Source organism: Pediococcus acidilactici DSM 20284, assembly GCF_000146325.1.
In the GTDB taxonomy this organism is placed as follows: Bacteria; Bacillota; Bacilli; order Lactobacillales; family Lactobacillaceae; genus Pediococcus; species Pediococcus acidilactici.
In genome coordinates, this window is record NZ_GL397067.1 from 61,418 (window position 1) to 119,088 (window position 57,671).

48 protein-coding genes (1 of these 48 cut by a window edge) are annotated in these 57,671 nt (G+C 39.6%); 42 read left to right on the top strand and 6 right to left on the bottom strand.

What is annotated here, in order from left to right; genetic code table 11:
* The 9 genes from HMPREF0623_RS00350 to HMPREF0623_RS00390 form a co-directional block, all read left to right on the top strand.
* On the top strand, window positions 1-326 hold the final stretch of the coding sequence (locus HMPREF0623_RS00350) for a xylulokinase (protein WP_004166822.1). The gene continues 1,270 nt to the left of window position 1, outside the view; 326 of the gene's 1,596 nt are visible here — the last part of the coding sequence; its start codon lies beyond the left edge, outside the window; its stop codon occupies window positions 324-326.
* Between the two features lie 14 nt (window positions 327-340).
* Window positions 341-1,069: an L-ribulose-5-phosphate 4-epimerase gene (locus HMPREF0623_RS00355; protein ID WP_004165370.1), complete on the top strand. Its 729-nt coding sequence runs from the start codon at window positions 341-343 to the stop codon at window positions 1,067-1,069.
* A 33-nt stretch (window positions 1,070-1,102) separates the two neighbouring features.
* Complete coding sequence (araA, locus tag HMPREF0623_RS00360; RefSeq protein WP_004165627.1) at window positions 1,103-2,527, top strand: L-arabinose isomerase; 1,425 nt, start codon at window positions 1,103-1,105, stop codon at window positions 2,525-2,527.
* Between the two features lie 409 nt (window positions 2,528-2,936).
* A complete protein-coding gene (ald, locus tag HMPREF0623_RS00365; RefSeq protein WP_004165367.1) occupies window positions 2,937-4,043 on the top strand; it encodes an alanine dehydrogenase in 1,107 nt (368 codons plus the stop codon).
* 49 nt (window positions 4,044-4,092) lie between these two features.
* Window positions 4,093-5,145, top strand: coding sequence for a bifunctional threonine ammonia-lyase/L-serine ammonia-lyase TdcB (gene tdcB / locus HMPREF0623_RS00370; RefSeq protein WP_004165628.1), 1,053 nt, complete (start codon window positions 4,093-4,095; stop codon window positions 5,143-5,145).
* A gap of 107 nt (window positions 5,146-5,252) precedes the next feature.
* Entirely contained in the window at window positions 5,253-6,596 is a 1,344-nt protein-coding gene (locus HMPREF0623_RS00375; protein WP_004165629.1) for an APC family permease, read from the top strand.
* 182 nt (window positions 6,597-6,778) lie between these two features.
* Window positions 6,779-8,713 (top strand): OPT family oligopeptide transporter, encoded by a 1,935-nt coding sequence (locus tag HMPREF0623_RS00380; RefSeq protein ID WP_004165631.1) that lies wholly within the window; start codon window positions 6,779-6,781, stop codon window positions 8,711-8,713.
* Window positions 8,706-9,059: a PqqD family peptide modification chaperone gene (locus HMPREF0623_RS00385; protein ID WP_004165359.1), complete on the top strand. Its 354-nt coding sequence runs from the start codon at window positions 8,706-8,708 to the stop codon at window positions 9,057-9,059. The genes HMPREF0623_RS00380 and HMPREF0623_RS00385 overlap by 8 nt, the downstream gene beginning before the upstream one ends.
* Before the next feature lie 24 nt (window positions 9,060-9,083).
* On the top strand, window positions 9,084-10,511 hold the full coding sequence (locus tag HMPREF0623_RS00390) for a C69 family dipeptidase (RefSeq protein ID WP_004165632.1): 1,428 nt from the start codon (window positions 9,084-9,086) through the stop codon (window positions 10,509-10,511).
* 137 nt (window positions 10,512-10,648) lie between these two features.
* Here the strand turns inward: HMPREF0623_RS00390 and HMPREF0623_RS00395 are convergent, their stop codons facing one another.
* Window positions 10,649-11,644: an AraC family transcriptional regulator gene (locus tag HMPREF0623_RS00395; RefSeq protein WP_004165634.1), complete on the bottom strand. Its 996-nt coding sequence runs from the start codon at window positions 11,642-11,644 to the stop codon at window positions 10,649-10,651.
* 116 nt (window positions 11,645-11,760) lie between these two features.
* Between HMPREF0623_RS00395 and HMPREF0623_RS00400 the strand changes: the two genes are divergently transcribed.
* Together HMPREF0623_RS00400 and HMPREF0623_RS00405 are read left to right on the top strand one after the other, a co-directional pair.
* Complete coding sequence (locus HMPREF0623_RS00400; RefSeq protein ID WP_143121383.1) at window positions 11,761-13,065, top strand: MFS transporter; 1,305 nt, start codon at window positions 11,761-11,763, stop codon at window positions 13,063-13,065.
* Window positions 13,032-14,609, top strand: coding sequence for an alpha-L-rhamnosidase-related protein (locus tag HMPREF0623_RS00405; RefSeq protein ID WP_004165637.1), 1,578 nt, complete (start codon window positions 13,032-13,034; stop codon window positions 14,607-14,609). The genes HMPREF0623_RS00400 and HMPREF0623_RS00405 overlap by 34 nt, the downstream gene beginning before the upstream one ends.
* Before the next feature lie 137 nt (window positions 14,610-14,746).
* Here the strand turns inward: HMPREF0623_RS00405 and HMPREF0623_RS00410 are convergent, their stop codons facing one another.
* Complete coding sequence (locus tag HMPREF0623_RS00410; RefSeq protein ID WP_004165638.1) at window positions 14,747-15,916, bottom strand: iron-containing alcohol dehydrogenase; 1,170 nt, start codon at window positions 15,914-15,916, stop codon at window positions 14,747-14,749.
* A 394-nt stretch (window positions 15,917-16,310) separates the two neighbouring features.
* Here HMPREF0623_RS00410 and HMPREF0623_RS00415 point away from each other — a divergent pair, with 394 nt between their 5' ends.
* Both HMPREF0623_RS00415 and HMPREF0623_RS00420 read left to right on the top strand, forming a co-directional pair.
* On the top strand, window positions 16,311-16,907 hold the full coding sequence (locus tag HMPREF0623_RS00415; protein ID WP_004165639.1) for a recombinase family protein: 597 nt from the start codon (window positions 16,311-16,313) through the stop codon (window positions 16,905-16,907).
* 178 nt (window positions 16,908-17,085) lie between these two features.
* Entirely contained in the window at window positions 17,086-17,724 is a 639-nt protein-coding gene (locus HMPREF0623_RS00420) for a hypothetical protein (protein ID WP_002831262.1), read from the top strand.
* A gap of 84 nt (window positions 17,725-17,808) precedes the next feature.
* On the opposite strand, the gene HMPREF0623_RS00425 is transcribed toward HMPREF0623_RS00420, so the two are convergent.
* Window positions 17,809-18,930 (bottom strand): NAD(P)-dependent alcohol dehydrogenase, encoded by a 1,122-nt coding sequence (locus HMPREF0623_RS00425; protein WP_002831263.1) that lies wholly within the window; start codon window positions 18,928-18,930, stop codon window positions 17,809-17,811.
* A 151-nt stretch (window positions 18,931-19,081) separates the two neighbouring features.
* A complete protein-coding gene (locus HMPREF0623_RS00430) occupies window positions 19,082-20,089 on the bottom strand; it encodes an AraC family transcriptional regulator (RefSeq protein ID WP_004165640.1) in 1,008 nt (335 codons plus the stop codon).
* Window positions 20,090-20,174: 85 nt separating this feature from the next.
* On the opposite strand from HMPREF0623_RS00430, the gene HMPREF0623_RS00435 reads away from it, so the two are divergent.
* The 11 genes from HMPREF0623_RS00435 to HMPREF0623_RS00485 all read left to right on the top strand — a co-directional run bounded on the left by HMPREF0623_RS00435 (window position 20,175) and on the right by HMPREF0623_RS00485 (window position 33,370).
* Complete coding sequence (locus tag HMPREF0623_RS00435) at window positions 20,175-21,440, top strand: MFS transporter (RefSeq protein ID WP_002831265.1); 1,266 nt, start codon at window positions 20,175-20,177, stop codon at window positions 21,438-21,440.
* Between the two features lie 25 nt (window positions 21,441-21,465).
* The gene (gene rhaB, locus HMPREF0623_RS00440) at window positions 21,466-22,923 is read left to right on the top strand and encodes a rhamnulokinase (RefSeq protein ID WP_126130530.1); all 1,458 of its coding nucleotides are present in this window, start codon (window positions 21,466-21,468) and stop codon (window positions 22,921-22,923) included.
* A 15-nt stretch (window positions 22,924-22,938) separates the two neighbouring features.
* Window positions 22,939-23,253, top strand: coding sequence for an L-rhamnose mutarotase (gene rhaM / locus HMPREF0623_RS00445; protein WP_004165641.1), 315 nt, complete (start codon window positions 22,939-22,941; stop codon window positions 23,251-23,253).
* 23 nt (window positions 23,254-23,276) lie between these two features.
* Window positions 23,277-24,548 (top strand): L-rhamnose isomerase, encoded by a 1,272-nt coding sequence (locus tag HMPREF0623_RS00450; RefSeq protein WP_002831268.1) that lies wholly within the window; start codon window positions 23,277-23,279, stop codon window positions 24,546-24,548.
* A gap of 24 nt (window positions 24,549-24,572) precedes the next feature.
* Window positions 24,573-25,391 carry a rhamnulose-1-phosphate aldolase gene (rhaD, locus tag HMPREF0623_RS00455; RefSeq protein WP_002831269.1) on the top strand — a complete coding sequence of 273 codons (819 nt, stop codon included), beginning with the start codon at window positions 24,573-24,575 and terminating at the stop codon, window positions 25,389-25,391.
* A gap of 209 nt (window positions 25,392-25,600) precedes the next feature.
* Window positions 25,601-27,112, top strand: a complete 1,512-nt coding sequence (locus HMPREF0623_RS00460) for a PTS fructose transporter subunit IIC (protein ID WP_002831271.1) — start codon at window positions 25,601-25,603, stop codon at window positions 27,110-27,112.
* 24 nt (window positions 27,113-27,136) lie between these two features.
* Entirely contained in the window at window positions 27,137-27,583 is a 447-nt protein-coding gene (locus HMPREF0623_RS00465; RefSeq protein ID WP_002831272.1) for a PTS sugar transporter subunit IIA, read from the top strand.
* A gap of 84 nt (window positions 27,584-27,667) precedes the next feature.
* Window positions 27,668-30,283 (top strand): glycoside hydrolase family 38 N-terminal domain-containing protein, encoded by a 2,616-nt coding sequence (locus tag HMPREF0623_RS00470; protein WP_002831274.1) that lies wholly within the window; start codon window positions 27,668-27,670, stop codon window positions 30,281-30,283.
* Window positions 30,284-30,287: 4 nt separating this feature from the next.
* Complete coding sequence (locus tag HMPREF0623_RS00475) at window positions 30,288-31,103, top strand: MurR/RpiR family transcriptional regulator (protein WP_002831277.1); 816 nt, start codon at window positions 30,288-30,290, stop codon at window positions 31,101-31,103.
* On the top strand, window positions 31,103-32,488 hold the full coding sequence (locus HMPREF0623_RS00480) for a glycoside hydrolase family 1 protein (RefSeq protein ID WP_004165644.1): 1,386 nt from the start codon (window positions 31,103-31,105) through the stop codon (window positions 32,486-32,488). The genes HMPREF0623_RS00475 and HMPREF0623_RS00480 overlap by 1 nt, the downstream gene beginning before the upstream one ends.
* Before the next feature lie 3 nt (window positions 32,489-32,491).
* Window positions 32,492-33,370, top strand: a complete 879-nt coding sequence (locus HMPREF0623_RS00485) for an ROK family protein (protein WP_002831279.1) — start codon at window positions 32,492-32,494, stop codon at window positions 33,368-33,370.
* Between the two features lie 72 nt (window positions 33,371-33,442).
* On the opposite strand, the gene HMPREF0623_RS00490 is transcribed toward HMPREF0623_RS00485, so the two are convergent.
* The gene (locus HMPREF0623_RS00490; RefSeq protein WP_002831282.1) at window positions 33,443-34,195 is read right to left on the bottom strand and encodes a helix-turn-helix transcriptional regulator; all 753 of its coding nucleotides are present in this window, start codon (window positions 34,193-34,195) and stop codon (window positions 33,443-33,445) included.
* Between the two features lie 109 nt (window positions 34,196-34,304).
* Here HMPREF0623_RS00490 and HMPREF0623_RS00495 point away from each other — a divergent pair, with 109 nt between their 5' ends.
* The 7 genes from HMPREF0623_RS00495 (at window position 34,305) to HMPREF0623_RS00520 (ending at window position 41,577) form a co-directional block, all read left to right on the top strand.
* Window positions 34,305-35,855 carry an FAD-dependent oxidoreductase gene (locus HMPREF0623_RS00495; RefSeq protein WP_232362404.1) on the top strand — a complete coding sequence of 517 codons (1,551 nt, stop codon included), beginning with the start codon at window positions 34,305-34,307 and terminating at the stop codon, window positions 35,853-35,855.
* Window positions 35,856-35,929: 74 nt separating this feature from the next.
* The gene (locus tag HMPREF0623_RS09685; RefSeq protein WP_232362405.1) at window positions 35,930-36,538 is read left to right on the top strand and encodes a hypothetical protein; all 609 of its coding nucleotides are present in this window, start codon (window positions 35,930-35,932) and stop codon (window positions 36,536-36,538) included.
* Window positions 36,539-36,547: 9 nt separating this feature from the next.
* Window positions 36,548-37,843: an MFS transporter gene (locus tag HMPREF0623_RS00500; RefSeq protein WP_002831286.1), complete on the top strand. Its 1,296-nt coding sequence runs from the start codon at window positions 36,548-36,550 to the stop codon at window positions 37,841-37,843.
* A gap of 465 nt (window positions 37,844-38,308) precedes the next feature.
* The gene (gene agaB, locus HMPREF0623_RS09300) at window positions 38,309-39,529 is read left to right on the top strand and encodes a PTS galactosamine transporter subunit IIB (RefSeq protein WP_080542496.1); all 1,221 of its coding nucleotides are present in this window, start codon (window positions 38,309-38,311) and stop codon (window positions 39,527-39,529) included.
* Window positions 39,530-39,555: 26 nt separating this feature from the next.
* Window positions 39,556-40,356: a PTS galactosamine transporter subunit IIC gene (gene agaC / locus HMPREF0623_RS00510; protein ID WP_002831288.1), complete on the top strand. Its 801-nt coding sequence runs from the start codon at window positions 39,556-39,558 to the stop codon at window positions 40,354-40,356.
* Window positions 40,346-41,143, top strand: coding sequence for a PTS galactosamine transporter subunit IID (gene agaD / locus HMPREF0623_RS00515; RefSeq protein WP_002831290.1), 798 nt, complete (start codon window positions 40,346-40,348; stop codon window positions 41,141-41,143). Before agaC ends, agaD begins: the two co-directional genes overlap by 11 nt.
* Before the next feature lie 14 nt (window positions 41,144-41,157).
* Window positions 41,158-41,577 (top strand): PTS sugar transporter subunit IIA domain-containing protein, encoded by a 420-nt coding sequence (locus tag HMPREF0623_RS00520; protein WP_002831292.1) that lies wholly within the window; start codon window positions 41,158-41,160, stop codon window positions 41,575-41,577.
* Between the two features lie 68 nt (window positions 41,578-41,645).
* Here the strand turns inward: HMPREF0623_RS00520 and HMPREF0623_RS00525 are convergent, their stop codons facing one another.
* Entirely contained in the window at window positions 41,646-42,359 is a 714-nt protein-coding gene (locus HMPREF0623_RS00525; protein WP_002831293.1) for a GntR family transcriptional regulator, read from the bottom strand.
* Between the two features lie 168 nt (window positions 42,360-42,527).
* On the opposite strand from HMPREF0623_RS00525, the gene HMPREF0623_RS00530 reads away from it, so the two are divergent.
* The 11 genes from HMPREF0623_RS00530 to HMPREF0623_RS00580 all read left to right on the top strand — a co-directional run bounded on the left by HMPREF0623_RS00530 (window position 42,528) and on the right by HMPREF0623_RS00580 (window position 57,495).
* The gene (locus HMPREF0623_RS00530) at window positions 42,528-43,865 is read left to right on the top strand and encodes a PTS sugar transporter subunit IIC (protein ID WP_187361946.1); all 1,338 of its coding nucleotides are present in this window, start codon (window positions 42,528-42,530) and stop codon (window positions 43,863-43,865) included.
* Between the two features lie 28 nt (window positions 43,866-43,893).
* On the top strand, window positions 43,894-46,527 hold the full coding sequence (locus HMPREF0623_RS00535) for a glycoside hydrolase family 38 N-terminal domain-containing protein (protein WP_002831297.1): 2,634 nt from the start codon (window positions 43,894-43,896) through the stop codon (window positions 46,525-46,527).
* Window positions 46,528-46,532: 5 nt separating this feature from the next.
* Window positions 46,533-47,837 (top strand): glycoside hydrolase family 125 protein, encoded by a 1,305-nt coding sequence (locus HMPREF0623_RS00540; RefSeq protein ID WP_002831299.1) that lies wholly within the window; start codon window positions 46,533-46,535, stop codon window positions 47,835-47,837.
* A gap of 200 nt (window positions 47,838-48,037) precedes the next feature.
* Window positions 48,038-48,490, top strand: a complete 453-nt coding sequence (locus HMPREF0623_RS00545) for a PTS sugar transporter subunit IIA (RefSeq protein WP_002831301.1) — start codon at window positions 48,038-48,040, stop codon at window positions 48,488-48,490.
* On the top strand, window positions 48,487-48,783 hold the full coding sequence (locus tag HMPREF0623_RS00550) for a PTS sugar transporter subunit IIB (protein WP_002831302.1): 297 nt from the start codon (window positions 48,487-48,489) through the stop codon (window positions 48,781-48,783). Before HMPREF0623_RS00545 ends, HMPREF0623_RS00550 begins: the two co-directional genes overlap by 4 nt.
* A 24-nt stretch (window positions 48,784-48,807) precedes the next feature.
* On the top strand, window positions 48,808-50,166 hold the full coding sequence (locus HMPREF0623_RS00555) for a PTS ascorbate transporter subunit IIC (RefSeq protein WP_002831305.1): 1,359 nt from the start codon (window positions 48,808-48,810) through the stop codon (window positions 50,164-50,166).
* Between the two features lie 23 nt (window positions 50,167-50,189).
* Window positions 50,190-52,166 carry a transketolase gene (gene tkt / locus HMPREF0623_RS00560; RefSeq protein WP_004165655.1) on the top strand — a complete coding sequence of 659 codons (1,977 nt, stop codon included), beginning with the start codon at window positions 50,190-50,192 and terminating at the stop codon, window positions 52,164-52,166.
* Window positions 52,163-52,882: a transaldolase gene (locus HMPREF0623_RS00565; RefSeq protein WP_002831307.1), complete on the top strand. Its 720-nt coding sequence runs from the start codon at window positions 52,163-52,165 to the stop codon at window positions 52,880-52,882. The genes tkt and HMPREF0623_RS00565 overlap by 4 nt, the downstream gene beginning before the upstream one ends.
* A gap of 68 nt (window positions 52,883-52,950) precedes the next feature.
* Complete coding sequence (locus HMPREF0623_RS00570; RefSeq protein ID WP_004165657.1) at window positions 52,951-55,065, top strand: BglG family transcription antiterminator; 2,115 nt, start codon at window positions 52,951-52,953, stop codon at window positions 55,063-55,065.
* A 245-nt stretch (window positions 55,066-55,310) separates the two neighbouring features.
* Window positions 55,311-56,306 carry a LacI family DNA-binding transcriptional regulator gene (locus HMPREF0623_RS00575; RefSeq protein WP_002831310.1) on the top strand — a complete coding sequence of 332 codons (996 nt, stop codon included), beginning with the start codon at window positions 55,311-55,313 and terminating at the stop codon, window positions 56,304-56,306.
* Window positions 56,307-56,466: 160 nt separating this feature from the next.
* A complete protein-coding gene (locus HMPREF0623_RS00580) occupies window positions 56,467-57,495 on the top strand; it encodes an aldose epimerase family protein (RefSeq protein WP_004165658.1) in 1,029 nt (342 codons plus the stop codon).
* Window positions 57,496-57,671: the final 176 nt, after the last annotated feature.

A 57,671-nucleotide genomic window follows, 5' to 3' on the forward strand; every position in this document is an offset into this window, starting at 1 on the left:
TTAAAACCGACGTAATGATCGCGCAAGGCGGATTGTTCCGGACTGCCGTAATTGCACAGCAAGTTCTGTCAGACGCCCTCAACACCCCAATTACCGTGATGAGTAATGCTGGTGAAGGCGGGCCTTGGGGAATGGCAATTTTGGCGATGTACGCTGCCGATAATCAAGGACAAAGCTTAAGTGATTATTTAGACTACAACGTCTTTAATAATCCAGAGAGCATGACGCTTAGCCCTGAACCAGAGGGAGTGGCTGCTTACAATGAATTTACTAAGCACTACGAAGCTGGTTTGCCAGTTGAAGCACGCGCCGGTGAAGTAATTTAGGAAGGGGAGATTTGATGCTAGAAAAACTTAAACAAGAAGTTTACGAAGCTAATATGCAGCTGCCCAAGCTGGATTTAGTTACGTTTACCTGGGGGAACGTCTCCGGGATCGACCGCGAAAAGGGATTATTTGTTATTAAGCCTTCGGGAGTTTCGTACGAAGAAATGAAACCCGAAGATATGGTGGTAGTTAATTTAAAGGGTGAAGTTGTTGAAGGGGATATGAATCCTTCTAGCGATACACCGACCCACACCGTTTTATATAACGAATTTCCAGACATTGGAGGAATCGTGCATACCCATTCTCCATGGGCGGTATCGTTTGCAGCGGCCGAAATTGACGTGCCAGCTTTGAGTACGACCCATGCCGACACATTCTACGGTGACGTACCGGTAACTCCGGCCTTAACTAAACAAGAGATTGAAGAGGCATACGAAGAAAATACTGGCAAGGTAATCGTTCGAGAATTTAAGGAACGGAATTTGGACCACAATGCGGTTCCTGCTGTATTGGTTAGCCAACACGGACCATTTACTTGGGGCGCCACACCGGACAAAGCGGTTTACAACGCTAAAGTATTGGAAGTTGCTGCTGAAATCGACTATCACGCTTTACAAATGACTCGGCGGAATATCGAAGTTCCTCAATACTTATTAGATAAGCACTACTACCGTAAACACGGGAAGAATGCTTACTATGGGCAAAATAATGCCAAATCTAAAGAACACGCACAAAGAAAATAAAAATATTTTTAATTAGAAAAGGAGCGCTTTAACATGAAAAAAATGCAAGATTATGAATTTTGGTTTATTACAGGTAGTCAATTCCTATATGGTGAAGAAACCCTTCGTTCAGTAGAAAAGGACGCTCGCGAAATCGTTGATAAGTTAAACGAATCCAAGAACTTACCTTATCCAGTTAAATTCAAGTTGGTAGCAACTACTGCTGAAAACATCACTCAAGTAATGAAGGATGCTAACTATAACGACAAAGTTGCCGGGGTAATTACCTGGATGCATACCTTCTCACCAGCTAAAAACTGGATCCGCGGTACTAAGTTATTGCAAAAACCATTGCTTCACTTAGCAACTCAATTCTTGAACCACATTCCATATGACACCATTGATTTTGACTACATGAACTTAAATCAATCTGCTCATGGTGACCGTGAATATGCATTTATTAATGCACGCTTGCGTAAGAACAACAAGATCATCACTGGTTACTGGGGCGATGAAGACATTCAAAAACAAGTCGCTAAATGGATGGACGCAGCCGTGGGTTACAACGAATCATTTGGTATCAAGGTAGTAACCTTTGCTGACAAGATGCGTAACGTAGCGGTTACTGACGGTGACAAGATTGAAGCACAAATTAAATTTGGCTGGACCGTCGATTACTGGGGAGTTGCGGACTTAGTTGAAGAAGTTAACGCCGTTGCTGAAGATGACATCAACAATAAGTACGAAGAAATGAAGAAGGAATACAACTTCGTTGAAGGAGAAAATTCTTCAGAAAAATTCGAACACAATACTAAGTACCAAATTCGTGAATACTTTGCATTGAAGAAATTCATGGACGATCGCGGATACACCGCCTTCACAACTAACTTTGAAGACTTAGCTGGTTTGGAACAACTTCCAGGATTGGCTGTTCAAATGTTGATGGCTGAAGGTTATGGCTTCGCTGGTGAAGGGGACTGGAAGACCGCTGCTTTGGATCGCTTAATGAAGATCATTGCGCATAACCAACACACTGCCTTCATGGAAGATTACACCCTTGACCTTCGTAAGGGTCACGAAGCAATCCTTGGCTCACACATGCTAGAAGTTGACCCAACGTTAGCTAGTGACACTCCACGGGTCGAAGTTCACCCACTTGACATTGGTGGCAAGGATGACCCTGCACGCTTTGTCTTCACCGGTATGGAAGGCGACGCGGTTGACGTTACGATGGCTGACTACGGTGATGAATTCAAGCTCATGTCTTACGATGTTCAAGGCAACAAGCCTGAAAAAGAAACGCCACATCTCCCAGTTGCTAAACAACTGTGGACTCCAAAACAAGGTTGGAAGAAGGGTGCTGAAGGCTGGCTCACACTTGGTGGTGGTCATCATACCGTACTTTCCTTCAACGTGGATGCTGAACAATTACAAGATCTCAGCAACATGTTTGGATTGACATACGTTAACATTAAATAATTATTTACTTTGGTAAATTTTTCTAAAAGAACTGATCGATTTAATTGATCAGTTCTTTTATTATGATTCGATAAAGGGTCAAAAAACAAAGAACATAAAAATTATCAGAGAAGAAGGTTAACATTACGTGATTAGTAGTTCAATTAAGGACGTAATTTTGTGAATGTGAATCCATTATTTTTATTTTTCTAATCATTTGAGTGCCGAGATTGAACAAAAATTTGAATTAGATTAGATTATCTATATCGTTAATTCAGTATTTAATAACGATTTGTAGAATTTTTAATAATATTTATATAACCAAATCTAAATAAACTAATTTGATTTTAATTATGCAACCGCTTTACTTCTTTGAGTAAAGTGTGCAATAATATACGTGTAGTTAAATAAATCACAAGGAAGTGTCTTTATGCAAATTGCTGTTATTAAAGAACAAAAAGAAGGGGAAGGTCGTGTAGCGGCCACGCCGGAAAATGTTCAAAAGATGGTTGATGCCGGTAATGAAGTCTTAGTTGAAAAGGATGCCGGAATCGGTGCAGGCTTTTCTAACGAAGAATTTGAAAAAGCTGGTGGGAAGATCGTTTCTCATGAAGATGCATGGAAAGCAGAATTGTGCATTAAGGTTAAAGAACCTGATGCTGAAGAATACCAATACTTTGATAAAGGTAAAATCATTTGGGGATTCCAACACCTTGCATCTTCCAAACCAACTGTTGAAGCAATGATGAAGGCCGGAGTTACTGCAATCGGTGGTGAAACCATCGTTAAGGATGGTAAATTAGAGTTGTTAGCACCAATGAGCCAAATTGCGGGGCGTCGTTCAGTAATCATGGGAGCGTATTACCTTGAAGCACAACATCAAGGGGAAGGTATTTTAGTTTCTGGAATTCCAGGAGTTATCCCTGCTGGACATGTAGTGATTTTCGGTGGGGGTAACGCCGCGACAGGCGCTGCAGACACTGCTTTAGGTTTAGGATGCTCAGTAGTAATTATTGAGTTAAACGACGACCGGATTGCTCAATTGGAAGAACAATATAAGGGTAAAGACGTTCGCGTAGTTAAATCAAACGAAGAAAATCTTGCAAAAGAAATTAAAGATGCTGATATTTTTGTATCCACAATTTTAATCCCAGGCTCAAAGCCACCGAAGTTGGTTAAAGAATACATGGTAAAAAGCATGAAGAAGGGCTCTGTAATCGCTGATATTGCGATCGATCAAGGTGGAACAGTAGAAACCATTGATCACCCAACCACCATTGATGACCCAGTCTTCATTAAGGATGGTGTGATCCACTACGCTGTACCAAACCAACCTGGTGCCGTTCCACGGACTGCTACAATGGCGTTAGCAGCTGGTAACCTTGATTATATTTTGGAAATTGCCGATAAGGGTATTGAAGGAGCAATCAAGGAAGATAAAGCTTTAGCATCTGGGGTCAACCTCTACGAAGGTAAGGTAACTAACAAGGGTCTTGCAGATTCGTTAGACCTTCCGTACACTGAGCTAGATGTATAAATAGGCGTTCGAACTTTTAAATTTGCGTTTAAATTATGAGGTGAAAATCATGAAAAATAACGAACCAAGAAATGAAGTAGTTGCTCAAACCTACGATTTATTAAACTTAGATCAAATTGAAGAAGCGCGTAAAGTAATTGGTAAGTACGCACGTCGGACGCCATTAGTTCAGTCAATGTTTTTAAGTAACAATGTTGCTCATGCAGATGTATATTTAAAACTTGAAAATATGCAACTTACTGGTTCATTCAAATTCAGAGGAGCTAATAATAAGATTAACCACTTGTCTGATGAAGAAAAAAAGCATGGAGTAATTACAGCTTCAGCTGGGAACCATGCGCAAGGGGTTGCTTTAACTGGTAAACTTTCTGGAATTGACACCACGGTTGTAATGCCGGACGAAGCTCCTCAAATGAAGCGTGATGCTACGCGGGGTTACGGTGCTGAAGTTGATATTCACGGAGCAACTTTCGATGATGCTCACGACTGGATGCATGAAAGAGCTGAAAAAGAAGGAAAGACGATTGTTGATCCATTTAACGATTCCCTCGTTTGTGCTGGACAAGGAACCATCGGACTAGAAATCCTCGAAGACTTGGTTGATGTAGAAACCATCATTGTACCAGTTGGTGGTGGGGGGTTGATTTCCGGAATTGCCACAGCAGTTAAGTCAATCAACCCTTCCATTCACGTAGTTGGGGTTCAATCCGAAAACGTTCACGGAATGAAGGCTTCAGTAGATGCTGGTAAGATTGTAAAGCATCACGATGACTTTACGCTTGCTGACGGCACTGATGTAGCTGTTCCTGGGGACATCACTTACGGAATTGTTTCTAAGTTAGTTGACGAAATTGTTCTAGTTAGTGAAGAAGAAATTTCTAAAGCAATGAAGGACTTGATGCAACGCACCAAGATTGTTGCAGAAGGTGCTGGCGCATTACCAACTGCTGCACTTGAGGCAGGCAAGATTGATAAGAAATGGATCGAAGGTAAGAAAGTCGTTGCCCTAGTATCCGGTGGTAACGTTGACCTTCAACGGGTTTCACAAATTATTGATCACTTCTTCTCCCCAGTTGATACACACAAAGTTGGGATTGGATAGAATGATTAGGCAAGCAATTGCAGATTGAAAATCTAAGGGATGCTGCATGAATTGCAGCGTCCCTTTTTTAAAATAATTAAAATTGGAACAATGAGGAGTGATTATCAATGAATGATAATAGTACATCTCTAAAAAAGACAATTGGTTTTTTCCCGGCGTTAGCAACGGTTATGGGAACGGTTATTGGTACCGGCGTATTCTTTAAGGCAGCCGCGGTAACCGAATATACTGGGACGGTTTCAATGGCCCTTTTCGCGTGGCTGTTGGGTGGACTAATTAGTATTTGCGCTGGGTTGACTGGTGCTGAGCTAGCCGCGATGTTCCCTGAAACTGGGGGCCTAACTCGTTATATTGAGCATACTTATGGTCACTTTTGGGGATTTTTAGCAGGGTGGGCGCAAGCAATTATTTATTTCCCTGCTAATGTAGCGGCCATTGCGATTGCGTTTGGAACCCAATTCACTAACTTATTTAATCTTTCGCAAACATGGATAGTTCCTGTAGCAATCATTACTGCACTTTCATTATTGTTAGTTAACTGCATTAGTGCAAAATTTGGTGGTTGGGTAACATCGGTAGCTTTAGTGGTTAAGCTGATCCCGTTAGCCGTAATTGTTTTGTTAGGATTTTTCCACAGTAGTTCGGTTAACTTCTCACTATTCCCAGTTGTGGCGGGCCCACATCGCGCATTTTGGACAGCTTTAGGGAATGGATTATTAGCGACCATGTTTGCTTATGACGGATGGATTCACGTTGGTAACATTGCCGGTGAAATGAAAAATCCGCGTAAGGATCTACCTAAAGCGATTGCACTTGGAATCGGACTGATTATGGTGGTTTACCTGTTAGTTAATGCCGTATTCCTCTACATTGCTCCAGTTAATCACGTTGCTGGAAATTTGAACATTGCTTCTGACGTTGCAAAGGTTATTTTTGGCGGTATCGGAGGTAAATTTGTTACAATCGGTATCTTGATTTCAGTGTATGGCGGACTCAATGGATACACCATGACAGGGATGAGGATTCCTTACGTAATGGGTAAAGAACACAAACTACCATTCGGAGATGTTTTTGCTAAATTAAATGAAGCGGGAGTGCCTTGGGCAGCTGGAGTTATCCAATACTTGATTGCTTGCTTAATGATGCTTTCTGGTCAATTTGATGCAATTACCAATATGCTAATTTTCGTAATTTGGTTCTTCTACTGCATGGCTTTTGTGGCGGTATTTGTTTTGAGAAAACGGACACCAAATGCAAATCGACCGTATAAGGTCCCACTTTATCCAGTAATTCCGGCAATTGCTCTTGTAGGAGGAGTTTTCATTTTGGTTAACACGCTCTTCACACAATTTACTACGACAGCGATTGGGATTGTAGCTACCGCAGTAGGGGTTATTTTCTACTATTATTTAAAAAATAAGTATCCAGAAAATTTTAAGAGTGAAAAATAATTTTGTGTTTGAAATGGCAGAAAACTATCCCAGTCAGGGAGGCTTTCTGCCTTTTTTAGTAGACAATGGTTAGGCAGTAGCGCTACTTGATAAGAATAGGTGGAAGCGCTATTATTAAACATATGATAATTGATTCACAAAAGTTAGGTATTAGTGATTGTTAAAGAAAGGGATTGAATTGGATGGCACAAAATGTTTCTAAGAAAGATTATGGTGGTAATGGTAGGAGCAAGTACGTTCCTTACGTTACTAAAAAGGGGCATGGTGGAAGTATTGCTATTTTGATTATGGGAATTATTTTAGCCGTAATCTTTGGAGCGTCAACAGCATACTCGGGGATGAAAGCTGGACTAACGGTAGCAGCTGGAATTCCTGGATCAATCATTGGATCGGGGTTGGTAAGTCTTTTTGCTAAGAAAAAGGGCATCCTAGGTAAAAATATTTTGCAAGGAATGTCTAGTGGTGGAGAAGCAATTGCAAGTGGGATGATTTACGTCCTTCCAGCAATTGTCTTGATTGGCGGACACGTTAATTTTTTCACTGGGGTAATGGTTGGTGCTTTGGCAGTAATGTTTGCCATTGGGAGCGCATCATTAGTTCAAAATTATCTGATTGTTGAGGAACATGGGCGCCTCGCTTACCCAGAATCCATGGCGATTACCGAAGCGTTAGTCGCTTCGGAAAGCGGTGGAGATTCATTAAAATTCCTAGGGGTAGGTTTTGGAATCGGGGGCTTAATTACTTTATTTACTTCTCAAGTTTTTGGTTGGGTAAATAGCATGATCACTTTCACCGGGAACTCGTTTTATCGATGGAAGATGTCGACAGAAGTTAATCCTATGCTAGCTGGAATTGGTTTCGTGGTTGGCCTAGAAGTGGCAATGACCATGTTTGCGGGGTCAATCTTATCAAATTTTGCAGTAGTGCCTTTAGTTAGTTACTTTGCACAAATGGCTGGAAGCGGAGCACATGTCTGGAATAATGCCGCGCTGAGCATCTCCCAAATGAGTGTTGATGATGTTGCAGGCTCGTATGTTAAGTATATTGGTGCAGGAATGATGCTTTGTGGTGGAATTATCGGTGCAGTTAAGTTAATCCCGGTAATTTGGACTTCGATTAAAAAAGTACTTAATGCGCGAAATAGCACTACTGAAGATAAAAATGCGTTCGGGTTAATTGCCTTGTTAGCTTCAGTAATTGCCATTTTTATCGCTGGTTTTATTATTTCAGGGTCGGTTGTCGTTGCCTTGCTTGGCGGGATTTTAACGTTAGTTTTATCGTTGCTGTTTGTAATTGTTTCTGCACGACTAGCCGGGACGATTGGCTGTTCTAACGAACCAGTGTCAGGGATGACTATTGCATCGCTAGTAATCATGACTTTGGCCTTCGTATTGATGGGATGGACTACCAAAAATTACACAGAAATTTTGCTGTTGTTTGGGGTATTCATTGTAACTACGGTTTCAGTCGGTGGTGGATATATGCAAACCCAAAAAGTTAACTACATGATTGGCGGCTCAAACAAGGAAATGATGAAGTACTACATGATTGCTGGCTTTGTGGGGGTGCTCACCGTAATTGGAACTACGGTACTTTTGGAACCGCAATTGCGGATTACGGGTTCTAACCCGCCATTTGGATTGCCGCAAGCTAACTTAATTGCAACTTTAACGTCTGGCATCATGTCTGGAGATTTACCATGGATTATGATCATTGTCGGGATTGTGATGGCCTTAGTTTTCTGGATGCTAGACCTACCAATTATGACGGTTGCGTTAGGTTTTTACTTACCAATTTCAACTACTTCAATTATTTTAGTAGGGGCATTATTAAAACTTTTGATCAATAAGACTACTAAAGACAAAGAGTTACGTGACAAACGGGTACAAAGCGGCGTCAGTCTTTCTTCTGGACTAATTGCCGGTGGTTCAATCATCGGCCTTGTTGGAATTATTTTCCACGTTACCGGATTGTTGGGTAATAGTGCACCAAGTGGCTTTTTAGCAAGCAACGCAATGGGATTAATACTACTAGCAGCTATGGCAGGAGCAATTATAATTCCGTTGTATATGATTAAAAAATCTGAAAACCAAGGGAAGGCTGAAGAACGTGAGTAAGTCACCTAAATTGACGGATGCTGATCTAAAAGAATTAGTTTTTAAGAAGAATCCGCGGGTTAATTATAAAGTTGAAGGCGAACAAGTGACCATTATTCGTGCTCAAAACCATTGGATTCAACAATTTTTACGAAAATTACATTTTAAAATTCCAGAGTTTACTTACCTAGATTTAGATGAATACGGCAGTTTTGTATTTCAACAAATTGATGGGCAACGCAGCGCGTATGAGATTGGTCAGAATTTAGGCGAACGCTTCGAGGAAGCTAATGACTATTTGTATAGTCGATTATTATTGTATTTGAAGCAACTAGAGGTTAACGAACAGATTATCGAACGAGTTTAAAGAAATTTAAGAGGAGGATTTATCATGACGGATAGAATTGAAATGTCAGCATGTACTTCAGTAATGGTTGGAAAGCAGGCTTCGCTTGATGGCGCAACCTACATTTCCAGAAACGAAGATCGTCTAGTGGCTATTCATCCAAAACGCTTCTTGGTTCAACCAGCCGTCTCCGGCCGACAAGAAATTTATAAATCACCATATAACGGATTAACTGTACCGTTGCCTGAAAGTGGCTATCGGTATACTTCAACACCTAACGCAGACGAAAGTGAAGGGCCTAATGAAGAAGACGGTTTTAACGAAAAAAACGTTGGTGAAAGCGCTACGGAAAGTGTTTACGCTAACAAACGAGTTTTAGCTTACGATCCCTTCGTCAAAAATGGGTTAGCAGAAGATTCCATGACTACGTTAGTACTTCCGTTTATTGATTCTGCTCGAGATGGAGTTCGTTATCTAGGCGAATTGGTGAAAAAATATGGTTCAGCAGAGGGTAACGGAGTTCAATTTAATGATGCTGACGAAGTGTGGTACATGGAAATTGTTACGGGTCATCAATGGGTTGCCGTTCGGATTCCGGACGATTGCTATGCCGTGGCTGCTAACCAAATCGCGATTGAAGATATTGACTTTAATGATCCCGACAATTACATGTGGGCGGATGGCATTCAAGAATTTGTCGAAAAGCATGGTTTGAATCCTGACGAAGATCGCTGGAATTTCCGGCACATCTTTGGAACGGATACGGAAAAGGATCATCATTACAATACTCCTCGGGTTTGGTATGCTCAACGTTACTTAAACCCGGAGATTGAACAAGATCCTGAATCACCAGATCTACCGTTTATTCGGAAAGCTAGTCGAAAGATTTCGGTTGAAGATATTCAATATATTCTGAAGTCGCACTATAACGAAACTAAGTACGACCCATTAGGAAGTGGTAGCGAACACGATCGGAAGACGTACCGGGCAATTTCCTTATCTCGAACAGCCAATTCACATATTTTGCAAATGCGGAATAGTCATGAAAATGAAGCGGCTGGAGTTCAGTGGATTGGCTTTGGCGTACCAAGTTTTTGCCCACACGTACCATTCTTTACCAACGCTAATGATACTGACGTTTCCTACCGGGAATTACCGGAAGAGATGTCATTAGATAGTGCATACTGGTTGTATGAAACTTTAGCAATGGTAGTGGAATCTCACTACGCTGAATTTATTCAGGACGATTTGGATTACCAAAAAGAGTTGTCACAATGGGCACGGACCAAGATTGAAGAAGTTGACCAAGTGGCTAAGAAGATGTCGGGAAAAGAATTGACAAAATATCTTACTGAACAAAACCACCTTATTGCGCAACATTATAATAAAGAAACCAAGAAACTTTTAGCTAAGTTAACCAAGCAGGGTGCGGAATTATCGAAGCTAACCTTTAAGATGGATCCAAATTTGTGATTCAAAAGATAGGCTTGGTGTTATGTAGTCGTCTAAAAGTGTTAAGGGGCGGTTGAATAAAACTTTCAACTAATTTTTCTTAATAATTAAAGTGGCCGTTAGGATTTTGGGTAATCCTGACGGCCACTTTTTGTTAATCAATATAAATCATCGCGATTCTTAATCAATTCATTTTTATAGTTAATGGGGGTAGTGTTTACATATTTTTTAAACAATCGGTTTAGGGAAGAAGGATTTTTATAACCAATTCGCAAGGAAATTTGGTCAAGCGATAGGTTAGTTTGAAATAAAAGTTCTTGGGCTGCATATAGACGGCGTTGTTCAATTAATTCTTTAAATGTTTGCCCAGTCGCTGCTTTGATCTTATTACTGAGATAATTCATGTTGTATCCAAAATGCTTACTTGTATATTGCAAATTAGTGGTTGAATAATACTGTTCGATGTACTTTAAAATTGCCAATAATTCAGCATTATTGTCTGCCGCAAAATTTAGATGGTGATGGCTAACTAATGGTGGTAATTGCGTAATCAAGGTTGAAAAGAGCAATTTTAGCACTTGGTTATTATTTTTATGGGCGGATTCAAAGGCTACGAACAATAAGTCCATAATCAGACTACGCGACAATGATTGTGCAGGTAAATCGAAAATCATGAAATTATGGTTGGTAGTTTTTAAGTTACAATTTTGCAGAAAGTCCGTTACAGCGTTGGATTGTCCAGAAAGTAAGTCCAATATTTTAGTGATAGTTAGAGAGTTTTTTAACAAAATGTTAATGATGACGTCATTTTCCCCAGTATAGCCAATTTTTTGAACAGTATTCTTATCCATTAAAAGTAGTTGACCTTCTGTAAACTCAAATTGCTCGTTATTTAGCGATTGAATACAACTACCTGAATACATGTAGTTAAGTTCGATGAAATCATGAGTATGCGCGGGAACGTAAGAAAAACGATTTCCTTTAACAATGGTTAAATCGCCATGTTTAAAAAAATTGTATTTTGGCATTTTAGGGATGGGGCTTTCCTTAAAATTGAGCTTCATATAATTGTAATTAGCGTGATTTTTTCGCTGAGTGTTCTCTACATAATTTAGACTACGTATTTTTTTATCCAAGGTAATAAAATCCATCATTAGTTGCTCCTTTTTAATGATCCCACCTGTAGTTTTGCAAGGATTCGGGTGAACTGGAGATATTGTAGCACTTATTTTAAGCGCTTACAATGAGGATAGTTAAGGAGGAGAGATTTATGCAAAATCAAAGTGATAATTTAGTGAAAAAATACCGTCCTCTAGCTATTGCAGCTGGAATCGGATCAATTTTAGGTTCGGGGATCATTGTTGGATTATCAGCAACAATTACGGTGTGGCAACAGGGGTTAGCATTATCTAACACCCAAGTTGGGGTGATTTCAGGAGCATTAACTTTTGCAATTGCAATGGGCTCGTTAGTTGCCGGATGGTTAACCAAAAATTGGGGATTAACCCGTTCATTTAACTGGTTAAATTTAGGCTATGCGGTAGGTGCACTAATTTGTGTGTTAGCTAACAGCTATGGCTTTTTATTAACAGGAGTGATTATTGCAGGATTAGCTTCTGGAGCTGATTTACCAGTTAGCTTAACGATTATTTCACATGATGTTCCTGATGACAAAGCAACGGCTCGGTTAGTGTCCTTTACCCAAGTTTTTTGGCAAATTGGGGTGTTTTTCTCTTATGGTTGTGCCTTTGTAGTTTCTAAAATGACTGGGGCAACTGGGGCACGAATTGTTTTTACGATTTTAGCAGTATGCGCTGCCATCACTTTTATTTGGCGCACTTTTTCTGGTCGCTTTAAAGAATTTCATCGTGAAGCCAATCAACGGATTGACCAAATGCAGTCCCCAAGAACTTCTGAATCTGGCTCGTTATTTAAAATTTTGCGCCAAAATCACCAATATGGGTTATTCTTTATTTGGATTATGATTTTTTATTGTTGCTGGAATTTGTTAGCGAATACATTTGGACAATTTCAAACTTTTACTTTGGTACAAGCACACGCGAGCCAAAGTTTTGCTACAGGAGCAGGATTAGTATTAAATGTAGTGGCTTTAATTGCATCAATTTCATTTGCCTCAGTAGCAGGTAGCCGGTACCGTAACAAATTTTTTGTGGTAGGTTCAGTTATCGAGCTACTAGCCATGCTAGGCTTAGCATTAAGCAGCCATGCATTGTGGCCAATTGTTATTGCCATTGGTTTTTATAACCTAGGTAATAACATTGCTGGCGAAGCTATGTATAAGGTTTGGACCCAAGAGTCATTCCCAATTGATAGCCGGGCTTCAGTTCAAGGATTTATTAGTGGCTTTTCCCGTTTCTTATGTGGGATTTTTGCATTTATTACCCCTACTTTAGTTTTACCAAGCCACATCCGAATGACTATGTTTGGGTTCGCTGGAATTGTTGCCGTATGTCTAATTGCGGGATTGGTAATGATTCGATTACAAAAAAGTACCAGATTAACGTTGAGGAGTGAGTGGCGATGGCATTTACATTTCAAATTAATGATGATGTAGAATTTAATCATGACAAACAGTTACTAAAAAAAGCAGATGACAACATTCCGGAATTGGCAAAACGAGTAGTAACTCCGGTGCAGGTAGTTGAAACGGTGATCGATAAAAATTTACTAGATAATGTTGGAACAAAAAAAGTAGCTGATGCTACACAACTTAGTCAAATGAAATTTGGCCGGGATGACCGGTTGATTTTAGATTTTGGCAATCATTACGTTGGGCACTTTACAATTCGAATTAAATCAGTCGGATCACCAATGGATGCGCCCTTAACGCTTAAATTGAAATTTGCCGAGCTGCCTACTGAGTTAAACCAAGATAGTCAAGATTATCAAGGTTGGTTAAGCCGTTCATGGATGCAAGAAGAAACTGTTCATTTGGACGAATTGCCTGCCAACTTGTACTTACCAAGGCGTTACAGTTTTCGTTATGTTGAAATTAAAGTGGTGGATACTTCTCCTAAGTGGCAAGTTAGTTTCTTTGAACCAGCCTTAATTGCAGAAAGTGCGGCACAAGGAGCGCCAACCCCATTTCATACTGATGATAAACTTTTACAAAAAATTGATCAGGTGGGGCTGAAGACGCTTGCGGACTGTATGCAAGACGTTTTTGAAGACGGACCTAAACGAGATCGACGGCTTTGGATCGGGGACTTACGCTTACAAGCTTTAGCGGATTATCAAACCTATGACAACCAAACCTTAATTAAGAGATGTTTATATTTATTTGGTGCATTGGCAGCCAAAGATGGGCGAATTCCTGCCAACGTATTTGTTAAGCCAACTTATACGCCAGATGACACATTCTTGCTCGACTACAGTTTGTTTTTTGTTAGTATCTTAGATGATTATTTTCAACACACGGATGATTACACAGTACTTGAAGACTTATATCCAGTGGCGAAAAAGCAAATTGATTACGTTATGAAAAATATGGTTCAGAGTAATGGCAAAATTGTCTTTGATGAGGATTATCCAGTTTTTGTGGATTGGTCTAATGAATTTAATAAGGATACGGCTGGAGTTGCCATTATAATATACGCTTTGAAACAGTTTATCCATTTATCACGGCTTCAAAGATTGGACACGATTGATTACTACCAAAAAGAATTGGCCCAAATTACAAATTATGCCAAGCAAAACCTCTATAACGAAGAAAGAGGATTATTTATTTCTGGTCCTGATCATGAAATTAACATTGCTAGTCAAGTTTGGATGGTTTTAGCTCAAGTAATGACTCCGGAAGAAAATCACCAATTAATGAGCAACGCAGTTAAAAAACTATTCCCAATTAAAGGGATTGCAACTCCGTATATGTATCATCACGTAACCCAAGCACTTTTTGAAGCAGGATTGACGGATGCGGGAATTCAACTATTGAAAGATTACTGGGGGAAGATGATTGAATTAGGTGCCGACACGTTTTGGGAAGCATTTGATCCCAATGATCCAAGTTACTCCCCATATGGTAGTGCAATGGTTAATAGCTATTGCCATGCTTGGAGTTGTACACCAGTGTACTTAATGAGAAAGTATTTAAGTTAGATGACTAAAATGAGAATACAAAAAGCGTTTAGAACCCTTAACAATGATGTGTTGCTCCCCCAAAAAAGTTTAACTTAAAAAGGCGAAGTTTAGAATTCGAATTGAATTCAGCTTCGTCTTTTCGTTTAATTAATATATTATTTTGCGTCATATGCAGCTTGGAATAACGCGACGATTTGTTCTTTAGTAGCTTTCCGTGGGTTGGAGAAAGCATTGCCGTCTTTCAACGCATTTTCGGCCATCAGTTCGAAATCTTTAGGATCGGCGCCAAGATCCTTGATGCTCCGCGGGATGCCTACGTCGTCGTTAAGTTGTTGCATGGCATCAATTGCTTTATCAGCAGCTTCCCGAACGGAAAGCCCGTCGATATTTTCACCCATCGCAACCGCTAAATCGGCAAACCGTTCTGGGCAAGCAATGATGTTAAAGCGTTCCACGATTGGAAGCAATACAGCACAGCAGACCCCATGAGGAGCGTCGTATTGTCCGCCGAGCTGGTGTGCCATGGCGTGCACGTAACCAAGGTCAGCGTTATTAAAAGCCATTCCACCGAGCATTTCAGCTTCAACCATCTTTGTCCGCGCTTCGAGATTTTCTCCATTAGCAACTGCTTCACGTAAACTTTCTTCAACTAAGCGAATTGCTTGGAGGCATTGACCATCCGTAATATCATTATGGTTAGTCGAAACGTAGGGTTCGATCGCCTGTACAAAGGTGTCCAACCCGGTAGCGGCGGTCAATTTTGGTGGTACGCCAAGCATTAATTTTGGATCGTTAAACGAAACTAAAGGAACGTTGCGCCAGGAAACTACGACAAATTTTAAATGGGTTTCTTCGTTGGTGATTACACAATGCCGAGTTAATTCAGAAGCCGTTCCCGCGGTAGTATTTACGGCAATTAGTGGTGGGAGCGGATTATCTAAAGTTTCGATACCCGCTAGCTTGGTGATGTCATCACCGTTCGTTAAAATTATGCCAGTTCCTTTGCCAGTATCGTGAGCAGAACCGCCACCAACGGTAATGATTCCATCACAATGGTTGTCTAAGTAAACCTGTTTAGCTTCCTTAATGTTTCTTACTTTAGGATTGGGCTCAACGCCGTCGTAAATCGCAAAATCTACTTGAGCCTCCTTAAGTGAGCTGATGGTTTGCTCTACAGGACCGTTCTCCATTTTTTCTAAGAATCGATCGGTTACTAATAAGGGCTTTTTCATATTCACCATTTTTGCACGTTCACCGATTTTATTAATTACGCCTGCGCCAAAAAAGTTTACGCTTGGCATCAAAAAATCAAAGTTTTCTTTCATTACGAGGACCTCCTCAGGTACGCTTTAGTAACTTTGTACACTTTAATGTTACCACTCTAATGAAAGCGCTTCAATCGGGAGGGGACAAAAAATTATAGGATAAACTAATTAGATCTAGTAGACAAATTTTACCGTATTTAAGTTTTGTAAGGGATTGTTGATTCGTTATTTTAAATAGTTATGCTCTAGAAAGAATCGGTTAATTAATCAATTATCTTGCTAATCAAACCGCAATCGGGTAATATAAAAAGGTTTAGCACCCCAACTGGATACCAATAACAAAGTTAAGAAGGGGATTAAATCAGTACTTAAAGCGATTGTTAATGGTAACGATTTTGTTGAAGTGCTTTTTTATGGTACACCCTAAAAGGTCAAAACATAAGGAGGAAGAAAAGTGAAATACGGGTATGCAAGAGTGAGCTCAAAAGATCAAAACCTTGCACGACAATTAGCTAGGTTAAAAGAAGTTGGGGTTAATCGAATATACAAAGAAAAGATTTCAGGAGCAATTAATGAACGCCCCGAATTTGCTAAAGTTCTTGATGTTTTAAAACCTGGCGACGAGCTATATGTATTAGAGATGGAACGGCTAGGAAGAAATAATAAGTTTTTAACTCATATTTTTATGGAAGTTTATTTACGGGAAGCTAAACTGATTATCCTTGATTTACCAACCTTTGACGACATTGATGATGAAAATATGCGAAACTTTCTACAAAACATTTTTATCGAGACCAAGAAGTTTCAAGCAGAATCAGAACGGCAACGAATTCGAAATCGTCAACGACAAGGAATTGAATTAGCAAAAAAACGCGGGGTATACAAAGGACGGCCCGTTTTATATGGCCCAGACGTTAAAAATCCTAACCGGCGTAAGATTTATTTTGATATTCGCGACGATCTAGCAGCAGGGAAAAGTATTATGGCAATTAAAAGAAAATTAGGAGTTAGTCGCACCCTAATTTATCGAATCAAATCCGAAATGTCATAAACTAATCCCCGTCTAGGATTTACTTTACGTAAGTAGTGGCATTTTGGTGTACAATAAATTGAAAAGTTGGTTACGAATTAATGATTATATACGTTAATAATTGTTGTCTTTTTTGGGTGTACCCTAAAAAGACACTTTCAAACAGAAAATAAGATACCAAAATTGGGGGAGGATTACGATGAGAATCCGTATCGATATCACTGGAAAACGTTTTGGAAAACTTGTAGCTCAGTATCCAGTTAGATCACCTAAGACTGGTAAATTGCAGTGGCATTGCCAGTGTGATTGTGGAAGGGTGACTAATGTTGATCTGCAACATTTAAAAACCGGCAATACCAAAAGCTGTGGGTATTGTACAAAAGTTCGCTACGATTTAACAGGAAAACGCTTTGGACGACTAGTGGTGACGGGACGGACCAACCGTAAAAGTACTTCAGGCAATTATTATTGGGCTTGTCAATGTGATTGTGGCCGAAAAGTGGATGCAGAAAGTTATTTGCTCCGCCATGGCAAGGTTAGGAGTTGCGGATGCTTACGAAAGGAGAAATCCGCCGAACGTTTAAAAAATAACCGAAAGATATCTGCTCAAATGGGAGCTAAGGACGCTTTTCGGGATCCAAATGGCAATCCAATTCAATCGGTAATTGCTAGTTCACGTAATCAATCAGGAGTGGTAGGGGTTTCCTTTAACTCTTCTGGGAACAAGTGGATTGCCCGCATGATGGTCAATGGTAAAATGGTTTTAAACGAGTCTTACGATGAATTCAATGATGCTGTGGCGGCACGGCGAAAAGCTGAATTGAAATATTTAAAGTGAATTAAAAATTTTTTATAGCGTAAAAAGGAGTTTTCAGCCTAAAACTGAGAACTCCTTTTCGATTGTCTTTAATTTTATAGTAGCTTATTTTCCCGGAACGTAGTCAGGATCAATAATCAAGACTGGTTTAATAACTTCTCCGGAACGGGATGCTTCATTAGCTTCCTTGATATCTTCAAACTTAAAGAATTTCTCGGTTTTATCAAAGTCAAACATACCAGCTTTGTAAAATTCAATTAAACGAGGAATGTCAATTTGTGGGATTGAGTCCCCCATGTTGACCCCCACAATCTTCTTATCATCTACACAAAGGTCGTTCCAAGTGTCTAGGTCAATATGATTTGGCGTAACGGCAATGGTTGCGGTGGTTCCGCCTTGGGTGAGCACTTGGATAGATTGTTCCATCACTTGGGTGATTCCAGTGGTGTCGACGGACCAGTTCACCCCGCGGCCATTCGTGAGTTTCTTAACTTCTTCAACCACGTCCACGTTACGGCTATTAATCACGTCGGTAGCGCCTAATTCTTTAGCTAATTCTAGCCGAGAATCCACAATATCAATTCCGATTACCTTAGTGCACCCAGAAATTTTACCAGCCATCATGGCAGCCAGTCCAACCGCCCCGGTACCAAAAACAGCAATCGTATCACCAGGCCGCGGTTTGAGAGTATTAAGCACGGTTCCTGAACCAGTAACGTATCCGCAACCAAGCGGGCCTAATTTACGAAGGTCGAGTTCGTCATCGACTTTAACTGCGTTCCGTTCCCGGACCACGGTGGTGGTGGTAAAGGAGCTTTGATCAAACATGTCCGCAACGTGTTCACCACTTTCAGTGAAATGATCGGAGCCATCGGGACGTACACCAGAAAGATTATTGGCAGCATAATTACGGCATTGGGTAGGGATGCCTTTCAAACAGTTATCACAATTACCACAAGCGTAGAAACTTAAAACTACGTGATCGCCGGGTTTAAATTGGGTAACTTCTGGACCAACTTTTTCAACGATTCCGGCACCTTCATGGCCAAGAATAATTGGATAATCAATTACTGCGTCGCCAACTCGCAAAGCTTCGTCGGAATGACAAATCCCGCTAGCAACCATGTGCACTTGGATATCATCCGCGCCCATGGGGGCTAACTCAATATCGTCTTTGATGATAAAATCTGCGTTTTGTTTTTCAACAACTGCTGCTTTAATTTTCATATTAACAAATCTCCTTTGTGCTTTTATATTTTAACAGGTTCATTATTTCACAAAAGAAAGCGTTTGCAAAGAGAAAATTTGGTGAATTTGTTTCAGAAAAAGTTGAAAAATAATGCACTAGATGAAGAAATTTTTTCAAAAAATTTTTAAATTAACGGTCGTCTCCTGGCTTCCCGTGGTAAAACTCTTCGTATTTTTTATAAAAGAAGGTCTTATTAGTGATACCAATTTGATGCATGATTTCGGTAATGGGAAGGTTAGTTGAAGAAATTAAGTTACGTGCTTGGATCAAACGTTGCTGTGTGACTGCTTGAGTGAACGTTTTTCCAGTAACTTCTTTAAACAGGTTTCCAAGATAATTTTTACTATATTTATATTTACGTGCTAGATCATCAAGACGAATTGTTTGGTAGTTTTCGGCAATTTGTTTAAGGATTTTAGTGACCAAAATTTGTTGTTTAGTGGGATGTTGGCCGATATCGAGGGGATAGTGGCGGACGAGAAGTACAAATAAAATTTGTAGATAGGATTTAATGATTGAGTTAGAAAAATCTCGTTTTAAATAATATTCTTCGATAATTTTATCCAAAACGTTAGGAATTTCGTGGCCGGATTTATGTTTAAATAATAAAAAATTTTTCGTGCCAGTTGCATCGTCAATGGCTCGATCAATTAAAAAATCGTGCAAAATACTATTACTGCGACGAATGTCATTTAATAAATTAATGCTAATAACTTGTCGTTTAAAAAGAATATTAACCAAGATATCGTGATCACCTAGGGCAGCGATTTGGTGCTTTGCGCCAATATCTAAAAGCAATAAATCACCGGTCTGTAGTTCAATTCGCTGATCATTAACTATTTCAGTAGCATGCCCTTGAAGCATGTAATTCATTTCGAAAAAAGTATGACTGTGTGCGGGGTAGGGAGCATAACGATTGTGGCGGCTAATGTAAACATCTCGATTCTTAAATAAATTGTTATTTAGAATTTGAATTTTGTCGTCGCTTAATTCGCCAGTTTGAAGAACGTAAGATGGCATGTCTTCAACAAAAGATCGCTTAATCTTCTGTTTTTCCTCAACTATATTAGTTTGTGACAGCATGTGCAAGGCTCTAGGATTAATCTGAATACCTCCTGTAAATATGATACTTTTCATGAAGAACTAGGATATTTTATCACCCGTTGTAAACGATTACAATTCAGGATGTAAGCAAATATAAATGATTTGAGGGGGTATTGAAATGAGTGAAGAACAAGGATCGGTGAAATCGACCATTGCCGTATCAATCACGAATTTTTTAGATTCAGGCTCAATTGTCGCTGGAGCCAGTGGATTGACATTTTGGACAAAGGAACTAGGCCTTTCTAGTTTTCAAGTGGGACTTTTAGGAGCGTTAAGTGCCAACGCGTTTGGTTCAGCAATTGGAGCGTTGATAGGTGGGCATCTATCAGATAAGTTTGGTCGAAAAGTAATTTACACTTACGACATGTTAGTTTACATGCTAGGAACTGCCATTATTGCTTTTTCAATTAATTTTCCAATGCTTCTGACCGGCTTTTTAATTACGGGAATTGCTGTGGGAGCTGGGGTGCCTGCATCCTGGACTTATATTTCAGAAACATCGGGTTCAACTGATCGGGCAAAGAATATTGGGATTTCTCAATTTGCTTGGTCAATGGGACCGGCAATCATTTTTATCGCGGGGACTATTTTAGCACCCATTGGTTTGCTGGGAAATCGGCTTTTATTCGTTTTCTTAACGATTGTGGCATTTATTGCCTGGCGCTTGCAAAGCAAATTGGAAGAGTCTCAAGTTTTTGAAGAGCAAAAGCAGGCCGAAAAGGATAGTGGGATCACTTCCCATCCGTATAAAGATCTATTTTCCAACATGGTTAACATCAAATCACTGCTCTTTTTGATTGGCGTTTACATGTTCTGGAATTTAGTTGCTGGAGCAATGGGATTCTTCATGCCGTATGTTTATGAAACGGTTGGGGGATTAACCAACATGCAAGCCAACTTGTTGCAAGCGGTACTTTGGATTTTAACTGCTTTAGGTACCTATGTCGGATTTGCTAAATTTGGTGATCGAGCAAACCACCGAATTTTCTACTTTGTTGGGGCGGCAATGGCAGCAGCGTCATGGATTGTATTAACTTATGCGGGGATGAATTGGACTAGCTTATGGCTTTTTGTAATTCTTTGGGGCGTGTCTGCTGGAATCGGTGCACAAGCTTGGTATGCATTATGGGCTACTGAACTATTTCCAACTCGCTACCGGGCTGGTTCGCAAGGTGTAATGTTTTTCGTTGTGCGAGGATCCGCTGGAATATGGTCAATTATTTTTCCAACTATTTTAACTAGCATGGGCTTTAAGGCTGCCGGAACTTTCATGATTGCACTATTGATTGTTTCCTTAGTGATTGGGACGGTTTGGACACCGCATACTCGAGGAAAATCTCTAGAGCAAATTAGTAAGGAACGTTACGGTAATGACCAAGATTAGTTTGAAAAGAAGGTTGGTGGAAAAGATGAAAACATACGTTGCCGTTGACATCGGCGCATCTAGCGGACGCCTGATGCTAGCTCAACCCACCGCGGATGGGCGGCTCACTTTAGAAGAGGTCCATCGATTTACTAACGGTTTCAAACTTAAAGATGGACATGACCGTTGGGATATTGACCATTTGATTCACGAGATTCTCGTGGGGTTAACCAAGGTCAAGGCGCGGGGGATTAACGCCATTGAATTAGGCATTGACACTTGGGCAGTTGACTACGTTTTAGTAGGTTTTGACGGCCAGAAGTTAGAAGATCCAATCAGTTACCGGGATCGGCGAACTTCCCAGGCGATTACCGAATTAACCAGTGAATTGCCGAAGGAATATATTTATGAAAAAACTGGGATTCAGTTTCAAGACTTTAACACCCTGTACCAGCTTTACAAGACTGATCGAGCATTACTAGCTAAAACGGACAAAATCATGATGATTCCCGACTACATTGGCTATGTACTAACTGGGAATGCAGTTACTGAAATTACTAATGCATCCACCACGCAGATGTTAAATTTACGGGTCGGCTTGTTTGATAAAGACTTGTTGGCCAAAGTTAACGTCTCTCCAGACCAATTCCCTCGGTTAGTTGAATCAGGAACGGTTTTGGGCAACTTAGGCCATAAATGGCATCGCCAATTCGATTTGCCAGAAACTGAAGTGATCACGGTAGCGACCCACGATACGGCTTCAGCAGTAGTGGGAACTCCGGGCCAGGGTGACCGCTGGGCATTCCTAAGTTCGGGGACTTGGTCACTGCTGGGCACCGAGCTGAACGTTCCGGAAAATGGTTTGGCTGCTTTCCATGAAAACTATACAAACGAATGGGGAGCTTACGGGACTTACCGTTTCTTAAAGAACATCATGGGGTTGTGGATTGCACAATGTGTTCGTCACGAATTAGCAGATGAGGTTAGTTTTGGAGAACTTGCTAAACAAGCGGAAGCAGTCCGCCCGTTCCAACAGTTCATCGACATTAATGATCCCCGGTTTGTTAATCCGGCAAACATGACGGCTGAACTACAAAATTACTGTCGGGAAACTCAACAACCGGTTCCAGAAACGCCGGGCGAACTTTTCCAAGCAATATACAGTAATTTATCGTTATATTACGCAAATGAGCTTCAAAAATTAGATCAAATTTTAAACTACCACATCGAACGACTTAACATTGTTGGTGGGGGCAGCAACGTCGCCTTGATGAATCAACTTACCAGTACGCTAGCCAATGTGGAAGTTATTGCAGGACCTAGCGAAGCCACCGCAATTGGTAACGTCTTAGTACAGATGATTGCAACTGACGCCGTGGAAAATATCAATGCGGGACGCCAATTAATTGGCAAGTCGTTCAAATTAAAGCATTATTATCCGGAAACTGGTAAATACGGCGACATTTTACAACGATACCAACAATTTATTGCAGGCCAAGTTTAGAAAGGAGTGGTATCAATGATCCGAATTGGACAAGTGATGTATTTACACAAAGATGCATATGCCGAATATGAAAAAAGGCATGCCGAGCTCTGGCCAGAGATGAAGGCAGCCCTCAAGGAACACGGCGCCCATAATTATTCGATTTATTTAAACGAAAAAACGGGACAGACGTTTGCCTACTTAGAAGTTCCAGACGTGGCCAAGTACAACGAAATCGCTCAGACGGCAATCTGTAAGAAATGGTGGGCTTACATGAAACCATTGATGGAAATTAATCCAGATAATAGCCCAGTGACCACTGATTTAAAAGAGGTCTTTCATTTAGATTAAGTAATTTTTAGGAGGAAAATAAAATGACTAAAGCAAGTGAAGTTGAGAACGCGTACAAAGTGGCTCAAGCGCGTTACGCCGAAATTGGGGTTGATACCGAAGCCATGTTGGCTAAATTGGCGAAGATTAAATTGTCGGTGCACTGTTGGCAAGGTGATGATATTCATGGCTTTGTGAATCCCGAACAAGAATTGACGGGGGGCATTGGGGTTTCTGGCGATTATCCCGGCATGGCCCGGACCCCGGATCAACTAACAGGTGATTTATCGGAGGCGTTAAGCCTAATTCCCGGAAGTCATAAGGTGGCATTGCATACCTTATACGCGGTTACTAATCAAAAAAAGGACTTTGACGAAATTGGCCCAGAAGACTTCAAGTACTGGGTTGATTGGGCTAAGGAAGCGGGCGTAGGCCTAGACATGAACCCGACCTTTTTCTCACATCCAATGGTTAAACATAACTTTACCTTAGCCAGCCCCGAAAAAGATGTCCGGGACTTCTGGATTAAGGTTGGCCAACAATCCCGGGCAATTGCCAATTACTTTGGGGAAGAATTGGGTCAACAATCCGTCAACAACTTCTGGATTCCCGATGGTTTCAAGGATAATCCGATTGACAAGCTTAATCCGCGTCTCCGGCTAGTCGAATCGCTGGATAAGATTTTTGCTAAATCGTATGACGAAAAAAATACCATTGAAGCAGTCGAAGGAAAACTCTTTGGCACGGGAATTGAATCTTACACGGTCGGCTCCCACCTCTTTTACAATAACTACGCCATTAGTCGTGGTAAATTATGGACCATTGATGCGGGACACTGGCATCCAACCGAAGATGTCTCGGATAAATTCTCAGCCTTCCTGCCATTTGGGAAAGGGTTGATGCTGCACGTTTCGCGTCCGGTACGTTGGGACAGTGATCACGTGGTGATTTTTGACGATGCTTTGATCCGGATTATGCGTTCGTTGGTTCGTGATCAAGAACTAGACCGGACCAACATTGGCTTAGACTTCTTTGACGCTACCATTAACCGGGTGGCTGCTTGGGTAATTGGAGCTCGGGCAACTCAGAAGGCATTATTACAAGCGCTTTTAACCCCAATTGATGACTTGAAGGAAGCCGAATTAAATTACGACTTTACGAAACGTTTGGCAGTTACGGAAGAATTAAAATCTTACCCATTTGGGGCAGTTTGGGACGAATTTTGTTTACGCAACGACGTACCGGTTGGCACCGATTGGCTCGCAAATATCCGAGAATATGAACAAAAAGTTCAATTCCCGCGGGATCAAAAATAAGATTGATAGAAGAGGCGGAAAACGATGAAATTTATTGACTCACAATACGTGAAAGAAATGAAACAAACCACGATGAATTTATACCAACACGGTTGGGACGAACGCAACGGCGGTAACGTCAGCTTGCGACTAACGACTGAAGAAGTGCGCGCATTTAGCGACGTTACTGAAACCCTCCGGACTGTCGCCATTGATTTTGACGCAAGTGAACTGGCTGGAAAATATTATCTAGTTACCGGTACGGGACGCTACTTTAAAAATATTACCGAGTATCCTGAACGAGACATGGGCTTGATCCAAATTAATCCGGATGGACAAAGCGTGGCGATTAAATGGGGCTTTAACGACGGTGGCCAACCAACCAGCGAATTTCCGGCCCACTTAATGAGTCACCTTGCGCGGTTAAAACAAGATCCCGAACAACGCGTAATTATGCATTGCCATCCGACTAACTTAATTGCGATGACCTTTACTTTGCCATTGTCAGAAAAATTATTGAGTCGGACTTTGTGGCAGATGCATCCCGAATCAATCGTGGTTTTCCCAGAAGGTGTTGGGGTAATTCCATATATGTGCCCAGGAACTACCGCAATTGGAGAAGCTACTGCAACAAAAATGGCGGACCACCATGTAGTAGTTTGGCCGCATCACGGAGTATTTGCGGCCGGGGACTCTTTGGATGAGACGTATGGACTAGTGGAAACGGTTGAAAAATCAGCCCTCGTATATACGGCGATTCAAGCACAAGGTGGCCAAATGTTTCAAAAGATTACCGACCAAGATTTTCGGGATTTAGCACAAAGGTTTGGATTGAGTTTGCGCGAGGAATATCTGGAAGATTAGGTTAAAAATTTTTCTAAGGAATTGAGTTAAAAGACTCAATTCCTTTTTTGCTTTTAGACAATCTTTTATGTAGTAGAAAGTTGGTGTTAGTCACTTTTTGTTGAAATTATTTTCACAAATTGCAAGAATTTCGAAATAAATACCCATATATATGAAAACAATTGCAAAAACAATGGAAGCGTTTTACAGTTGTGATGGAGGTGGAAATAATGCAAAAAAGTAATAAGGGCCCAATGAAAATTGTGGCGGTAACGGCTTGTGCAGCTGGAATTGCGCATACATATATGGCTGCGGAATCAATTGAGAAAGCAGCTAAAGCTCGCGGAGACCAAGTTAAGGTAGAAACAGACGGGGCAATGGGGGCTGAAAACGTACTAACCGAAGCGGATATACAAGCTGCGGACTTAGTAATCGTGGCAGCCGACATTAAGATTGACCCAATTCGGTTCACCGGTAAACGATTATACGTAACCGATTCGAACGAGGCGATTGATGATGGAGCGGCTTTGATTGAAAACGCAATTGCCAAAGCAGAAGTTTTTGGGAAGAAAGGTACTAAGGTCGGTAAAATCAAAATTGGTAACGACCATAAGAAGAATGGTTTCTTTACCCACGTAATGACCGGGATCTCGTACATGATTCCGATGGTAATCTCAGCGGGATTAATTTTAACGATTGCGAACTTGTACGCATTTCAACGAGATAGTGCGGGACGGATTGTTAAATGGGGATTTGATAACCATACTCAAATGGGGTTATTGATGTCAAATTTGTTCCAGGTAGGACAAGTTGGCTTTAAATTAATGATTCCATTGTTTGCTGGTTTTGTGGCAATGTCGATTGCTGATAAGCCTGCCATGGCACCGGCAATGATTGGAGCATATATTGCAAACGACGCGGAACTGTTGCACGCAAAAGCGGGCGGTGGATTTATTGCGGCTTTATTAGTGGCATTTATTGTTGGTTACTTTGTTAAAGCACTTAAAAAAATTAAATGGCCAAAAATAATTCAACCGATTGTACCCATTATGATTATTCCGGTGATTGCGACGCTGTTTATCTCGTTAGTGGTATTTTACTTGATTGGTAGTCCGATTGCTGCGGGAATGGACGGTTTGTACTCCTGGCTAAATTGGATTAATGCGCACTCAACAAGTGCACCAATTATTTTAGGCGCAATAATTGGTGCGATGATGGGCTTTGACTTAGGTGGACCAGTAAACAAGACGGCCTTAATTTTTGGCACGGCAGTGTTTACGGATACAATGGCTAAATACGGACCTACACATGCCAACTTTGTTCCTCAGACAGCTGCCCAAGCTGCAATTTCAGTAGCACCACTCGGAGTTTGGCTAGCTTCCGTAATTTGGAAGAAGAAGTTTTCTAAAGACGAAAAGGCGGCTGCCGGTGCAGCTCTAGGAATGGGCTTAGTGGGAGTTACCGAAGGAGCGATTCCATTTGTAGCTGCGGATCCAATTCGAATGATTATTGCTAACGTATGTGGATCAGCCGTTGCGGGTGGGTTAGTTTCCCTAACCGGATGCAAGTTCTATGGGGGAATTGGTTCGCCACTGGGAACCTTTATTGGTTACATTGAACAACCAGTTCCGTTCATCACTTGGATTCTCTGTGTATGTGTGGGAATTGCGGTCACCGCTGTCATTATCGGATTTACGAGAAGCGATGCCGTTATTGAAGCGGCTAAAGCGGTAGAAGATTAAAAGTGAAAGGAAATTGACATTTATATGGATGCAAATGTTTTTTCTAAAGCAAATATTTTGTTTGATCATGACAGCCAAACTCAAGAAGAGGCTTTTCATGCCATTGCGGAACACGTTAATAAACTGGGATATGCAGATTCTGTAGACAGTTTTTTTACGGGATTAATGAATCGAGAAAAAGAGACTACTACGGGTTTTAAAAACGGAATTGCCATTCCTCATAGTAATGACGCAAGTGTAAAACGTCCCGGACTGTTCGTAATTAAGTTTGATCACCAAATTGAATGGAACGCACTTGATAAAAAGCCAGTTCAAGTAGCGATTGCGCTATCAATTCCTCAAGAAGGATCTAAGGAACATTTACGGCTTTTAAGTAAAATTGCTAGAAAGCTGATGGACGAAGATTTTACTAAAATAATTTTAGAAAATGATGACCCAGACATTTTAGCTCAAGCAATTAATGAAATATAGTTCCATAACCAAAAAGTGGAGGCTGGGAAACATCTTTCAGCCTCTTTTTTATTAAAAATATTAGGTTTAGGAGAAAGAGTAGTAATGAAAAAAATACACGTAATTCATCATACCCACTGGGATTTTGAATGGTACTTTACGAGAGATGAAGCATTGATTCAATTTGTTTATCACATGGACGAAGTTTTCGCAGCTTTACAAGCGCAAAAAGTCGATTACTACCTATTGGATGGGCAAATGAGTATTCTAGATGATTATTTAGATGCTTATCCAGAAAAAAGTAAGGAAATTAAAAAATGGGTTAATGCAGGTCGACTATTTATTGGGCCATGGTATACCCAAACGGATGAACTAATTATCACCGGCGAATCAATTGTTCGTAACTTAAGTTTAGGAATGAAAATGGCGCAACGGTTAGGAGGAGCGCAACCAATTGGATATTTGCCGGACTCCTTTGGGCAAGGTGCGGATATGCCTAAAATTTATAACGGAATGAACATTAAAAACGCCGTTTTTTGGCGGGGGCTGCCGAAAGAAAAGACTGCTAACCGTGAATTTATTTGGAAGTCAGAAGACGGCTCACAAGTTAGCGTTGCTAACATCAAGAACGGATACTTTGTTGGGGTCGGTTTAATTGAAGATGACGACGCCAAAAACATGATGACTACGGTAGTTCAAGGCGCTAGTGTCGACGACGTCCCATTGCCGGTGGGGGGCGATCAACGGTATGTTGATTTTAATTTAAAAGAACGAATTAGCTTCTATAATCAACAACTTGACGATGCAAAGTTAGTTGAAAGTAATTATGTTAAATATTTTCAGGATCTAAAGCAGCATCAGAATGAATTGGATCAGGTTACGGGAGAATTTATTGATCCTTCCGTGTCGAAAATTCACCGCTCAATCTATTCGTCTAGGTACGACCAAAAATATCTTAATGATAAAGTAGAAAGACGAATGATCTACCAAGTAGAACCTTTGATGGCAATGGCTGAACGTGCAGGTATCCCTTATAAAAAAGCTTTGCTAGATAAAATTTGGAAATTAATCGTGCGCAACCATGCTCACGATAGCGCTGGTGGATGTAATAGCGATAAAACAAATCGGATGATTTTGGCACGGTTGGTAGAGGCGGATCAATTATCTTATTCGGTTGTTGATTACCTTACTCGTAAAATTACTGAGTCAGACGTGAACTATGGAGAAAATACGATTACTTTCTTTAATACGTTGCCATATCCAATAACTAAACGAGTTAAGTTCCAATTATCACTAAAGAACCCTGCCTTTAAGCTAATGAAGGACGATCAAAAGATAACGGTAGACGTTGAAAAAGTCACCAAAGAATATCATGGGCAAATTAAGCGGGATACTAGTGCGTACCGAGATGATGATTTCTACTACAAAATTGACTGCAGCGCGCGAATAAATCTTCCGGCACTACAGTGGCAATCTTTTGATGTTGTCGCTAGTGAAGCCGTACCCGCATTATTAGAAAATACAACGGACAAATCGATTAGTGATAACCATTTTAAAATTGAATGGGTTGATGGAAAGCTAAACTTGACTAATTTAAATGATCAAACTTTGGTTGAAGACTTTATGTATATTGAAGACGGAGGAGACGAAGGGGATACTTATGATTACTCGCCGGCTTACAAAAACCAAGTTTATCGTTTAGATTTTAAAGACGCTGCGGTCACTACCCGTAAAGGACGGGTAACTAGCCAATTAATTTTACAAGGAACCTGGGCAGTTCCGGTTGACTTAGCAGCACGGGCAGAAAACTTGCGAAATCAACAAATCAACTACCAGTTAGAGCTCGAGTTAGACGGAAGTGGTCGGATTAATCATGAATTACAAATTCATAACGAGGCCAAGGACCATCGCATGCGAGTGATTAATCGCACTAACATTTATGCTAAGGCCTCTTACGCGGACACTGGTTTTGGCTATATTGAAAGGCCAGTAGTGGATCCCCACTTAAAGGATTGGCAAGCAATTGGCTATCACGAAGAACCTACGGCCATTTTTCCGATGATCCACTACGTTAACGTACACGATGATGAACGTAGTGTCAGCTTCTTAACAAAGGGGATCAAAGAATATCAGATTACGGGCGCTCAAAATGATCGAGTAGCTTTAACATTGTTTAGATCAGTAGGTTACTTGGGGCGTCCAGATTTGCTCCGACGTCCGGGAGTAGCGTCTGGAAATCAATTTACCTATATTCCTACACCAGATAGCCAGCTACAAAAGGAAATGCATTTTAAATGGGCAACTTACATTAGCAAACAGTTTGATCCAGCTGAGATAAGTAAAGAGTTTATGGAGTATGCGGTGACTAATCCGAACTATCAAGCCCAAGATTTAAATCAGTTTACTAACACTTTGAAGTACTTTGTGATGCACCCGTTAAAAAATACGATTAAAGCACAACCATTTTTTGAATTGGTTGACCGGCGAATCACCTTTAGTAGCTTAACAAAAAGCATTGACGGAACGGCAGATTTAATTCGAGTAGTTAATTTAAACAAGCAAAAAGTTCAAATTGATCAACTCATTAACCTCGATAAGCAGTATTATATAAATGAAACCGATTTCTCGGGGCGGATTAGAAAAGATTTAGGCTATGCGGCAAGCATTGAAAAAATTAGCTTCCAACCGGGAGAGGTGAAGACCTTTAAAATAGCGAGATGAGTATATGAGTGAATCAATGAGTAATTTAATATTGATGATTGAATCAAAGCGGGAACAATTTACGGACGTGGATCAAATAATTGCCAACTACTTTGTCGCTCACCAAGAAGTGCGCGACATTAATGGATTAGCCAAAAAATTAGCGGTATCACCGTCTTCAATTACTAGGTTCAGCCACAAAATTGGGTTAAGTAATTACAAGGAGCTAGTGTTTTTGTATAAAGAATACCTAGGCTCGCTAAACCGTAAAGTTTCGCGAATTTCAAGTGACGTAGTGGACAGTTATCGGGCCATTGCCCAACGGACGAGCGATCGTTACGATGAACAAACCGTGCAACTTTTCTGTGAAAGAATTTTTAAAAATCGCATTATTTTCTTTTGGGGGTTAGGATTTAACTCCTTTGTCGGGCTAGATTTTGAGTTTCGGTTTGCCCGATTTGGTAAGATAGTCCAACATTTTAGTGATCAGCAGTCGATATCCTTAAACGCAAATTTTTTAAAAAAAGGCGATACTCTGCTAATCTCTTCAATTAGCGCAAAGGACAAATCCATACTTAAGTCAATTGAAACAGCTAAAGCTCGTGGCGCACATATCTTATTGATTACTGCTAATCATGAATCGGCTTACCTACCATACTGCGATGGAGTAATGTATACTGCAAGTTTTTCTCCAGAAGAGTCGTTAGGAAATATTTCTCCGCAGGTTCCAGCGCTAATTGATCTGGATATTATTTATTCAAAGTACATTGATTTACACCAACATGATTTATCTCAGTGGGCTAAATCTGAAAATATATTGAAAAATTGGAGGAAGAGTTAATGCAATTTCCTGAAAACTTTCTTTGGGGAGCGGCGGCGTCAGCTCCGCAAACGGAAGGACACAGCCTAGAAGATGGTAAGTCGGCCACTACCTGGGACAAGTGGTTTGCAATGAATCCTGAAAAATTCAACGAAGGACAAGGACCAGAAAATACGTCAAACGTATATGAAGAGTATCCTAACGATGTTCAAATTATGGAAGATTTACATTTAAATTCGTACCGGACATCAATTGCCTGGGCCCGGTTGCTTCCTGACGGGAAAACTTTAAACGTTGCGGCGGTTAAATTCTATCGGCAGTATTTCCAAGAGTTAATTAATCACGGAGTTCACCCGATTATTAACCTTTTCCACTTTGACATGCCCTGGTGGCTAATGGAAAAAGGAGGTTGGGAAACGCGGGAGGCAGTTGACGCGTTTTACTTTTATGCGAAAACAGCTTTTGAGCAATTTGGGGATTTAATTACGGATTGGGTAACGTTCAACGAGCCGATTGTGCATATCGAAATGGGTTACTTGTACGGTTTCCATTATCCGGCGGTGGTGGACTTCAAAAAAGCTATTCAGGTAGGGTATCATACGTTGATGGCTCACGTCATGGCAGTTAAGGCGTTTCGGGAAACGAACATTTCTGGTGGAAAAATTGGAATTATTTTGAACGTTACACCGGCTTACGCGCGAAGCGGTGATAAAGCAGACCAAATAGCTAAGGAAACTGCGGATTTACTATTGAGTCGCAGCTTTCTTGATCCAGCAGTCTTAGGAGAAGTTCCGTCAGAGTTAATTGACCTGGTTAAAAAACATCAAATGCTACCGGAAACTAAAGAATCAGACAGAAAACTAATTGCCGAATATACCGTTGATTTCATCGGAATTAATTATTATCAGCCGCTCCGAGTCAAAGCACCCGAGGAACCAAACTTTCCGGCTCAAAATACGGACGATTTATTTACTAATTACGAATGGCCGGAGCGCCGAATTAATCCATACCGGGGCTGGGAAATTTACCCAGAAGCATTATATGATGTGGCCATGATGATGAAAGAGCGTTACCACAACATTCCTTGGTACGTAAGCGAAAATGGTATGGGAGTTGCTGATGAGCGCCGGTATGCCGATGCAAACGGGAAAATTGATGACCAATACCGCATTGACTTTATTAAAGAACATTTAACCCAGTTACATAGAGCCATTACGGAGGGAAGTAATTGTTTTGGATACCATTTGTGGACTTTCGTAGATTGTTGGTCCTGGTTGAATGGGTACCGAAATCGTTATGGTTTAGTGAGTGTCGATTTAGATAATCATTATCAACGGACTATTAAAAAGAGTGGCTACTGGTACCGTAATTTAATTAAGCAAAATGGCTTTTCAGTGGAGGATTAATTAATGAAGAATTTAATTACAATTGATGTAGGGGGCACGTCAATTAAGTACGGATTATGGCATGAAGAAGACCAGCGCCTTAGTGATCAAGGACAAGTTGCTACCCCCGCCAAGCTTACTGATTTTTACCAAGTTTTACAAACAATTAGTGCAAAATTTACTAACGTTGCTGGCGTAGGGATGAGTATTCCAGGGGCGGTTGACCAAAATACCGGAGTGATTGGCGGGATTAGTGCCTTGCCATACATTCATAATTTTCCCATTCAAAAAGTACTCGAAGTAAAATTAGGACTACCAGTGGCGATGGAAAACGATGCTAACTGCGCTGCTTTAGCAGAAGTTGCGCTGGGTGCCGCTAAGGACATGCAAAATGTTTTATTCGTGGTAATTGGTACCGGGGTTGGTGGAGCAGTCGTAGTTGATCGCAAAATCGTGCATGGTCACCAACTTTATGGTGGTGAATTTGGAATGATGCTAGGACTAGATAACCAGCAGTTAAGCACGGTAGGCACGGCAGTTAAAGTTGCGGAACGATACAATGCACAAAAAGGCACGCAATGGACTGGACAACAGGTTTTTGAATTGGCAACTAAGGGCGATCAATCAGCCATTACGGAAGTGCAAAAGATGTATGCTAACTTAGCGCACGTTATTTATAATATCCAGTTTAGTACCGACCCCGAAGCCATAATTATTGGGGGAGGTATCTCTGCTAACCGAGAATTTATTAACGGCTTGAACCAAACGTTAAGCGATTTAGTGGGACAATTGAACGATAATTCAATTACTTCACAGGAGATTCCAATTACTCCACAAGTAATTGCCGCTCAAATGCACAATGATGCTAATTTGGTAGGGGCGGCTTACAATTTTTATCATTAAATATAGATGAATAGTCATAATAAACAGCTACTGACATACTAAGATGTTGGTGGCTGTTTTTTATTATATTAACTAAATAATGTGATTTTTCCGAAATTCACTTGGTGAGCAGTTTAAGTAGCGACTAAAAACCCGACTTAAATAGAATGAATCATTAAAACCAGTTGTATCGGCTATTTCTGTTAGCGAGAGGTCGGTAGTAATTAATAGGGATTGAACCTTTTTAAGTTTGATTTTGGTATAAAAACTAATTGGAGACTCACCAGTTACTTTTTTAAAAGTTTTAGAAAAGTAGGCAGCATTAAGTCCAACTTGGGAAGCAATTTTGCTAATGGAAAGTGTTAAATCCTGGTGCATTAGATTAATTGCAGCAGTAATTGTCTGATTGCGATGACGAATATTTTTCGGGGCTGGTTGAAAATAAGTCATAATTTTAGTGATCATAAAATCATTAACAATGTGATTACGAACTATTTGAGCACGGGGATGAAAACTAAAGTTCGTTTTCTTTAGCATGCTACAGTTTTCAGTAAAGCGGCTAGTAGAGTAGTGGTGATTTCCAATCATAGAATGGGGAATGTCAGTATCAGAAGTCAAACGGACGAAGTGAAAAGTCATGGTTAGTAGCATTTTACGCTGAAAGTTAGTATATGGCGGAACGACTAAAACATCATTTGCTTTAGCAACCCCCTCATGATTATTGAAGTGGTACCAACAAGCTCCTTTTTCAATGATGTACATGACGTATTGTGAATCTACGTCAGCACTAAGTTGAAAACGGGGCTTATTTTGCCAATATGCATATCCAGCAGTTTCAACAGACATCGGAAAATCCTCCTTTATATTTTGACAAAAATAATACATGTTTAACTAAAAAAAGTAAATTGTGCAAATGGTCACAACTGGGTATCTTAAGACCAAGGAGGCGAATATGATGTTAGAAGAAAATGTAACCGCTGACACAACGGTGATTGGTGGCGGATTAGCAGGTGTTTGTGCTGCAATCGCCGCAGCACGCTTGAATCATAAAGTAACGTTAGTACAAAATCGAGGAGTCTTGGGGGGGAATTCAAGCAGCGAAATTCGTGTATGGGTGGCAGGCGCAACTAAGCATGGAGTTAATCGATATGCAAGAGAGACGGGAATTATGGGGGAATTATTTGTAGAAAATCAGTACCGTAATCCAGAGGGAAACCCATACTTATGGGATGCATTATTAATGGAAAAGGTAAAAGAGGAAAGTAACATCCGCTTATTTTTGAATACCGAAATAATGACGGTGAAAATGCAGGACCATCAAAAGATCGAATCAATTTCAGGTTTTATGTCAGGTTCAGAAAGACTAATTACTTTCAAGAGCTCCCACTTTATTGATTGCAGTGGAGATGGCATCGTAGCTTTTTTAGCGGGAGCAAAATTTCGGCTTGGACGAGAAAGTCGGGTAGAATTTAACGAAAGCTTAGCACCGCTTCACGAAGATAAAACGACCCTAGGTAGCACACTATTTTTCTATACTAAGGATCTTGGTCGTCCAGTAAAGTACGTTAAACCAAGCTTTGCAAGAGACATTACTAAGACTTCAATTATTAAAAATCGAATTATTAAAAAAGAAGATAATGGTTGTGCTTATTGGTGGATTGAATGGGGCGGTGAGTTAGACGTTCTTCATGATAACGAAAAAATTAGAGACGAATTGCAAGCTATCGTATACGGAATTTGGGATTATATTAAAAATTCCGGGAACTATGATGCTGATAACTTAACTTTGGAATGGATTGGTTCAGTACCTGGGAAAAGAGAATATCGTAGGTTTGAAGGAGATTATACACTAAAGCAAACTGATATTGAAGAACAAGTGTTGTTTAAAGATCGGATTGGCTTTGGAGGATGGTCAATTGACTTACATCCAGCTTCTGGCGTTTACAACGACTCTGTTGGCGCACAACATTCCGTTCCTGATGGGATCTATCATATTCCATATCGCATACTGTATTCAAAAAATATTAACAATTTATTTTTAGCTGGAAGAGATGTTTCAACTTCTCACGTAGCTTTTGGAACGGTTCGCGTAATGGCAACCTGCGCAGTAATGGGGCAGGCAGCAGGGACTGCAGCCGCCATTGCAGTTAAACATAACGCTAATCCTCGCGATGTTTATTTGCACTATTTAAAGGAATATCAGCAAACTTTATTGAGAGAAGACGGTGCGATATTAGGGATTAAAAATCAAGATGAACACGACCTAGCCCGGCAGGCTGACATTACGTCCACTAGCACATTAACTGAAATTAACACTTACGTGGCGAATGCTGAACCATATCGATTAACTAAAGCAGCGGCTTTTACCATTCCCGTAGATCCTCAAGTTAACCAATTGGATATTTTTTTATCAACCGAAAAGGCGACTTCTTTAATAGTTAAGTGGTACAGTACCGGGAATCCACAAAATTATATTCCGGATACTTTAATTGGCAAACAAAAATAAAAATCGATAAAGGGTTTAACGGATGGCAAGAAGTAAAAGTTAATTACAAACCTAGTCATGCACAAAACTTATTTGTGGTAATTGAAAAAAACGAAGACTGTATTTTATATCTAGGTAATCAAGAGTTTGCCGGAGTTTTGAGCTATGTAAATAATCCTATTGCCGAATTGAACCAGCCGGAGCTGCATGATTATTCTCGAAAGAGTCCACTATTGTATTGGACAAATCAATTAATTAACCGGCGGAACTTTGTTTTTCGAGTAAAACAAACTAACGCATTTCAACCAACGAAAATTATTAATGGGTATGTTCGACCTTATGGTGGACCCAATATGTGGGTTACTAATTTTAACGGTCAACCAGAAGCCATCGAACTAAGTTGGAAAGGACTCCAGAATATGAAACAGATTAACCTGACATTTAACGATGACGTTAACGAAGATATTATTAATCTACACCACCATCGTACGTATTTTGATGAGGTCCCCGAACTAGTAAAGGCGTTTAACCTATACTACTGGAAAAACGGTAGTTGGAAACGGTGGTGGTCGGTAGATCAAAATCGTCAACGGCATTTGGTGAAAGAATTTGAGCAACCTATTCAGACTAATAAATTGAAATTAGAGTTACTCCAAACCAATGGTAGTCAACAGTTTTCTTTATTTGAAGTTCGAGTATATTAGGAGGTTCGTATGGCACCTTTAGAAAAGTCTAAAAGATTATCAACAAATATGCGCTACGTAATTTTAGCTTTTGTTTTTATTAATATAGTGATTAATTACATGGATCGTACAAATGTTTCGATTGCGATGCCGGAATTATCTAAAGAGATAGGACTATCAACTGTCCAGCAAGGCCTTATCTTTTCGGCATTTGGTTGGATTTATGCTGCAATGCAAATTCCAGGAGGGATTTTACTGGATAAGTTTGGTTCCCGAATAATGTATTTCATTAGTTTATTTGGTTGGTCATTGGTCACGGTATTTCAAGCATTCATTAGTGGATTTGGGCAATTAATGGGATTACGACTAGGAGTAGGATTTTTTGAAGCACCGGTAATGCCAGCTAATAACCGGGCGATTTCTTATTGGTTTCCCGAAGACGAACGGGGTACGGCAATCGGAATTTATTCGTCTGCCCAATTCTTAGGATTAGCGTTTTCAACTCCAATTTTATACGGAATTCATAATTCAATTGGTTGGCGAGGGCTATTCGTCGTAACTGGAGTAGTTGGAATCATCTGGTCAATTATTTGGTATATATTTTATTCTGACCCAGATAAAAGCCGATTTGTCGGCCAAGACGAATTAAAATATATAAAAGCTGGAGGCGCAATTACTGACGATGATTTGAAGAATGTTGATAAGCACAAAGTTAAACTTAATTCGCAAAACATCAAACAGCTATTTTCACGAAGATTGATTGGAATTTATATTGGGCAATTTGCAATTTCGGGGACGTTTTGGTTTTTCCTAACATGGTTTCCAACCTATTTAACAAAAGCAAAGCACGTTAATTTTTTGCAGTCCGGTTTTTTGTCTTCAATTCCATATTTAGCAGCTTTTTGTGGGGTAATATTGGCAGGGTTTATTTCTGATCAGTTAATTAAAAAAGGACGTTCAGCTAGTTTAGCCCGTAAAGCTCCCGTAATTACGGGGCTATTGTTAACGCTTTTAATTTTAGGGGCAAACTTTGTTTCTAATCCAGCTTTGATTATCTTATTTATGTCGATTGCTTTTTTTGGAAACGGCTTGGCGACCATTACTTGGGTATTCGTTACTGCGTTAGCTCCTAAACACTTAATTGGATTGGCAGGTGGAATATTTAACGGATGTGGGGCTTTATCTTCAATAGTGATCCCAGTTGTAATTGGTATTCTAGTTTCTAATGGTAATTTTTCTTCAGCCTTGGTATTCATAGCAGCAATTGCTTTGCTGGGCGCGCTTTCTTACATTTTTGTCGTCGGTAAAATCGAGTTAAAAGATTAATTATTTAGCATATTAGACTTAAAAAGCAGGATCTGATGTTTATAACATTGGTCTGCTTTTTTGTTGTCTATATTGCATTATTTTATGAGTATTAATTATTAAAAGCAGTAATCCAATATGTATTCAATATGCTTTTTTTTGTTACTAATGAGAAATTTATATCTTTGTTACAATAATAATTTGACTATCAGTGGAAAAATAACTGTTGCACTTGTAATAATGGAGGGAATTTTATAGTATCTTTTAATTTTCAAACTACAGAATAACGGTATGATAGACTTATATACGTTTTTATTTCAAATAAAAAATATAACGCCTGTATTTACATATAACAAGACAAGGCCTTAAAAACAAAAAATAACGATATATCGGCATAAAGCACCTATGAAAGCGTTGACATAAACTCGACGACAGACTATAGTGTGGGTATGGTTGTTATATCGATATAACAAGTTGGTGAAAGATATGAAAAAACAACCATTCTGGCAATATAAACAAATTAGTGAAGAATTGATACAGCAAATTGAAAGCGGAGAATTTGCAATCAAATCTAAACTTCCGTCAGAAAAAGAACTGTGTAATCAGTATGACGTCAGCAGAATTACAGTTCGTAAAGCTTTAGCAGAGTTGGAAGAAAAGGGATATATAACAAGGCGCCAAGGCCAAGGTAGCTTTGTAAAAAAACGTGATGCGTATGCGGATTCGGAAGTAAGCTTTATTGACAATAACAGTGAGGATCTCAGAAGATTAGGGCATTCTGTTTACATCGAGTTGCACGAATTTTCTATTCTAGCAGATGGAGAAGAACCAAATATTAGAAAACTGATGAAAGCAAAGAATAGCGATTACTTATATCGTATTAATCAAGTTTATATATCTGATAGAAAACCGATTATTCAGCGGGAAACATTTATAATATTTGAAGATTTTCCTATGATTACTTCGGCAGAACTTGAAAATGCTGAAATTATTCCATTACTTACTCGTAAATTTATTTTGAATCCTAATTTATTGCACCATGAAATTGATACAGAAGTTGAAAGTATCCCTCCTAGGTTGCATGGAATACCAAGTGCAGCTCCTAGAGAATCTTATGTTAAAGCAATAACTACGTACGAGAATGAGGATAATCGCATTACTTATATGAGTACGGCCATTTCACCAGCATCATCTCATGTATTTTTTGTGCGACATAAGGAGGAACATACTATGACAGAACCACATATTTTACTTACAAGAATAGATAATCGCTTAGTACATGGACAAGTCGGAGTTACCTGGACTAAAACTTTAGGTGCTAATTTAATACTAGTTGCGAATGACGAAGTTGCAACAGACGATTTGCAACAAAAATTAATGAAGAGTACTGCGGATTCATCAGGAGCTCAAATTAGGTTTTTTAGTTTACAAAAAACTATTAACGTGATTCAAAAAGCAGCAGATCGACAAAAAATTTTTATTGTTGTAAAAACTCCAGAAGACGCATTAACGCTAATTGACGGGGGAGTGCCCATTAAAGAACTGAATGTAGGAAATATGCATTTTGCGCCTGGTAAAGAGGAGATTACTAAAAAGGTTTATGTAGACCAAAATGATAAAAATACTCTTACAGAGATAGTCCAAAAGGGCGTTAATGTATATATACAAGATGTTCCAGGAGATCATAAGACGAAAATTAATTTTTAAGATTGCTCAATTAGGAGGGCTATGCGATGTCAATTACTCTAACTCAGGGTCTTATGTTATCCATATTTGCAGTTATAGCAGGTCTTGATTCGTGGCTAGAGGTTTTATATATCTTTAGGCCAATCATAAGTTGTACAGTAGCTGGTTTTATACTTGGAGTACCAACTTTAGGAATAATAGCTGGGGGGCTTACAGAGCTTACTTTTGCGGGGTTAACTCCGGCTGGAGGGACGCAACCGCCTAATCCAGCAGTTTGTGGAATTATGACGGTAGTTATTGCATATACCGCAGAAGTTGCTCCTGCTACTGCGGTAGGGCTGTCTTTGCCTTTTGCAATGCTTATGCAATATATTTTATTAATGTGTTATTCGTTATTTTCGGTTTTTATGCCGGTAATGGATAAGGCAGCTGCGAATGCAGATACAAAAAAGTTTGGTTCTATTCCGTATCTTATTATGACAATTGTGGGAATTTTATTTTTTGTAGTAATCTTTTTGTCAGCTTATGCAGCTCAGGGCCCAATGCAAGCATTAGTGAAAGCCATGCCACTATGGTTAATCCATGGTTTTGAATTATCTGGAAGCGCTTTACCGGCTGTGGGATTTGCGATGTTGTTAAAAGTACTTTTAAGGGTGGAGTACCTACCATTCTTATTGCTAGGTTTTGTTGTAGCAAGCTTCATTAACTTTTCTAATGTTTTACCTGCTGCTGTTGTAGGAGTTATTTTTGCAATGATTGAATTCTTTAGAGACAAGAAAAATAAAAAGTTGCAACAACAAATCGATGCTATAAAAGCAGCTGATGGAGGTGAAGAAGATGGAATCTAGAGGAAATCATGGCAATATTCAAAAAGTAACCAATAAAGACATAACTAAACTTGCTATTCGCTCGTCGTTGCTTCAAGCAGCCTTTTCTTATGAACGAATGCAAGCTGGGGGATGGGCTTGGGCACAAGTACCAATATGGAAGAAAATATTTGGTAATGATAAAAAGGGCTTAGCCGATGCAATGGCCGATAACATGGAATTCATTAATACTTCACCGCCGCTAGTTTCAATTTTAATGGGACTTTTAACGAGTTTAGAAGAAAAAAGAGTTGATCGACAAACGATTCGCGGGTTAAAAAACGGATTGTTTGGACCAATGGCAGGTATAGGTGATGCAATATATTGGTTTACTTTAATGCCGATTGTTGGTGGAATAGCAGCTTCATTTGCATCCAAGGGAAATATCTTAGGACCCATTCTGTTTTTCATTGTGTATTTAGCGATATTTTTATGCCGAATTCCATTTGCGCATTTAGGATATAACCTTGGTGTTAAGGCTATTGACGTTATTCAAGATAATTCTGAAATTATCGCTCGAGTTGCGACGATTATGGGTTTAACTGTAATTGGAGCATTAATTAGCTCGTATGTTTCGCTATCACTTAGTGTAAAAATTGGAACAGTATCATTGCAAAAAGACTTTCTAGATAAAATATTTCCTAATATCTTACCTTTAGGATTTACGTTCTTTCTTTATTGGTTACTAAAAAAGAAAGTATCTCCCATCGTACTTATTGCAGTAGTATTTGTACTTTGTATTTTGTGTTCATTTTTTAATATTATGTAAGTGAGGCGGTACGAGTGATTAAAACAATTATTACTGGACACGGAAACTTTGCTACTGGTTTGAAAAGCGCTCTTGAGCTTCTTTCTGGAGAACATAAAGAAATAATGGCAATCGATTTTACAGAAACAATGAGTGAAAAAGATTTGGCTGTTGAACTAGAAAACGTATCTAAGGGAAATGTAGCAATATTGTATTTTACGGATTTTGCTGGAGGTACCCCATTTAAGGAAGCAGCGAAAATTTCGGTTCTTAACAAAAAAATTGAAGTTGTTTCGGGATGCAACCTTAACGCTTTACTAGAATCAATTTTTAAAGAATACGATAGTGTAAAAGCATACGCTCAAGATCTTGTTAAAATCACTAAGGATACGGCAAAGTTAGCAGACTTTAGTGAGCCGATTTCAACTAAAAATTTTGCGGAAGACGGTATTTAAAATAAATTAGTAAACTTAAAAAGCAGGACTCCACCTTAAACATGGAGACCTGCTTTTTAGTATAAAAATTATTTATTTAAATGGACATCCAAAACAAACTGACTTTGATCACCAATAAATTTAGAAATTGAATATTCAAAAGCCCGGCCACGTTGGTCATAGGCGGTTTGTTTGATTACAAAAAGAGGGCTAGCAGCTTTAACGCCAAGAATACTAGCAGCTTCTTCATCAGCAGCTTCAGCATAGACAATTCTTTGAGCATCCGTTAACTGTAATTTTGCTTTGCTGCCTAAGTAGTCATAAATGGATCCTTGAATGATTTTTTCGTCTAATGGAGCGATGCTGACTGGCATGAGGGTGTGCTCAAAGCTGTATTTTTCTCCATTAATTAATCGAAGACGCTTAATTTCATAAACAGGTTCATTACCCTTTATTTGTAAATTTTTTTGTTCCTCTTTAGATGGCAAACGGGCATCAAAATACAAAATTTTACTAGTTATTTTTTGGTCACGATGAGAATAGGTTACACCTACGGGTAAGTCAAGGGGCAACAATTCACCGGACTGATTGTTCATCCTTTGGCGGACAAAGGTGCCGGATCCTTGCTTGCTAAATACTAATCCTTCTTCCTCTAGCAAATGAATAGATTTTTTTAAGGTAATACGAGAAATGTCATATTTATTAGCTAACTCATCTTGGGTAGGCAAAGCATGGCCAGCACGATAGTGATTAGTTAAGATGTCTCGTTTAATGTCTGAGTAGACCTCACGATATCTGAACATAAAGATAAACCCCTTATTTAAGATTTGTATATACATATTAACGCTAAAAATATTATTTGTATACATTTTTGTTTGAAAATTGTATTTACAAATTTATAAATTGACTTTAATATAATAGGTGAAATGAAAGCGCTTGATTTCGAAAAACAATACAAGGAGAAAACTGTTATGAAATTCAAACTTGAGTCAATTCAAGAACCATTACTGAAAGTTTCTTCATGGGTAGAGCGGAATACCATCTTACAAGCAATTAAAAATTCGTTTGTTCGAACAATTCCGTTTACCGTTGTCGGATCATTTTCAAACTTAATTAAAATGCAGATTGACGCGTTAATCAAAGCTAAGCACCTAGATAACGTTATTTTGACCAATATAAGCAATCTTTTCGGGTACCTAGGTACGGCAATCTTAGGGATTGTCGCTTTAATTGTGGTATTTTCATCGGCTTATTCCTATGCGGTGGAATTAAAACGGGATTCGCGTAATGACAACTTAAATCCAATTATTGCTACTTTACTAGCACTAGCAGCATATTTTGTTATGGTACCCAATAACGTTAATTTTTTAGATACTAAGGCAAAGGTGATCGAGGGCTTTTCAACATCATTCTTTAGTTACGAAGGGATGTTTACGGGGCTAATTGTCGGTATGATTTCGGTAGCTTTATTCGCAAAGTTTGCTCGGAGCAAGTTCACCATTAAAATGCCTGGCAACGTTCCTCAAAACGTTTTTGACTCCTTTCTTTCATTAATTCCTATTTCAGAAGTTTTATTAGTATTTGGCGCCTTAAGGATTGTAATTCAGTCTTTAGGTTACGTTTCTTTAGTCCAAATGATCTCCGAAGTTTTGATTAAGCCATTATTAACCGTCGGAACCGGATTACCAGCAATTATTATCGTAATTTTATTGGAACAAATCTTATGGTTCTTAGGTTTGCATGGTTTCAATATTGTATGGGGTGTGGTTTCAGCGTTTTGGTTGCCACTTTTCTTACAAAACGTCGCTGAATTTGCTAAAACTCAAAGTTTTGCAGGCATCTCCATTGCACCAAATACAATGACTAACGTTTACGCAATGATAGGTGGATCAGGGGCGACCTTTGGTTTAATTATTGCGATGTTAATTTTCACTCGTAAAGGTGAAAAAGAACGGGAAGTTGCAAAATTAGCCTTAATCCCTGGCTGCTTTGGAATTAACGAACCGGTTATTTTTGGTTTGCCGATTGTCTTGAACCCGTTGATGTTCATTCCGTGGATTCTAGTTCCAATTATTAATGCAGTAATTGCGTACGTAGTTACGGCAATTGGCTGGGTAGTACCTTTAGTAGTGTTAAATTCAGGAAACGAACCAATTTTTATTAGTACTTGGGTCCTAGGTGCCTTTCATTTCAGTCCCGTAGTATTAACGTTTGTGCTAGTCGTTTTGGACGTGTTCTTGTACGCGCCATTTGTAATTATTAACCAACGACATGAACGTGCGGTGGCTGATCAAGAATTAGCAGTTTAAGTAGGTAAGTAGAGAAGGAGTGTTGGTTTTGAAAAAAGTTTACGCAGTTGCACATACGCATTGGGATTTTGAATGGTACTTTTCACGTCAGGAGGCTCGGGTACAATTTATCTTTCACATGGACGATGTTTTCAAGGCGTTAGCTGAAAATAAGCTGGAGTATTACATGCTAGATGGACAGATGGCCATTGTAGATGATTATTTAAAAACCTGTCCTGAAAAAAGAGCTACGCTTGAAAAGTACGTAAAAGCTGGACGATTGTTTGTGGGGCCGTGGTACACCCAAATTGATGAAATGGTAACTTTGGGTGAGTCGGCGGTTAGAAACTTACGGTTAGGCTTGAAGGCTAGTAGAAAATTAGGTAAATCTACTAAGGTAGGATACCTCCCGGATTCATTTGGTCAGAGTAAAGATATGCCGAAAATATATAATGGTTTTGGCATTAAAGATGCCGTGTTTTGGCGGGGACTTCCAGCGGACCAAAAAGTTAGATATTTTTACTGGACGAGTGAAGATGGTTCAAAAGTGCTGACGGCTAATATCAAAAATGGGTACTATGCGGGCGTAGACTTAGTTGAAAAAGATAACTTTAAGGAGTTAATGCAAAACATTTCTACAGATACCAACGTAGAAGATTTGGTCTTACCAATTGGGGGCGACCAACGAGCGGTAGATTTTAATTTGAAGAAACGCTTAAAGTTGGCCAATCGAGAATTAGCTGGAGAATATGAAATCATTGAAAGCAACTATCCGGAATACTTTAATGCCTTGGAACAAAATGGGGTGCTTCCTGAGCTTAGTGGTGAGTTTATTGATCCTTCAGTTTCAAAAATTCATCGAGGAATTTATTCCTCTCGTTATGATCTCAAACAAATTTATGATGAGCTAGAGCAATTGATGATTTACCAGGTAGAACCACTTTCAGCAATTTCCCGCCAACAGGGTATGGAAGTTAAGCAAGGATTAATTGATGAGGTTTGGCAAATAATTGCTAAAGGACAAGCGCATGATAGTTCGGGAGGAAGCAATAGTGATAAAACTAACCGAGATATTTATAATCGTGCGGTAGAAGCCCAACAACTTGCGCGTTCTTTAAAAGACTATTTGTTACGAAAATTAAGTGTTTCAGTGAAGAATGGGGACGACTTATTCTTATGGAACCCGTTGCCAATGTCAGTAGACGAAGTCCGGGAGTTAGAGGTCAGCACTACGACCCCGTCTTTTGAAATTATATCTCAAGATGGCAAAATAGGTTTTGATCTAATTGAACAAAAGCAGTGCAACGCTGCTACATTACGGCGAAATCCAGCGGAGATGGATAACGAATATTATTACGTGAGTCGAATAGCTATGAGAGTGCAGATTAAGGCTACCGACTGGACTAGTTTTAGAATTAAAGAAGGCACCGCCGGTAAGGAAATTTTAGCTGCTTCGGTTACTAATGAAATTCAAAATGAAAAATACCAGATAGAATTTGAAAATGGGCAGTTAAACATAACTGATAAACTAAATCATTGTACCTATACAAATGCATTAAGCTTTGAAGACGGCGGCGACGAAGGAGATACGTACGATTATTCGCCTGCATACAAAGATTGGATTATCAACTTAGGATTTGCGAATGCAACAATTACTACCAAAGCAGGAAAGCAAACGCAAATAATGCTTTTGGAAGGCACGTGGCACGTTCCTTATGATTTGCAAGAACGAGCCGCAAAAAAAAGTAACGGAGCTATTACTTACCGAATAAAGTTGCAGCTAGATCAAGGTGGTGATTTGATAAAGTTTAAGATGAATGTTAATAACCAAGTACTTGATCACCGACTTCGTTTGGTGATGAACACGGGGGTAAAAGCCCAAAATACTTTTGCGGACACCCAATTTGGCGTTGCTCAACGTCCAGTAATTGACCCTAAAATGGATAATTGGCAAGCAATTGGATATCGGGAAGAACCTACGGCATTAAGACCGATGCTTCACTTTGCCAATGTTCATGATAGAGAAAAAAGTTTTTCGTTCATTACTGCTGGTATGCGAGAATTCCAAGCAATTGGTGACCAATTCGATAAATTAGCAGTTACGCTTTTTCGTGGTGTAGGTTTCTTAGGCCGACCAGACTTAAAACGGCGCCCTGGAGATGCTTCTGGTTTAGTGATGAAATCAGTAGCCACCCCCGATAGCCAGTTAATGGGCGAGCAAAGTTTCCAAGGTGCAATTGTAATTACTCACGATTGGGATCCACGACAATTGCAATGTATGCATCTGCAAGTATCGCAATCTGGTTTGTATTACCAGCGCCAAGTAATTAACCGATTTACTACTCCATTGCAATACTTTGCGGTTAATGAACTTGCTAATGAGGTTAAACATCGGCCAATCGTCAAGATTAACAATTTAAAAGTTACCTTAAGCAGTTTTCAAACGTCGGTAGATCAGACAGGATATGAATTACGATTATATAATCCTACGCAACAAACCGTGGCTAACCCAGGAAATCTGCAATTTACGCAGAACGTTAACGTATCTTTAATGGACCTAAAAGGTGAGGTCCAACAAACAGTAGCAAACGCGGTGAAAAACTATTCGTTACCGAAGTTTAAACCAGGGGAAATTCGGACTATTGGACTGTTTCCTATCGGAGAAATAATTGGTGGTGATTGAGAATAATGGAAGAGCACATGTTCATTGATCAAACAAAATTAATTAAACAAGTTAGAAATTACGCTGAAAAAATTAGTTTAACCAACGCTAAAACTACGGCAATGTTTAAAAATGCGATTATTGACACAATTTCTAACACTGTCGAAGTGCAAGACGACCGCGTTTTTATTGCGACGGGTGATATTCCGGCAATGTGGTTAAGGGATTCCACTTTTCAAGTATTACCTTATTTAAGTATTAGTGAAGACATCCCGGATTTAAAGGGCTTAATTCACGGCGTGATTAATCAACAACTAGATTATGTGAATCACGATCCTTACGCGAATGCGTTTAACAAAACCGCTTCGGGAGCACATTTTAATCCTGATTATTCTAATGTCAGAATTTCTGATTTGGTTTGGGAACGTAAATTTGAAATTGATTCCCTATGTGCGCCACTACTACTAGCAGTTCGATTATATGAAGATACGGGATATGCGCAACATTTTACAGACTATTTTTGGCAAACCGTAGATTTGATTGTCGATACCTTTATTAAAGAGCAGCACCATGAACATTCTGAGTATTTCTTTGAAAGAGACGTTGGTCCAGCCTCGGACACGTTAAGCAATGCAGGTAGAGGGACTAGAATTGGTTATACGGGGATGGTCTGGTCCGGTTTTCGACCAAGTGATGACGCATGTAAATACGGGTATTTCGTGCCAGGAAACATGATGATTGTGACGGTAATTGAACACCTGTTAAAAATCATGAAGGAGCAACGAATAGATGATGCAGCTTTATCGACTAAAATGAATCGCTTAGCTAACGAAGTTAGAAGCGGTATTGAACGTTACGGAGTTGTCGAACTATCGGACGGGGTTCGGATGTTTGCTTATGAAGTTGACGGATTGGGTAACTATAATTTAATGGATGATGCCAACGTTCCTAGTTTGCTAGCAATCCCCTTTATTGGTTATACAGATGAACGGGATGCTGTGTACGTTAATACGCGAAAGTTTATTTTATCTTCTAATAATCCCTATTATTATCAAGGGACGATTTTGTCGGGAATTGGTAGTCCGCATACACCCCAAAATTACGTATGGCCAATCGCATTAGCAATGGAGGGGTTAACGACTAGTGATTTAAACTTGATTACCGCTAAGCTGAACGTGATTAGTCAAACAGATGCGAATACCAACCAGTGCCACGAAGGAATCGACGTAAACAATCCTGATAAATACACTCGGGAATGGTTTTCATGGGCAAACATGACTTTTTGTCAGTTGGCGTTCCACTACTTGAAGGTGAAAGGAGAGCTGGTTTAGTTAGGGTGTATTAAAAATATAAATCACTAAAATAATATGTATTTTTATAAAAGCTGGAATTCATTTCCAGCTTTTTTTTGCGCAAAAAATTATTAATTAGAGTGCAAAAGTTGCAGATTAACGACTGCTAGAGCTTGCCTTGTTAGCGTTTTCATAAAAAGTAAAATGAAGTCATAGCATAAGGAAGGGAGGAAACACTAGTGTTAAATGAATTGTTGACCAAAGATACGATTCAGTACCGAGATATTGACCACCTTAATTGGCAAGAGGCGATTAAGGTTGCAGCAATGCCACTAATTAAGAACGGAAGTATTTTACCTCGGTACGTTGAATCTATGATTAAGATTTCTTTGAAAGAAGGACCGTACTTTAACATTGGACCGGAAGTCGTCTTGGCTCATGCTAGACCGACTGATGGTTCTAATGGGATTGCATTGGCACTCTTAAAAACTAAAAAGGACGTTTGTTTAATTAATGATCAACATCCTGCAAAGTTATGGTTTGTTTTAGCTGCAAATGATAACCAAAGCCATTTGATGGTAATTAAGGAGTTGATGCAATTATTAACAGATAAAAAGCGGGTTGATTTATTACTCAACGCTGAAAATAAACAAAGTATTGAAAAAATTATTGTCGAAGGAGTAGGAAAATGAAGATTTTAGCAGTTTGTCAAAGCGGATTAGGAAGTAGCTTTATGGTGCAAATGAATATCCAACAGATATTAAGCGACGAGAAGGTAGATAAAGAAATTCAAGTTGATCATGCAGATGTGGGAAGTGTGACTGCAGACGCAGCTGATTACTTTTTTGTCGAAACTACTTTGAAAAGTGCGCTAGGTAGTCTTCCAGGAGATAAGATTATTCTTTTAAATAGCCTGATTAATCAAGATGAAATTAGGGAAAAGGTTAATGAAATACTAGATAAAAATAATATCCAACATGGTTAATACAAAATAAAGAAGGTGGCATTAATGAAAGCGATTCTAAATCTATTTGTAGCGATTGCAACGCAACCAGCAATTTTAGTCGCATTAATTGCGATGACAGGACTATTGCTACAAAAGAAAAAAGCAACTGAAGTAGTTCAAGGAACTATCAAAACTTTTGCTGGGTTTTTGGTCTTAATTGGTGGTTCAGGGATCTTAAGTAATTCGTTGGCGCCGTTTGCAAGTATGTTTCAATCGGCACTTCACGTACAAGGGGTGGTGCCAAGTAATGAAGCAGTTGTAGCGATTGCGTTAGTTAAGTATGGATCAACAACGGCGCTCATTATGTTAGTAGGAATGATTATAAATATTCTCTTAGCACGGTTCACCCGGTTTAAGTACATTTTTTTAACTGGACAAGCAATGCTTTATGTTTCTTGTTTAACTGCGGTAATTTTAATTTCAGCTAATTTAGGAAATGGTTGGCAAACGGTTATCTTAGGTGGCATTTTTGAAGGGACTTTATTAACGATTACCCCAGCACTTTGCCAACCCTTTATGAGAAAAATCACCGGTGGTGACACAGTTGCAATGGGGCACACCGGGAATATTGGATACGCAACTGCAGGATTGGTCGGAAAAATTTTTGGCAATAAAGAAAAGAGTACAGAAGACTTAAATATTCCTAAAGGACTAAGTTTTTTAAGAGATTCAACAGTTTCAATTACTTTATTGATGGGGATTGTGTACATTGCTTTAGCTATTGTAGCAGGTCCGCACTTTGTAGAAACTAAGCTAAGTGGCGGGACTAATTACATTATTTATGCATTAGTGCAAGCGGGAACTTTTGCAGCTGGATTTGTAGTGGTATTACAAGGTGTTCGGATGATTTTAGCTGAAATTGTTCCAGCCTTTCAAGGGATTGCCAAAAGCTTAGTGCCCAATTCTAAACCCGCACTAGATGTTCCAATCATTTTTCCTTACGCGCCAAATGCTGTATTAATTGGCTTTTTTGTAAGCTTTATTGTAGGTACCTTAAGCATGTTTGTGATGATTGCCATGAAAACTACGGTAATTATTCCAGGAGTGGTTGGCCATTTCTTTTGTGGAGCAGCAGCAGCAATTTACGGTAATTCAGAAGGTGGACGGCGAGGTGCAATTTTAGGTGCTACTGTAAACGGTTTAATTATTAGTTGGTTACCGTTATTGATTTTACCAGTACTGGGCTCTTTAAAATTGGCGGCATCTACTTTTGCAGACACAGATTATTTAGTACCCGGAATTCTATTAGGAAAACTAGGTAACTTAGGAACGATGGCAGTAGTTACTGGAATTATTTTATTTTTCTTAATAGTACTAGTAACCAGCGTAATTTTAAATCAGCGAGATAAGACATCAGATTAAAGGAATGTTGGGGGAAGAAGAAAGTGTTTACTAAAAAAGATATTGACGCGGTTAACGCAATTCGTTTTCTAAGCGCAGACATGATTGAAAAGGCGCAAAGCGGACACCCAGGTTTGCCGATTGACGCGGCGCCCATGGCTTACACATTATGGGAGAAGTTCTTACAATTTAACCCACAAGATCCGAAATGGATTAATCGAGATCGCTTTGTTCTAAGCGCGGGCCATGGATCGGCAATGCTTTATAGTTTATTACATTTGAATGGCTTTGATTTACCGCTAACTGAATTGAAAAAGTTCCGAAAGCTTGGCTCTAGAACTCCAGGACATCCAGAATATGGGATGACGGCCGGTGTAGATGCAACCACCGGCCCGTTAGGGCAAGGCTTAGGGATGGCAGTTGGGATGGCAATGGCAGAACGCCACTTAGCAGCGTTGGTTAATCGCCCAGGTTACCCAGTTTTCAACCACTTCACGTACGCTTTAGTTGGTGATGGGGATCTAATGGAAGGGGTCAGTCAGGAAGCTATTAACATTGCAGGCCAAAAACAGCTCAATAAATTAATTGTTTTGTACGATTCTAATGACGTTTCGCTTGATGGACCTTTGAGTTTAAGTACTAACGAAAACGTCGCGCAGCGTTTTAAAGCTGCTAACTGGAATTACCAAAAAGTTACCGACGGCAATGATCTGGCTGGGCTGCAACAAGCGTTACAGCAAGCCCAAACTAGCGACCGACCAACCTTGATTGAAGTTAAAACGATAATCGGATATGGTACCCCGGAAAGCGGGACGAATAAGGTACATGGAAATGCCTTAGGAAAGGCTAATTTGGCAGCGATGCGCCAATTTTATCATTGGCAAGCGGCGCCGTTTGAGATTGCCCCAGAAATTTACCAACATTATCAAGAACAGGTAGCTAAAAAGCAAACGGCCTACCAAGCCTGGCAAACGATGTTCCAAGAATATCAAACAGAGTTTCCAGAAGTTTACCGCCAATTTCAAGATGCGCGCTTAGATACGACCAAGCTTAATTTAGATGACCCGGCATGGCAGGAGCCCATGGCAACTCGAACGAGTAATTCTAAAATCATGCAACAGGTTGCCGACCAGAATGTGCAATTATGGGGCGGCTCAGCAGATTTGTATTCTTCAAATAATACTCACCTTGATGATTCGAAGGCGTTTGATGCGTTACACCCTGAACAACGCAATGTTTATTTCGGGGTGCGCGAATTTGGCATGGCAACTGCGGTTAACGGGATTAACTTACATGGCAACACCCGGGCGTTTGGGAGCACGTTCTTTGTCTTTAGTGATTATCTCAAAGCGGCGATTCGCTTAGCGGCAATCCAGCAGATTCCAGCAGTATACATTTTCACGCACGACTCGATTGCGGTCGGCGAAGACGGACCAACTCATGAGCCGATTGAACAGCTAGCCGGATTACGATCCATTCCTAATGTGACGGTGATTCGCCCAGCCGATGCGCACGAAGTACTGGGCGCTTGGCAAAAGATTGGCCAAATTACTGATCAGCCAACGGTATTAGTGTTGACCCGCCAAAAAGTGCCGTTATTAGCGCAAACGCAGACTGATAAAGTGGCCTTCGGCGGCTACACACTCTCGCCAGCTGCCACTGCCAATCCGGACGGAATCTTGGTTGCAACGGGTTCGGAAGTCGCCTTAGCCCTACAGGCGCAACAAAAACTCGCCCAAGAAAAATTGAACGTGGCAGTAGTTTCCATGCCGAGCGTCGAGCTTTTCCAAGCTCAAAGTTCGGATTATCAAGCTCAAGTTCTTCCACCAAACGTGAAGGTAAAGATAGGACTTGAAATGGGCAGTCGCAATGGTTTAGCCACAGTGGCGAGCGCGGTAATCGGAATTGATCACTTTGGGGCAAGCGGGAACGGCACGGAAGTAGTTCAACAAGCAGGCTTCACGGTAGATAACATTGCGGAACAATTTAAAGCAAAATTAGCAGAGGCGGAAGTGAAATGATGGATGCAAATGATTTAACTATTAAGATTTATGAAGACGGCGCGGAAATTGAGAAAATGCGAGCTGCTAGTCAACAGGCGTTCGTTAAGGGCTTTACTACGAACCCTTCGCTATTAAAACAAGCGGGAGTGACTGATTATTTAGCTTTTGCCCGCCAAGCAGTGGCAGAATTTCCAGAGCAGGAGTTTTCTTTTGAAGTTTTTAGTAACGAACCGCAAGAAATGTTGCGGGAAGCTCAAATCTTACATGATTTAGGCCCCCGAGTGTATGTAAAAGTACCGATTATCACTACGACCGGAGAATCAACGGCGGACGTGATTAAAGAGCTATCGGCAGCGCATATTAACTTAAACATTACGGCAATCACCACGGTAGAACAGGTTGAAGTTGCCGAGCGTAATTTAGCACCAGGCACCCACAACTTAATTTCCATTTTTGTGGGACGGGTAGCTGACGCTGGGATTGATCCGCATCATTTGATTGAAAGCAGTGTAGAAATTACGAAATCTCACCCAGAAGCATCCTTGTTATGGGCAAGTACGCGAGAAGTGTACAACGTCTTTGAAGCACAACAAATGGGGGTGGATATTATTACGGTACCACCGGCTTTAATTACGAAGTTAAGTAAAACGGGTAAAGCGGCTTTAGAAATTTCGGTGGATACGGTTAAGGGGTTCCAACGGGATATTGAGGAATCGGGATTGTCAATTTTATAGCCAGATTTTTTCTCAGACATTGTATTAACTATTGTCTGAGATTTTGTGTATGTTAATTAGTGAATAGCATGGGTGAATATATGTTGGAATTAAATAATTCGGAAACTAAAGTATTAGAAGCACTTTTAAAAAACAATGTCTTGTATTCAATAAAAGATTTAGCAACCGAAACTAAATTATCAAATCGAGCAATATATTACAACGTTGCTAACCTTTCAAAAAAGCTGATGGTAAATAATATTGAACCGCCGCGCAATATTCGCGGAAGGGGATATTATTTGCCTGAGGAAAGTAAGCGCCTTTTAAAAAATAATTATTACAGTGATAAATTACTAATTCTAGACGCCCATTCTCGTCGAATTTTCTTGATTTTTTTAATGTTAACTGAGTCAAGTTTCAATACATTAGCTAAGATGGCGGAAATTTTAGAAGTTTCTAGGAATACTATTGTACATGATCAAAAGATAATTACAGTTTTTTTGAAAAAGTACCATTTAACGGTGATTGGCAACCGAAAGGGTCATTTTATTTCAGGAAATGAAGTAGATATTCGGTATTTTTTACAAAACAATAGCGTAAAGATTGCAACTGTTTTAGCAGAAGTAAGTAAGCAAAAGGGCGACTTTGACGAAATTCGTTCCATAATGAACTTAAGAAGTGTCATTGAAAGTTGGCTGGAAAGTATTGAACAGCGTAGTTTTTTAAATTTTACTGACGATGGGAAAAAACATCTAGAAAATTTTTATATGCTAGTTTTAAATCGAATCTTACGAGGACACATATTACAATCAGGTGAGATGTTTACGTCTGGAATGGATTACCATCATTTACGAAAACAAAATGAATTTATGATGGCAAAAGAATTGCTAACAAAATTAGGATTGGACTTAAGAGCAAAGTATGAAGAAGAGATTTATTTTTTAGAAAGTATGTTATTAGGGACGCCTAAAAATGAGATTGGTTTTAGTGGAGAAAGCGATGTTAAAAATACGCTAAAGAAGGTTACTAAAGAGATAGTAGATAATTTTAAGAAGCTAAGCGGAATGAATTCAAATAATGAAAGCCAATTACTAAACGATCTTTACACGCATTTGGTTTCAACTTTTTACCGTGTTAAATATAACCACCAATATCGAGATGGATTAGTTACACAGATAAAAGGTAAGTATTTTAACGTTTACACATATACCAAAATGTCTTTACAACCATTTGAAAAATTAAATGTTGGACATTTGAACGAAAATGAAATTTCGTTGATTGCAATTTATTTTGGTTCACAGATGGTTAGGCAAGCTAAGCAAGGTACGGTCCTTTTAGTTTGTTCTGCGGGGTTGGGTACTTCGAGACTGCTTAAAGAAGAAATACTTGCTCATTTTCCTGACGTTAATGTCATCGGTCCGATTACTAAAAGTGAATATAACAATATCCAAACTGATGATTATCCACTCATAATTACAACTACCCCTTTAAATAGTCAGCCAAGTAATAAAGTGATTCTACTTTCTCCAATTCTAACGCAGAGAGATTTGATTTTATTGCAAAAATTATTTGTAGAGAGAGGGATTTTGCAAACTAACTCTAAGTTTAATGAAAACAAGTTTGCGGCACTGATGGATGTTATTAATGACACAGCAATTATTCGCGATCCAGTAAAATTAAGTGAGGGGATCAAAGAAATTTTAGCAACGGATACTGAGAAAAGACAAAAGATTATTAAAAATACTTACCCAAAACTAAGTGAACTAATTACTAAAGACACTACTAGCTTTGTTGATGGTCAGGAATTAAATTGGCAAGCTGCTATTGAGTTAGCAGCTAAACCACTAAGTAAAAATAATCAAATAAGCCATACCTATGTTGAAGCCATGATTAATAATGTTATCCAAAATGGTCCCTATATTAACATTGGCAGAATGGTGGCATTTGCACATGCTAAAACTGAAGATGGGGTAAATAGCTTAGGAATGTCTCTCTTGCATCTAAAAGAACCGATTTCGTTAGTTGACAAACAACATCCAATTAAATTGGTTTTTGTTTTAGCAGCTGTTGACCAAGAATCACATGTTAATGCAATGGCTGAATTGGCAGCACTTCTGAGGGACGAGGAGAAACTAGATCGATTGCTTGACGCTAAAAATTTTGAGGAGATTGCACAGATTATTCGTAGTGTGGAAAATTCTTAAAAGAATAGGATATGTTTAAGCTGTTTTAAATGTCCAAAGAAATCATTTCGTTTAACGACGAACTGGTTTCTTTTTGATTTCAAATAAAAATTAAATGAAGATTTACCTTCTTGAATGTCGCCAATTCCAATATTTAATGATAAAGTTTTACTTGAGTGTTACTGTGGTTATGTATTAATTAGAGTACATTAGTAAAGAAGATAATTTATATATAGTGAAATTGAGTAACTAAAAGGGGGTAGCCCATGGCAGCAACGTTAAAGGATATTGCGGATCGAGTTGGAGTATCGTTAGCAACCGTATCACGAGTGCTAAATAAAGATACATCACTTTCAGTCGGCAATGAAACGAGACAACGAATTTTAGACGCCGCCGAGGCATTACATTATTCAAAAAACAAACGGCATACTAATTCAACCGCCAGAAAGCGCCTAGCGATTGTTCAGTGGTATTCGGAAACGGAAGAACAAGACGACTTGTATTACATGTCGATTAGAATGGGAATTGAACAACGCGGACAGGATAACCAATTTGAAGTGACCCGAATCTTCCAAAACAATCTCCAAGAGTTGGGACCGGATTTTGATGCAGTAATTGCGGTGGGAAAATTTAGTGAGCCACAGGTTAAAGAACTTGCCGCCGTTACGGGAAACTTGGTTTTTGTAGATGATGATCAATTTGCGGCTGGTTTCGATAGCGTAATTACTGATTTTCAGTTGGCGACAGAAAGAGTGGTCGACTATTTTTGGCAACGCGGTATCAAGGACATTGGAATTATTCATGGTGCTGAAATGACTACCGATCATAAGTTGACCGTGACCGATCGGCGAATGCTGGGATTTCAGGCCGCAATGGAGAAGCGGGGTGCTTTTGAGCCTAAATTTGTATTTGAAGGTGACTATACCAGCGATTCTGGTTTCAAAATGATGCAAAAGGCAATCGACACGCTTGGTGATCAACTTCCAACGGCTTTTTTTGTGGCTAATGATCCCATGGCGGCGGGTGCCTTGAAAGCACTTCAGGCCAATGGAATTGAAGTGCCAAAACGGGTCAAAATTTTTAGCTTTAACAATACTTCGCTGGCAACGTATGTTTATCCCGAGTTAAGTGCAGTCAATGTGGATACCGAATTAATGGGGGCCACGGCGGTGAATTTAGTGATGAGTCGCTTGACGGGTCGCACAACTACTCAACGGGTTGAACTCGATACAAAACTAGTTGAACGGGCTAGTACAAAATAACTTTTCATGGAAAATATTTGTGGAAGTCGCATCGTTATTAGATAAGCTGATCTAGTAATTGTGGGACTTTTTATTTTAACTAAAATATTTACTCAATCTATAGCACAATTTGGTATACTGAACTTGAAAGCGGTTTAATTAATTTGGAGGTGTCACGATATTGGAAACTAAAAAAGAAGTATTTGATCAATTTGAGGGTCAAGATGTAATGCGCTATACGTTAATCAACGACCAACAAACGCGAATTTCAGTTTTGAGCTATGGTGGAACATGGCAAGAATTTGTGGTTAATGAAAATGGTGTTGAGCGCCCATTAATTTGGGGATTGGATAGCATGGCGGATTATCAACGAGTTGGTTACTGCCTTTGCCAATCAGTTGGACGAGTTGCGGGACGCATTGGCGGGGCTAAATTTAAAATTGATGGCCAAGAATATCAAGTTGATATGAATGAACAAACGCACTCGCTACATGGCGGTAATCATGGTTTTAATACGTTAAATTTTGCTGGAAAATTTAGTAAGAGTGCCGATAGTGTCAGCGTGATTTTGTCGAAGCACATTAAAGCAACTGACGATAACTATCCGGGAAACCTCGATGTAGAAATCAAGTTTACTTTAGATAACCAAAATCAAGTTACGATCACCTTCACGGGGGATACGGACGCTGCCACCCTGTTTAATCCTACCAATCATGTTTACTGGAATACCACGGACGACCGGAAAAGCTTAGGTAAACAATGGTTACAAATTACGAGCGCAGCCCATCTTGAGTTTGACCAAGAAAAGGTGCCTACCGGTAAAAAAATTGCAGTTAAGGACACTGCTTATGACTTTAACCAGCCTAAGTCGGTTGAAAATGCTTTACAACAATTAAAAAACGAAAACGGCGGGATTGAATTTGATGATGCTTACGAAGTTAACCCGAGCGCGACCACTCCAATTGCAATGATTGGGGACACTGATGGTAAACGGCAAATTAAACTTTATTCCGACCGCAACGGTTTGGTTATTTACACGGCTAACCCATTTGATCCCGATAAAGAAGCTGCTCATGAGTACAACGCTTTGGCGACTGAAGCACAAACTTTACCAGATGCAATTAACCATTCTGATTTTGGCGACGTTATTTTACGTCCAAGTCAACCAATTACTAACACGATTCGTTACCAATATGAACGTTTGGGTTAAGGCAGGGTCTAGTTGGTTACCCAGAAGTCTTAGTTACATTTAAATTTGAAATAATTATTGTTTTAGGAACGGATTATTTGATGCACTTTTGATCCGTTAAATTTGATAGGGGGCTGTTTAAGAATGGTTAAATTCTTAAACAGCTCGCTATTTTTTTGCTAAATTTTTAGTAGTCA

Bases quoted from the DNA above. Each gene is read 5' to 3' on its own strand.
- HMPREF0623_RS00435 (WP_002831265.1), top strand. From the start codon at position 20,175: ATGAGTGAAGAACAAGGATCGGTGAAATCGACCATTGCCGTATCAATC.
- HMPREF0623_RS00430 (WP_004165640.1), bottom strand. From the start codon at position 20,089: ATGAAAAGTATCATATTTACAGGAGGTATTCAGATTAATCCTAGAGCC.
- rhaD (WP_002831269.1), top strand. From the start codon at position 24,573: ATGAAATTTATTGACTCACAATACGTGAAAGAAATGAAACAAACCACG.
- HMPREF0623_RS00565 (WP_002831307.1), top strand. From the start codon at position 52,163: ATGATGGATGCAAATGATTTAACTATTAAGATTTATGAAGACGGCGCG.
- HMPREF0623_RS00400 (WP_143121383.1), top strand. From the start codon at position 11,761: ATGCAAAATCAAAGTGATAATTTAGTGAAAAAATACCGTCCTCTAGCT.
- HMPREF0623_RS00450 (WP_002831268.1), top strand. From the start codon at position 23,277: ATGACTAAAGCAAGTGAAGTTGAGAACGCGTACAAAGTGGCTCAAGCG.
- HMPREF0623_RS00380 (WP_004165631.1), top strand. From the start codon at position 6,779: ATGGCACAAAATGTTTCTAAGAAAGATTATGGTGGTAATGGTAGGAGC.
- HMPREF0623_RS00485 (WP_002831279.1), top strand. From the start codon at position 32,492: ATGAAGAATTTAATTACAATTGATGTAGGGGGCACGTCAATTAAGTAC.
- HMPREF0623_RS00465 (WP_002831272.1), top strand. From the start codon at position 27,137: ATGGATGCAAATGTTTTTTCTAAAGCAAATATTTTGTTTGATCATGAC.
- HMPREF0623_RS00490 (WP_002831282.1), bottom strand. From the start codon at position 34,195: ATGTCTGTTGAAACTGCTGGATATGCATATTGGCAAAATAAGCCCCGT.
- ald (WP_004165367.1), top strand. From the start codon at position 2,937: ATGCAAATTGCTGTTATTAAAGAACAAAAAGAAGGGGAAGGTCGTGTA.
- HMPREF0623_RS00410 (WP_004165638.1), bottom strand. From the start codon at position 15,916: ATGAAAGAAAACTTTGATTTTTTGATGCCAAGCGTAAACTTTTTTGGC.
- agaB (WP_080542496.1), top strand. From the start codon at position 38,309: ATGAAAAAACAACCATTCTGGCAATATAAACAAATTAGTGAAGAATTG.
- HMPREF0623_RS00550 (WP_002831302.1), top strand. From the start codon at position 48,487: ATGAAGATTTTAGCAGTTTGTCAAAGCGGATTAGGAAGTAGCTTTATG.
- araA (WP_004165627.1), top strand. From the start codon at position 1,103: ATGAAAAAAATGCAAGATTATGAATTTTGGTTTATTACAGGTAGTCAA.
- rhaB (WP_126130530.1), top strand. From the start codon at position 21,466: ATGAAAACATACGTTGCCGTTGACATCGGCGCATCTAGCGGACGCCTG.
- rhaM (WP_004165641.1), top strand. From the start codon at position 22,939: ATGATCCGAATTGGACAAGTGATGTATTTACACAAAGATGCATATGCC.
- HMPREF0623_RS00470 (WP_002831274.1), top strand. From the start codon at position 27,668: ATGAAAAAAATACACGTAATTCATCATACCCACTGGGATTTTGAATGG.
- HMPREF0623_RS00475 (WP_002831277.1), top strand. From the start codon at position 30,288: ATGAGTGAATCAATGAGTAATTTAATATTGATGATTGAATCAAAGCGG.
- HMPREF0623_RS00575 (WP_002831310.1), top strand. From the start codon at position 55,311: ATGGCAGCAACGTTAAAGGATATTGCGGATCGAGTTGGAGTATCGTTA.
- HMPREF0623_RS00530 (WP_187361946.1), top strand. From the start codon at position 42,528: ATGAAATTCAAACTTGAGTCAATTCAAGAACCATTACTGAAAGTTTCT.
- HMPREF0623_RS00555 (WP_002831305.1), top strand. From the start codon at position 48,808: ATGAAAGCGATTCTAAATCTATTTGTAGCGATTGCAACGCAACCAGCA.
- HMPREF0623_RS00460 (WP_002831271.1), top strand. From the start codon at position 25,601: ATGCAAAAAAGTAATAAGGGCCCAATGAAAATTGTGGCGGTAACGGCT.
- HMPREF0623_RS00480 (WP_004165644.1), top strand. From the start codon at position 31,103: ATGCAATTTCCTGAAAACTTTCTTTGGGGAGCGGCGGCGTCAGCTCCG.
- tdcB (WP_004165628.1), top strand. From the start codon at position 4,093: ATGAAAAATAACGAACCAAGAAATGAAGTAGTTGCTCAAACCTACGAT.
- HMPREF0623_RS00570 (WP_004165657.1), top strand. From the start codon at position 52,951: ATGGGTGAATATATGTTGGAATTAAATAATTCGGAAACTAAAGTATTA.
- HMPREF0623_RS00525 (WP_002831293.1), bottom strand. From the start codon at position 42,359: ATGTTCAGATATCGTGAGGTCTACTCAGACATTAAACGAGACATCTTA.
- HMPREF0623_RS00405 (WP_004165637.1), top strand. From the start codon at position 13,032: ATGGCATTTACATTTCAAATTAATGATGATGTAGAATTTAATCATGAC.
- HMPREF0623_RS00355 (WP_004165370.1), top strand. From the start codon at position 341: ATGCTAGAAAAACTTAAACAAGAAGTTTACGAAGCTAATATGCAGCTG.
- HMPREF0623_RS00395 (WP_004165634.1), bottom strand. From the start codon at position 11,644: ATGATGGATTTTATTACCTTGGATAAAAAAATACGTAGTCTAAATTAT.
- HMPREF0623_RS00375 (WP_004165629.1), top strand. From the start codon at position 5,253: ATGAATGATAATAGTACATCTCTAAAAAAGACAATTGGTTTTTTCCCG.
- agaC (WP_002831288.1), top strand. From the start codon at position 39,556: ATGTCAATTACTCTAACTCAGGGTCTTATGTTATCCATATTTGCAGTT.
- HMPREF0623_RS00540 (WP_002831299.1), top strand. From the start codon at position 46,533: ATGGAAGAGCACATGTTCATTGATCAAACAAAATTAATTAAACAAGTT.
- HMPREF0623_RS00500 (WP_002831286.1), top strand. From the start codon at position 36,548: ATGGCACCTTTAGAAAAGTCTAAAAGATTATCAACAAATATGCGCTAC.
- HMPREF0623_RS00390 (WP_004165632.1), top strand. From the start codon at position 9,084: ATGACGGATAGAATTGAAATGTCAGCATGTACTTCAGTAATGGTTGGA.
- HMPREF0623_RS00420 (WP_002831262.1), top strand. From the start codon at position 17,086: ATGAGAATCCGTATCGATATCACTGGAAAACGTTTTGGAAAACTTGTA.
- HMPREF0623_RS00425 (WP_002831263.1), bottom strand. From the start codon at position 18,930: ATGAAAATTAAAGCAGCAGTTGTTGAAAAACAAAACGCAGATTTTATC.
- agaD (WP_002831290.1), top strand. From the start codon at position 40,346: ATGGAATCTAGAGGAAATCATGGCAATATTCAAAAAGTAACCAATAAA.
- HMPREF0623_RS00495 (WP_232362404.1), top strand. From the start codon at position 34,305: ATGTTAGAAGAAAATGTAACCGCTGACACAACGGTGATTGGTGGCGGA.